Genomic DNA, 55,179 nt, shown 5'->3' with positions numbered 1-55,179 from the left:
TCAGATGCAGGCGGGAGATTTCCCGGTCGATGCAGCCCAGTTCGGCTTCGGCATCGATGCGGGTCATTTTCGAATAGTTTTCGAGTACGGCGAGGGTGATGTTCTGGCCGACACCGAGGTCGGGAATGATGCCCTGGCGCTTGCGATCCTCGGGCACCAGGCACAGGCCGGCGCGGATCGCTTTCAGCGGCGTGCGCGTGTCGATCGGTTGGCCGTGCAGCCAGACTTCGCCTTCATGGCGGCCGGGATAGGCACCGAACAGTGCGGTGACCAGTTCGGTCCGGCCGGCACCGACCAGCCCGGCAATGCCGAGAATCTCGCCGCGTTTGAGGCTGAAGGAAATGTCGTCGACCCGTTTGCGCCTGGGGTTGTCGACGTCATAGCAGGTAATGTGGCGCGCCTCGAAAATCACCTCGCCGATCTCGTGCGGCTCGCTGGGGTAGAGATTGCTCATCTCGCGACCGACCATCTGCGTGATGATCTGCGGGATGTCCATGTCGGCCATGGCGGTGGTGGCGATGTGTTTGCCGTCGCGGATCACCGAAATGGTGTCGCACACGGCGGCAACTTCATCGAGCTTGTGCGAGATGTAGACGCAAGCGACGCCCTTGGCCTTAAGGTCGCGGATGATGTCCAGCAGCACCTCGATTTCCGAACGGCTCAAGGCGGAGGAGGGCTCATCGAGGATCAGCAGACGCGCCTGTTTGTTCAGGGCCTTGGCGATTTCCACCAGTTGCTGATAACCGCCGCCGTATTGCGAAACCGGTAGCGAGACATTCATGTCCGGCACTTTCAGCTCACGCATCAAGGCTTCGGCACGGTGGATCATCGCCGGGTAGTTCATGCGCCCGCCGGGCAGCGTCAGCTCATGGCCCATGAAGATGTTCTCGGCCACCGACAGGTCGGGAACCAGGGTCAGTTCCTGATGAATGATGACGATGCCGGCGGCTTCGGTTTCGCTGATCGATTGCGCCCTGAGCGGTTGCCCGTCCCAGAGGATTTCACCGTCCCAGGTGCCATGGGGATAGACCGCCGAGAGGATCTTCATCAGCGTCGACTTGCCAGCGCCATTTTCGCCACACAGGCCCACGCATTCACCGGGCCTGACCTTGATGTCGATGCCGTTGAGCGCTTTGACACCGCCGAAGGTTTTGACGATGCCGTTCATTTGCAGCAGATAGTCGGACATGGAAAAGGCTCGTATACCAAGGACTCACACACCAGACCTGTAGGAGTGAGCCTGCTCGCGATAGCGTCAGTTCAGATACTGCTCGGCTGGCTGACCCGCCGCCATCGCGAGCAGGCTCACTCCTACAAGGGTTTCGGACAAACCGTCCTGATCACTGCCCGGCGATCTGCGCCTTGGTGTAGAAACCGTCCTGTTCGAGCAAGTCGATGTTGTCCTTGGTCAGCGGGGTTGGCGTGAGCAGGATGGTGTCGACTTTTTTGCTGCCGTTGTCGTACTGCGAGGTGTAGGCCGGTTTCTCGTTGCGCGCCAGTTGCACGGAGAGCTTGGCTGCCTCGGAAGCGATGAGTTTCAGCGGCTTGTACACGGTCATGGTTTGTGTGCCGGCGATCACCCGTTTGACGGCTGCGAGGTCGGCGTCCTGACCGGAAATCGGCACTTTGCCGGCCAGTTGCTGCGCCGCCAATGCCTGAATCGCGCCGCCGGCGGTGGCGTCGTTGGAGGCGACGATGCCGTCGATTTTGTTGTTGTTCCGGGTCAGGGCGTTTTCAACGATGCTCAGCGCTTCGGTCGGGTTCCACTCCTTGACCCACTGTTGGCCGACGATCTTGATATCGCCCTTGTCGATGGCCGGTTGCAGCACTTTCATCTGGCCTTCACGGAGGATCTTGGCGTTGTTGTCGGTGGGCGCACCACCTAACAGAAAGTAATTGCCCTTGGGCGCGGCCTTCAGCACGCCACCGGCCTGCATCTCACCGACCTTTTCGTTATCGAAGGAAATGTAGGCGTCGACGTCGGCGTTGAGGATCAGCCGGTCATAAGACACCACTTTGATCCCGGCCTTCTTCGCCTCGGCCACGGCGTTGGTCAACACGGTGGCGTTGAACGGCACGATGACGATCACGTCGACGCCGCGAGAGATGAGGTTTTCGATCTGCGAAATCTGCTTCTGCTCGTTGGCATCGGCTGATTGTACAAAGACCTTGGCGTCCATTTTTTCCGCCGCCGCGACGAAGTAATCGCGATCGCGCGACCAGCGTTCCAGACGCAGGTCATCAATGGAGAAACCGATTTTCGGATGGGTTGCGTCAGCCATTACCGGCAGGGCAAACAACGCCAGGGCACTGGCCAACAGCGTACGTTTCAAGTTCTTCATGGTGGTGCGTCCTTTTATTTTTGTTGGAAAGACACGGCCTGACGATGAATCGGGCTGGTAGAACTGTAGAGAATCTGCCGACGCCGCAGGCACAGAATTGTCGTGCAATTGTCACAGCGTCGTGGCGTCGGCAGCGCTCCTTGGCGATCAGCGATAGAGGTAGCGATTGACGATGTTTTCGAGCATTTCCTGACGTCCACTGACGGCTTGCGGGTTCAACTCGTTGGTGAACGCGTGCTCGGCCAGCGACTCGAGATTGAAGTCGCCCGCCATGACCGCTTGCCCGAACGGCTGACGCCAACCGGCGTAGCGTTGATCCTTGAGGGTTTGCAGTTGATCGTTCTCAATCATCGCAGCGGCGCGTTCCAGCGACAGGGCGAGGATGTCCATGGCGCCAACGTGGCCGTGGAACAGGTCGATCTCGTCGAGACTCTGACGGCGCACCTTGGAGTCGAAATTGAAGCCGCCATTCTTGAACCCGCCGGCCTTGAGGATTTCATAGGTGGCCAGGGTCATTTCCTCGACGCTGTTGGGGAACTGGTCGGTGTCCCAGCCGTTCTGCGGATCGCCCCGGTTGGCGTCGATGCTGCCGAAGATCCCCAGGGAGGCGGCGGTGGCGATTTCGTGATGAAAGCTGTGACCGGCCAGGGTCGCGTGGTTGGCTTCGATGTTGACCTTGATTTCCTTTTCCAGACCGTACTGCTGGAGAAAGCCGAATACCGTGGCGCTGTCGTAATCGTACTGGTGCTTGGTCGGCTCCTGCGGCTTGGGCTCGATCAACAGGTCACCGGTGAAACCGATCTTGTGCTTGTGCTCGACCACCATGCGCATGAAGCGCCCGAGTTGTTCGCGCTCGCGTTTCAGGTCGGTGTTGAGCAGGGTTTCGTAACCTTCGCGGCCACCCCACAGAACGTAGTTGGAACCCTTGAGGCGATGGGTCGCGTTCATCGCGCTGAACACTTGCGCGGCGGCGCAGGCGAACACTTCCGGGTCGGGATTGCTCGCGGCACCGGCAGCAAAGCGTGGGTTGCTGAAGCAGTTGGCGGTGCCCCAGAGCAGCTTGATGCCACTCTGTTCCTGATGCTGCTCGAGGCGATCGACCATTTGCGCGAAGTGTTCGCGGTACTCCTTCAGCGAGTTGCCCTCGGGGGCGACGTCCGTGTCATGAAAGCAGTAGTAATCGATGCCCAGTTTGCTGAAAAACTCGAACGCCGCCTCAGCCTTGCCGATGGCCAGCTGCATCGGCTCGCCGCTGCCATGCCATGGGCGTTTGAAGGTGCCGGCGCCGAACACATCGGAGCCCGGCCAGACGAAGGTGTGCCAGTAGCAGGCGGCCATGCGCAGGTGTTCGCGCATCGGCTTGCCGAGGATCAGTTTATTGGCGTCGTAGTGACGGAAAGCGAGGGGCGAATCACTGTTCGGGCCTTCGTAGCGAACCGGCTCGATATTGGGGAAATACTGCATGGACCTTGTCCTTGTTGTTCTTGGCGGTGTCTCGATACTAGCAACGGCCCCTTGCCTGCTTATTATGAAAAGCCTCAACAGCGAGTGCGATTTTGCGTATTGAGCTTCAGCGGCTTCGCGCCTAGTCTGTGTCCATCGTCGCCGCGACAAGGCGGCCCGGAACAGTACAAAAAAATTTGAGACCGCTTTCGCGAGCAGGCTCGCTCCCACACTGAATGTGTGTCGTTCATAAAACCGTGGGAGCGAGCCTGCTCGCGAATGGCCTGACGCAAACTCCGGATCCTGAATGAAAAGCCTACCGCCCGTGCACCGCATCGCCCTGTTGTTCAACGGCAGCAAGATCTATGACCGTGGGATCATCAGCGGCATCGGCAACTACCTGAGCAGCACTCGCGCTTCCTGGGACTTGTTTCTGGAAGAGGATTTTCTCTGCCGCTTGAAGGGCATCGACCGCTGGCAGGGTGACGGCATCATTGCCGACTTTGACGATCCGCTGATCGGCGAGGCGCTGGCCGACATTCACTTGCCGGTGGTGGCGGTGGGCGGCTCCTACGAGGATGCGCGCGCCTATCCGAAAGCGATTCCCTACGTCGCCACTGACAACAACGCTTTGATCACTCTGGCTTACTCGCATCTGGTCGAGGCGGGGTTGCAGCGCTTTGCCTGTTTCAGTCTGCCGCAGGCGCAGGCCAATCGCTGGGCGCAGGAGCGGGAAAAAGCCTTCCGCAAACTGATGCAGCGCGACGGCCTGCACGCCGAGATCTATCGCGGCATGGGCACCAGCGCACCGCTGTGGGACAGCGCCGTCGAACAACTGATCGCCTGGCTGCACAGCCTGCCCAAACCGATCGGCATCATCGCCGTCAGCGACGCCCGCGCCCGGCAATTGCTGCAAGCCTGCCTGACCGCCGGCATTGCCGTGCCCGAGCAGGTCGCGCTGATCGGCATCGACAACGACCCGCTGACCCGCAGCCTGACTCGCGTGCCGCTGAGTTCGGTGATTCAGGGCACCGAAACCATGGGCCGCACCGCCGCGCAGTTGCTGCACCAGATGCTCCACGGCATGCCGTCCACCGGCACGCAAATCCTGATTCCGCCGGACGCGGTCAACGTACAGGTATCGAGTCTGCACCAACCGCTGGGCAATCCCTACGTCATGCAAGCGCTGCTGTTCATCCGCCAATATGCCTGTCAGGGCATCAAGACCGCGCAAGTGGCGGCGTATGTCGGCGTGTCGCGCTCGTCGCTGGAAGCGCATTTCCGCGCCGAGCGCGGTTGCAGCGTGCATGACGAGATTCTGCGTTTCAAACTCGCAGCGGCCACCAGCGGCTTGAAGAATACCGATGCGGCGATTGCCGACATTGCCCAGGCCTGCGGCTTCAAATCGGCGCAGTACCTGCACACGGTGTTCCGTCGCGAGTTCGGCTGCACGCCCCGCGAGTATCAGCAGGGCGGGGCGTAGCGCTGCAAATGGCTCACGCCAGCGCAGCGGCACTGGCTCTGGAGCGCCAGGCAAACGCCAGCACCATCAGCAGGCCCAGACCGGCCATCGCCGCGCCGGCCAGGGAAATCGCCGGGTAACCCAGGCCTGCGTTGATCACCGCGCCGCCCAGTGCTGCGCCGATGGCGTTGCCGAAGTTGAACGCACCGATGTTTACCGCCGAAGCCAGATTGGGCGCGTCCTTGGCCGCGTCCATCACGCGCATTTGCAGCGGTGGCACCAGGGCGAAGCTGGCGATGCCCCAGATCAGAATGGCCACGGCGGCCGGCAGTGGCCAGCGCATCAGCACAGTGAACGCCAGCAACACCACAATCAATGCGCTCAGCGACACAATCAGGGTGCGATCGATCGAACGGTCGGCAGCCTTGCCGCCCCACATATTGCCCAGCGTCAAGCCGATCCCGAACAGCACCAGCATCGCCGTGATGAACGCGGCGGAGGCGTGGGTCTCGCTGCTGAGGATCGGCGCGATGTAGGTAAATACCGTGAACATCGCACTTGAACCGACCACCGTCAGGGCCAGCGCAGCCAACACCGGACCTCGGCCCAATACACGAATTTCCGCCAGCGCACCCGCGCCTGGCTCTGCTTTCAGATTGGGCAGGGCGAACCACAAGGCGATCATGGTCAGCACGCCGAGACCGGTAATGCCCCAGAACGCTGTGCGCCAGCCAAGCAGCTCACCAAACCAGGCCGCCAGCGGCACACCGCCGATAGTCGCCAACGTCAGGCCCATGAACATTGCCGCCACGGCGCCGGCACGTTTCTCTGGCGCGACCACGCTGGCGGCAACCACCGAGCCAACCCCGAAGAACGCACCGTGATTGAGCGAGGTGATCACCCGGGCGACCATCAGGCTGGAGTAATCGGTGGCCAGCGCCGACATCAGATTGCCCAGGGTGAAAATCGCCATCAGCCCGATCAGCAGATAGCGCCGAGGGATTTTGCCGGTGGTCAGGGTCATCAGCGGTGCGCCGAGCAGCACGCCCAAAGCGTAGGCACTGACCAACAACCCCGCAGCGGGAATGGAAACGCCGAGATCGGCAGCGATGCCGGGCAACATGCCCATCGGCGCGAACTCGGTGACGCCGATGCCAAAGGCGCCGACAGCGAGTGCAACAAGTGGTGGATTGATACGCATGGAAAGTCTCCTCATCTATGCCGCCAATGCTACGATCCATCGTTTTCAGGCGGTAGATGGCGATTTTGGCAATCACCTTTGCGTAAGAGGCACGAATGGACTTCAACGGCAGATCAGGGGAAATGAGCGTGTTCGTCACCGTGGCGCAGGAGGGCAGCCTCTCAGCAGCGGCGCGTGCATTGGGGCTGACGCCTTCGGCGGTCAGTCGAATCATCGCCCGCGCCGAACAGCGACTCGGCACTCGTCTGTTGCTGCGCACCACCCGCGCGCTGACGTTTACCGCCGAAGGCGAGGCCTTCCTGCGCGGTGCCCGGCGGATTCTCGCCGACATGGACGAAGTGGAAGGGGCCATCACCGATCAAGGCGTACCCAAGGGCCGCTTGCGCGTCAGTGCCGCCCTTGGCCATGGACGGCTGGCCATTGTGCCGCTGGTCGCAGCCTTCACCACCCGTTACCCGAACATCGTCGTCGACCTCAGCCTCGGCGACGAAGTAGTCGACATCCTCGCTGGCCAGGCGGATGTCGCCATACGCTTCGGCCATCTGCCCGACAGCCCGTTGACCGCACGCCGGCTCGGCCACACCGGCCAGGTCGTGGTCGCATCGTCCGACTACCTGAAACGCCACGGCACACCTCTCGAACCGGAAGACCTGCTCAAGCACAACTGCCTGCGCTTCAACTTCCGCCGCGCCGAAGCCAACTGGCCGTTTATCCGCGACGGCAAGGAGTTCTCGCTGAAAGTCAGCGGCAACATCGAATGCAGCAGCGGCGAAGCACTGGCCCAGTTCGCCAGACTCGGTGCAGGCATTGCGCGGATTGGCGAGTTCACCGTCAGGGAAGACTTGCAGCGCGGGGATTTGATTGCGCTGCTGCAAACCTGGAACCCCGGTGATGAGGAACCGATTCATGCGGTGTTCGTCGGCGGCGCGGCGATGCCGGTGCGGGTGCGGTTGTTTGTGGATTTTTTGCTGGAGCAGCATCGGATGTAAGAGGTGGCATCTTTTCATCGGATCTGATTCTGTGCACGCAAATGCAATCATATTGCTATCATTTGCAGCTCTTCATTTTTCAGTCTGAATACAGTGAGTACCGATGTTTGTGAAAACGCTGAATGGATTGCTTGTCTTAGTGGTTTGCGGCGTGCTGGGCGCTTGCGGAAAAACAGACCGTTTTGCCGACGGCTGGGATCAAGGCGGCAACCTGCATGACGTGAGTCTGCGCGAGTGGGCCTTTGCAACCGATGCCAACCGGCTTGCCAGTGCTGCCGATTTTGTCCGGGAATTTATTCCGTCGTTGCCAGCAGTGTCTTTGCCGCTCGCGAGCGCCCTGGTTGAAAAGTGCCTGACCGAGAGCGCGCAAATCGCCGCTATCGAGGAAATTCGAGTGCGAAGCAGAATTGAACCCTGTATTGAATATGCTCAACAAACCGCCCAGAGCCTCTCGCAGGAATATGCCAAGCGCCAAGGTGTTTCCAGCCAGTAAACGGTCGCCAGCGAAGTATTGTCGAGTGTCGGCTCCCAGCTACAAAGGGCCACCGCAGAATGATGGACCACGATGTTCTTTACTGGGCGCCGAGCGAGGCAGGTTGTTGTTTTCACTCGACGAATCTGAGGCATGCAAAAGCGGTTTTGATACGCAGTTGCTTGATGGGTTCGATGCTTTCCTGAGATCCGATTTTTTTGACTACGCCCAGGCCGCAGTATTGTTGATTGAAGGTGAAGATCGGGAGAAGGCCAGCCTTGGGTTCAGTCCAGTAGCCCGACTTCAACGTATAGCTGGCCCCAGCCTGAGGGGTGAAAGAGAAGGGTATCTGGCAAAACTTTCCACCAACTGTTTGCCGGTAAGTCAAAACCAGCTCTTTGTCGACAGCTACCGGCGATTGGATAAAACCCTCGGTATAGGGCAAAGGCGTGAAGCCCGCGTAACATCCCGATTCGTTGAAGGTCATCGCATCGAGGTTAGTGCCGCTTTCATATTTAAGCCTGACCGTCGCCGAGGGTTCATCCGGCCGGGGAAATTGATACTGTTTACCCTGAAACAGTGAAGTACAACCGCTCAGTGCCAATGCTCCAGCCAAAAGCGTCAAGCCAAATCTGCCATTCCCGTACATGTACTGCTCCTGGATACCATCGGACTTTTCAAAAGCAGATGATACCGAAAAGTGGCCACATGCTACTAAGCTTTACGAGGTTTCAGACAGCCCAAGATTTTCCCTCGCCCACTGCTCAGCCGTCGTGGCCTGAATCGCCCGCTGCTCATTGAACGTGCCCGCTTTCGGCCACGCCACACCTCGACCTTGGGCAAACACCGCGCGGTATTTTTTGATGTGGTGAGTGGGGTCTTTTTCCAGTTCCTGCATCAGGTGTGGCACTGTCCAGACGTTACGCTTGAAGGGCCGTCCGAGCACGCGTTCGAGAAGGCCCGCGACCTGTTCATAGGTCAGCGTGTCGCCCGACAGATACACGATCTCGTTGCGAAAACGCGGTTCGAAGAAAACGATTTTTGCGGTCAGCTTGCCGATGTCGTCCGGGGTCGTCAGCGTCACGCCGGTGTCCAGGCTGCCCAGGGCGTTAACGGTGTCGTTGTCGAAATCAACGACTTCAAATACTGGCTCAAACAGGAAGCTGGTAAACATGCCGGTCGAGATGATCACCCATTCGGTTTTGTCCTGCGCGCGCAGCAGTTCGCGCACGTCGAGCTGAGCATCGAACAGATCCTGCGGACTGCCCCGGCCGATCACTTCGAAGTCCACGCCAAACTGCCAGGGAAAGTAGCGTTTGATGCCCGACTTGAGCGCAGCAGTCGCCAGCTTCATCGGCGTCTCGCGACCAGCGACCATGCCGGCGCAGCCAATGACGGTATCGAACGGTGCGAAGACTTCGGCCAGTTCGTCGATTGAATCGTTGACCAGATCTGCCGCCACCATCTGCACGCCGAGACTGCGCAGTTCATCGATTTCGGCTTTCTTTTCCGGCACCTGACTGTTGATCGTCGAGGCCCTGAGCAGGACGCTGATCGTGCTGCCGGGCAAGCGCTTTGCTGCTCGCGCAAGGTTGCGCAAAACCGGCAGGCCGAGCTCGCCTGCGCCCAGGACGAGAATGGATTGCGCGGAAGGGTGGTTCGATTCGGTCATGATGTCTCCTGAGATCTGCATGTAAGATCGGCAAATGCTGGCACGATCGGGCAGCACTCAGAAGAAGGCACACGCGTGATACCAAGTGAAGAAATGACTGATCAGCAAGCGCTCAGTGAGGCAGAAGCGATCTGCCAGACGCTCAGACGAGACGATGATGGCGTGCGCCGCGAAGTGCTTGCACACGCCGGTAGTCGCTGGTCTTTGGGCATCCTGCATGCCTTGGGTGTCTACGGCACCATGCGTCACGCCGAGATCAAACGGCAGATGACCGGCGTGACTCAGCGCATGTTGACCAAAACCCTGCGTGCGCTTGAACGCGACGGCCTGCTGACCCGGCGCGAGCTCGACCAGGTGCCGCCGCACGTCGAGTACGAACTGACGCCATTGGGCATGGGATTGCTGGTGCGGATGTCGCCGATCTGGACTTGGGTGGTGGAAAACGTCGAGGGTTTCCGCGAAGCGCGACGCACCTTCGATAGCCAGATCGGCAAGAAACCCTCGTGGCAAATCCCTGTGCCGGCGCGGGACGATCCTGAAGCCTCAGACTGAGGTTTCGCGCTTCAGCTCAGCGGCACCGCGAATACGGCACTGGCGCGCGCGACCGTTCGCTCTCCGACGTGCAGACTGACGCCAGCAAACGCCAGTTGACGTCCCTTTTTGGAGTGTTCAAGACGCACTTCGAGCCATTCGTTGATTTGCACCGCACCGAGATAATCCAGGGTCATGCTCGCCGTGATCAACGGCTGCGGCGGATCGCTGGCAAAGGCCATGGCGTAACCCATCCCCACATCGGCCAAAGTCGCCAATACACCACCATGCAAAGTACCGCGTCCATTGGCGTGGCGGGAGTCGGTCAGTAAACCCAGTTCCAATTGCAGCCCCTGACCCCTGGCGTAGATCGGGCCGAGCAGATCCAGCAACGGACTGCTGCGGGTGAATGGAGTGAAGCCTTCGGGAATGGCCGTGGTGTTCATGATCCCATCCTGATGCAGGTGGCTGACCTGTGTGATTGGGCGAGGAAACACAGAAGGGGGCAAGCACTATGCGGATGGGGAATTTGCTGCGATAAGTGCTGTACACGGAACTGACAAGCAAGGAGCTACTGGGTGGATATTCAAATTCACATCGCGAGCGATGCGGATGCATCGGCTATCAGTGAAACGATCATCAAGACGCTCCGTGAGAGCAATGCCCGCGACTATCCTCCCGAAATCATTGATCGAGTGATTGAAAGTTTTTCGCCCTCGAAGATCCTTCGTTTTTTGACTGAGCGTCAGGTGCTGGTCGCTACGCTCGACAGTCAAATCGTCGCAACGGCAAGTCTCGATCGAGACGTTGTTCGAAGCGTTTTTGTCGACCCGGGCTTTCAAGGAATGGGTGTCGGAAGACAGCTGATGAAGAGCATACAATCACTCGCCATGGACGCAGGTTTCCACCTACTGCGCGTTCCTTCCTCAGTCACCGCAGAAGGCTTCTATGCTTCGCTCGGCTTCAAGAAAGTCAGAGATGAATTTCATCAAGAAGAGCGCACGATCATCATGGCGAAAACGTTGGAGCGGTAGCGTTCACCTAACGGTTGTGCGTGCCGAATGAGGCTTCCATCGCTGCGCGGTCATGGTCGAGCAGCCAGGCATGGTGTCGTTGATAGAGCTGCGAAAGTAGCTCGGTGTTGGTCCCAACCACGTCCATGCCTCTGTCGTCATAGGGAAAGACCATGACTCGCTTGTGCAGATTGAACAGGTAGACAGCACAGTTCGCACGCGGTTGGATGTCGGCGAAATCCTTGGCCAATGCGCACCAGAGTAATGCTTGAATGCGGGCGGCAGACGCTTCGAAGGCGACGTTGACCCAGTATTCCGGCTCTTCCTCACTGAACCATTCCTCGTTATCTATTTCTTCGCTCCAGATGCACAGCGCTGATGGAGTGTCGATGCCAGCAGATTTAAGGGCGCGAAGAGTGCTGCGATGGGCGAATCGATTGCGACCGGAATGAATGCGCAGGCATGCGACAAACGATGCGTCCCCCTGGAAAATGTCGCCGCAGATGGTTATGGATTTGCGCATAGCGGTCAAAAATTGCTCGATCATTCCGCCCGTTTCGGAGAGTTCGAAACGCAATCCTCCGGGCCAGGAATAGAAAAGCGGACGGGCGAATGCCTGGGGGCCAAATGCGTTTTCAATCTCAGCTCTCAGATTCACTTTCTTCCCTTCAATGTGGATTTCTGTGTGTTCAAGACGCGGGTGAAGTCAATGCGAAGACACAAACGGCGACGCAGTCGCCGGTGCCGGCAGCGCATAGGCCTGTTTCATCCACGCCACTTCGGCTAGCGGTGTGCGGCCGAAGAGGCGTTTGAAGTCACGGCTGAATTGCGAGGCACTTTCGTAACCGACCAGAAATGCCGATTTTGCCGCGGTCAGGTCATTGCGCAGCATCAGCAATCGCGCCTGGTGCAATCGCGTCGACTTCAGGTACTGCATCGGCGAGGAGTCGGTGACCTTGCGAAAGTGCAGATGAAAATTCGGCACGCTCATCTGCGCTTCATCGGCCAGGGTTTCTACGTCGAGATGCTGGTGATAGCAACTGTGGATCTTGTGGATGGCGCGGGTCACTTTGCCGAACTGGCCCTGTTGGGCGATGGCGGCGCGCAGGGTGCCGCCTTGTTCGCCGGTGAGGATACGGTAGTAGAGCTCGCGCAGCATAGCCGGGCCGAGGATTTGCGCGTCGGCATCGTCGCTCATCACTTCAAGAAAACGCAGGGTCGATTGGCGTAGCGGTTCGTCGAGCGGCGAGGCGTACATGCCCATCGGTTGGGATCTGGGGAAATCCCACAGTTCATCGACCTGCTGAATCAGCTCGCCGGCCAAGGCGAAATCCAGACGCACGTACACCGCGAGCATTGGCTCGGCTTCGCTGGCGTCGGTTTCCATGGTGAAGGGTACCGGCACCGACACCACCAGATAGTGCTGAGCGTCGTAGACGTAGACTTCATCGCCGAGATAACCGCGTTTACGCCCCTGACAAAGGATCACGATGCCCGGTTCGTACAGCACCGGCGTGCGTGTCAGCGGGCGGTTGGAGCGCAGGAAACGCACATCGTCCAGCGGGCTGAGGTTGTAGCCTTCCAGTGGTGCGAGCTGGCTCATCAACTCGACCATGCGCGTTGTGGGCGGGTCTTTCGGTTTCGGCATGGGTTGTGGGTCTCCTCTTGTGAAAAGGCGAGTTTGAACCTGTCTGGCTAATTGGCGGGGTGTCAGACAGAGCCCTCACCCTAGCCCTCTCCCAGAGGGAGAGGGGACTGACCGTGGTGTTTGGTCGGGATATGGCGACCTGAAAAATCGCGCCGAATGCTGACCGCGCTGATCTGGCGCAATAAGCCCTGCGGAAATCGTCCAGGCAGGCTCAGGATTTGAATCCACCCGAGATCGGCTCCCTCTCCCTCCGGGAGAGGGCTGGGGTGAGGGGCTCTTGATCTTCGTGCCTTCAGCCATCCGTCGAGCGGCTAAGGTCTTCCCATTGCTCAATACTCTCCGCCGTCTGCTGCAACTTGTCACGCACCAAGGCCAGAGCGTCACTGCCAAGTAGTAGGTGAGCCGGCGGGTTTGGACTGTCGATTACCGTCAGCATGGCGCGTGCAGCTTTCTGCGGATCGCCCAGTTGGCGGCCGTTTTTCTCCTCGCGGGCCTTGCGCACCGGATCGAAGCTTGCGTCGTAATCACTGATACTGCGCGGCGTGCGCTGCATCGAGCGGCCTGCCCAGTCGGTGCGAAACGATCCCGGCGCCACAGCGGTGACAAAAATATTGAAGGGCGCAAGCTCCTTGCTCAAGGTGTCGGAGATCCCCTCAAGCGCAAATTTGCTGCCGCAGTAATACGCGATCCCGGGCATGGTGATATGGCCGCCCATGGAGGTGATATTGAGGATATGTCCCGCACGGCGCTGGCGAAAATACGGGACGAATGCCTTGGTCACCGCCACTGCGCCAAACACGTTGACGTCGAACTGCCGGCGCATTTCCTCCAGTGAGGACTCTTCGAAAATCCCCTCATGACCGTAACCTGCGTTATTGACCAGCACATCCACCGGGCCGTGACGATCCTCCACCGCCGCAACCACCGCATCGATGGCAGCGAAATCGGTGACGTCCAGCAGCACGCCATGTGCGCGCTCGGGCGACAGCGCCTCGAAGTCTGCCAGCGCGGATTCACTGCGTACTGTGCCGATCACGCGATGGCCCTGGGCGAGTGCTTCCGCGGCCAGCGCTTGGCCGAAGCCGCTGCTGACACCAGTGATGAAAAGGGTCTTCATGGATCTTTACTCCTGCAGGCGATGAGAGAGGCCATGCTAGGGCGGATATCGCTGGCGGACGATGCCGAATCGGATCTGAGTATTGCCTGTTCCTATCAGTTTGGTTGTGATCAAGTGGTTCAGCGCTGGTCCCAAAAAGCGGAAAAGTCCTGCAGGTTTCAAACCCGCAGGACTTTTCTGTTCTGGGCATCACGCGCTTAGGCTGCGCGACGACCCGGGGTGCGGTCCGATCCGTCAGCGGCGAGTGCCTCACCCAGTGGGGTGCGGTCTGAACCGTCGGCGGCAACAGTCTGCTGTGGCTCGCTGACCTGGGTAAAGAAACGATCTTCCTGATTGCTCGGTACGGCGAATGCGCTGGCGCTGAGGGCGAAAGTGGCGACGGCGATCAGTTGGCTTACAGTTTTCATGGCGGTGACTCCGGTCAAATCGAGATTGAGGTCCGGGTCGTTCAGATCAGTATCTGGTTAACCCGTTGCAGAGGTGTGTTCTGCATGGGTTCAGATTAGGGGGCAGGGTGGTGTTGGCGTTAGGCAGATCCTGTTGGCGATTTGCCTGATTCTGTTGCGCTGAAGGGGGGCTCGTCAGCGTTCACTGAACGAGCCCAGCGCGCTTTCTATCGACGCAACAGGTCATCGACCGCCCGTATCGCCAGCGCATAACCGTCGGCGCCCATGCCGCAGATCACGGCATTGACCACCCCGGACATGATCGAGTGGCGATGCAATTCATCCCGTGCGTGGATGTTCGACAGGTGTAGTTCGATCAGCGGTGTGCTGAGCAACTTCAGCGCGTCGAGTACCGGGATGGAATGAAACGACAGACCGGCCGGGTTGATGATCACTGCTGCGCCTTGTTCGAAAGCTTCCTGAATCCAGTCGACCATCACGCCTTCATGGTTGGTCTGGCGAAATACGCAGAGCAGATCAAGTTCCTCGGCCAGTCGCTCACTGCCCAGACGAATCTGCTCGAGGGTGGTGTGCCCGTAAATATGCGGCTCACGGCGGCCCAATAGATTCAGATTCGGGCCGTTGAGGATAAAGACTGTGCGGTTCATGATCGTCCTGCAGCGTTATTTGGAGAGAGGGCGGGTGTGGCCGTGGTGTCGGCGTTGTCTGGCGTCACGGCGTTCAGGTCGATGCCGCGGGTTTCCGGGCCGATCAGGATCATCGCCAGCGAAATCAGATTGATCACCGCGCACAGCGTCACCAGGGGCCATGGCGAATTGTCGGACTGGCTCATCAGCCACACGGCAATCATCGGCATCGGGCCGCCGATCACCAGGTTGGCGCCGGTATAGGCGAGGGCCGAGCCGGAATAGCGCACCTGGGTGGGAAAGGCTTCGGCAAACGCCACTGGCTGGATGCCGCTTTGAAACTGGGTGAAGCCGAGGAACAGGCCCATGATTGCCATGATGGCGGCAACGTTCAGCGTGTTGAGAATCGGGAAGTAGACGAACAGGATCAGCAGGGTCATGCACGAGCCGAACGCCAGCGCTTTCTTGCGCCCCCAGCGATCAGACAGATAGCCGCCGGCCAACGCCCCGACAATCGCGAACACGTTGGCGACCATCAGCGACATGAAGCCTGTCGACTGGCTGAAGTCCAGATGCTTGGTCAGGTAGCTGAGGGAAAAAATCACGATCAGGTAGAACAGCGCCGCGGGCGAGCAGAAAAACAGCATCAGACGCAGGATGGTCTTGTAGTGGCTGCCCATGGCCGATTTGAGCGGGCTTCTTTCCTGTTTGACCGGGTTCTTCTTCAACGCGACGAAGGCCGGGGTTTCATCGACCTTCAGGCGGATATAGATCGCGACGATCACCAGCACGAAGCTCAGCAGGAAAGGAATCCTCCAGCCGAAACTTTCAAACTGTTCGCTTGAGAGGGTGGCAGCCAGCCCCATCAGCACGCCGTTGGCCAATATCTGACTCAGCGGTGAACACAGACCGAGCAACCCGGAATAGCGCCCGCGACGATCTGGAGTGGCATGTTCCAGCGCCATCAGTTGCGCCCCGGTGGATTCACCGCCCAGCGCGAAGCCCTGGATGATGCGCAACAGCACCAACAGAATCGGCGCGAGAATCCCCACTTGCGCATAGGTGGGCAACAGCCCCATCAGCACCGACGCCAGGCCCATCAGAGTGACCGTGGCGAGCATCAGATTGCGCCGGCCCAGTTTGTCGCCGAGGTAGCCACAGGTAATCGCGCCCAGCGGTCGGGCGGCGAGTCCGACCCCGAATGTGGCAAGCGATGCCAGCAGCCCGGCGGTCGGCTCCATGGCCGGGAAAAACAGCTTGGGCAGGATGGTTGCCGACACCGCGCCGTACAGGGTGAAGTCAAACCATTCCAGCGCAGTGCCGATGGTCGCAGCGGTCACCGCTTTGCGAGGCATGCGCAAATCGTGTTCGTGACTGATTGTGCTCATTGAGGGGCTCGTCATTATTTTTATGGTTACGGGGTCCCCGTACGATTGCGCTCAGCGCTGGCCTGGGCAGATCGTCGAAGTCAGTAGACAGTAGCCCATCCGGTCTAGAGAATAATTATCGAAATCACGATAAATAGATAAGCCAGCCTTATGGATCATTGAAATGGAATTGCGTCATCTGAAGGCCTTCGTGGTCGCCGCCGAGCTTCAGCATTTCAGCCGGGCAGCCGAACAACTGGACATCGCGCAACCGGCGCTGAGCCAATTGATGCGTACGCTGGAAGCTGAATTGGGGCTGGCATTGTTCCGCCGGGAAAACCGTAGCGTGGTGTTGACGGCCGCCGGCGAGGCATTCCTGCCCCACGCGCGGCAGTCCATAGAGGCCAGTGAGCGGGCGACGGCGGCCGCACGACGTGCACGGCGCGGTGAGGTCGGCGAAATCAACATCGGTTATCACTCGGCGTTGTTCGAGGCCAACCTGCCGCAATTGCTGCGGCATTACTTCAGCACATTCCCTGAAGTCAAAGTGTCGCTGGTGGATGCCGGGATCCGAGCGCAGTTCGACATGTTGCTTGATCACAAGCTCGATCTGGCATTTGCCCGCGTGTTCAAGGATCACTTGCCGGATCGTCTGCGCACCCATCATTTCAGCCTGTCACGGCTGGTCTTGCTGATCCCGGACAACCATGAACTGGCGGACAGCTTCAGCGGTGAGCTGGCGACACTGCGCCACGAGAAATTCGTGCTGTTGCAGGACAGCGCCGGCATCGGCCTGACCTCGCATACACTGCAGGCGTGCCGACAGAACCAGCTGCATCCCGAGAACATCATGTACGTACCGTCGCTGATGAGCATCCCGGGCCTGGTGGCGGCGGGCATCGGCTTGAGTATCGTGCCTGAGGCCGTCACTCGTTTGAGCATGCCGGGCATTCGGATCATCCCGCTGAATCAGGCGGAAATGGTCAGTGAGCTGTCGCTGATTTCGCGCATCGACGAGCGCTCCAGTGCAGTGCTGCACTTTATCGAAGAGGCGCAAGGCTGGGAGTGAGGGGGCAGGTCTTCAGTCCTGCACCCACGCAGCATGTAACTGCACAAACCGCACCTGCAGCCATTCGATGAACACTTGCACCTGCGCCGGCAGATGCGTGGGGCTCGGATACAGCAGCGACACCGGTCGAGGCAGCGGACGCAGCGGTTGCAGAATTTCCACCAGCGCACCACTGGCCAAATGCTCGGCCACCGCAATACCCGGCGCCTGAATAATCCCGAAGCCTGACACGCCACACTGCACATAAGCGTTCGATTCAGTCACGGTAATACCCTTGCGGCTGACGTAGGTTTTCTGTTTGCCCTCAACTGTAAACTGCCAGGGCAAGGTGCGGTTGTTCTGGCCCGAGAGAAAGTTCACGCCTTGATGGTTCGCCAGATCTGCAAGCGTTTCCGGTGTGCCGTGCTCGCGCAAATACTCGGGCGCGGCGCAGGTGACCATGGTCGCCAAGGCGATGGGGCGGGCGATCAGGGTTGAGTCGGGCAGCTCGCCGATGCGCAGCGCGCAGTCGATGCCTTCGCCGACCAGATCAACCGCGCGATCGGTGACGCCCAGCACCATGTCGATGCCGGGGTAGGTGTCGGTGAATTCGCGCAGGCTTTTGATGAATTCCAGCTGCGCGAACGCGGTGGGAATGTCGATGCGCAGGCGGCCGGACAGCGTGGCTCCGGTGCGATCGAACATGGTGGTGGCGGCGGTGATCTCGGCCAGAATTTCCTGGACCCGCTGATAGAAAAGCTCACCCTCGGCAGTGAGTGCCACTTTCCTTGTCGTGCGCTGGAACAGGCGCACGCCCAGCGACGTTTCCAGTTCCTGAATATAGCGAGTGACCTGCGGCCGGCCGATGTCCAGCGACTCGGCGGCTTTGGTGAAACTGCCCAGCTCCGCGAGTCGGGCGAACAGGCGCATCGATTGCAGTAATTCCATGACTTTCCCGGTGAGCTTCAGTGTCGGGTTTTGTTGCCTGAGAATAGAACAATCATGTCTGTTTCCAAGCATTTATTGCGCTGCTGTTAAAGCCAATCATGGGCTCAAGGCAAACCTGCTGAGGGTTTGCGGCCAATAACGTGTATTTGGAGGCTCACCATGAAAGCGTGGTTACTGAAAGATTTCGGGCTCTACAATCTGCAACTGGGCGAGACGCAAACGCCGCAACCCAAGGCTGGCGAGCTGCTGGTCAAGGTCGGCGCGGTCTCGCTGAATTTTCGCGACAAGGCCATCGTTGACGGTATCTATGAGCCGCACCTGGTGCCGAAACCGCTGATTCCGGTCAGCGATGCCGCCGGTACCGTGGTCGCCATCGGTGACGGTGTGACTCGTTTCAAGGTCGGCGACCGGGTCAATTCGCATCTGTACTCGCGCTGGCTGGACGGCGAGCCGGGGCCGAACGAACCGGATTATTGCTTCGGTTCGCCGTTGCCGGGCGGCTTGGCCGAGTACATGATCATCCACCAGGACAGCGCCGTCGGCGCGCCGGCCAATATGAGCGATGAAGAGGCGGCGACCCTGCCAATCGCTGCGCTCACCGCGTGGTACTCGCTGGTGGATTTCGGCGCGATTCAACCGGGCCAGACCGTGTTGGTGCAGGGCACCGGCGGCGTATCGATCTTCGCCGTGCAGATCGCCACCGCGCTGGGCGCCAAAGTCATCGCAACCTCAAGCAGCGATGACAATCTGCACGCGGTAAAACGGCTGGGCGCGGTCGCCGGCATCAACTACCGCAGCACGCCGAACTGGGCGGAAGAGGTGCTCAAACTCACCGAAGGCAAGGGTGTGGATCTGCTGCTCGATGTGGCGGGAGGCAACGGCATTAATCAATCAGTCGCGGCGACCAAGGCCTCGGGGCGGATTGCGCAGATTGGCTTTCTGACAGGGCAGACCGTCGAGTTGAACCTGATGCCGCTGATCTTTCGCCAGACCACTATTCGCGGCATTGCGGTGGCACCGCGCTCATCGTTCGACCGGATGAACGTGTTCCTCGCCGAGCACGACATTCGCCCGGTGATCGACCATGTGTATCCGTTCGAACAGGCGCGCGAGGCCTATGAGCATCTGGCGAAAGGGGCGTTTGGCAAGGTTGTGATCAAGGTGAGCTGATCAGCGCAAACGTCAGACAAACCAAGGCCAGTCAGCTCAACTGACTGGCCTTTTCTTACGTCTGTCTTAGCGCAAATCCTCCGGCTGCATCGTCAGAATAATCTTCCCGACATTCTGCGAAGATTCCATCCGCCTATGGGCATCGGCTGCGCGGGATAGCGGGAAGGTGCTGTCCACCACCGGTTCCAGGCCCGCCGCGCCGGCGAAGCGCTCCAGCCAATGTTCGCGAAAGCGCTGGATCATCGCGTGCTTCTCCGGCTGGGTGCGCGACTTCATCACCGTGCCGATGATTTGCAGGTGCCGGTAGAGGATGTGCTCCAGCTCCATGTCGACCCTGCCGCCGCCGCCAAGAATGCCTACCTGCACCAGGCGACCGCCGTGGGCCAGCGAGGCGATATTGCGCGCGAAGTAGGGGGCGCCGATGAAGTCGATGATCACGTCGACGCCGCGTCCGTTGGTTTTGTCGGCGATGACTGCGGCGAAATCCTCGGTCTTGTAGTCGATGGCCACGTCGGCGCCCAGATGTTCGACACGCGCCAGCTTGCTGCCTTCGGTGGTCGCGTACACCGTGGCGCCTGTAGCGTAGGCCAGTTGCACGGCAGCGGAACCGACGCCACCGGCGGCGGCATGGATCAGCACCGAGTCACCTGACTTGAGTCGGGCCAGGTGCAGCATCGCTTCGTGGGCAGTGACGAACACTTCGGGAATCGCCGCTGCGTGCACATAGTCGAGCTGCGCTGGAATCGGCATGGCCATGCGGTAGTCGATGCGCGCCAGTTCGGCGTAGGCGCCGCCGCCGACCACGCCCATCACCCTGTCGCCGACGGCGAATCCGCTGACCTCGCTGCCGGTCTCCAGCACTTCCCCGGCAATCTCCAGGCCGATGATCAACGAGTCGCCGAAGTTCGCATGGCCGTAGCCGCCGGTTCGGTGGGTCAGGTCGGCACGGTTCACGCCGGCCGCGTAGACGCGCACCAGCAGATCGGTCGGGCGCACTTCAGGGTTGGGAGCTTCGCCAAGTTGCAGCACTTCTGCCGGGCCGAACTCTTTCAGGTTGATGCCTTTCATCTCAGCGTTGCTCCGTGTCGGCAAGGGTGGCATTGGCGATCGCCGAGGCAGTGATGGCGCCCGGGAATCCGACGTAAAAGGCCAGGTGAGTGATCGCCGCCGACAACTCTTCATGGCTCACGCCATTGCTGACAGCGCGGCGCAGGTGCGCGGGCAATTCTTCACAGTGGCCGCCGGCAATCAGCGCGGCGACAGTGATCAGGCTGCGCTCGCGGGGTGCCAATGCGGGGTCACTCCAGATCTGCGGGTACAGCGTTGAGTCAACGAATTGCGCCAGTTTCGGGGTGAAGGCGCGGGCGGCTTCGCGAGGGCTGCTGAAATCGATAGTCGACATGGAAATCCCCTTAAACCTGGCTGATGAATTTGTTGGTGAGGTAGTGCTCGATGCCTTCGATGCCGCCTTCGGAACCGTGGCCGCTTTCCTTCATGCCGCCGAACGGCAGCTCGGTGGCGACGATGCGGTACTGGTTGATGCCGATCATTCCGGCTTCCAGGCCATCGGCCACGTCGATCGCGGTGCGCGCATTGGAGGTGAACGCGTAGGCCGAGAGGCCATAGGGCAGGCGGTTGGCTTCTTGCAGCCCGTCGCTCAGTTCATCGAAAGGCATCAGTATCGCGATGGGGCCAAAGGGTTCTTCGTGCATGATTCGCGCACTCATCGGCACATCGGCCAGAACAGTGGGCTGGAAGAAGAAGCCTGCGCCCGGCAACGCTTCGCCACCGGCGAGCACCCGCGCGCCTTTCTCGACGGCGTCGGCGATCAGTTGCTCCATCTTCGCCAGTTGCCGTGGGTTGGCCAGCGGCCCGACCTGGGTTTGCGGATCCATGCCATCGCCGATTTTCAACGCCTGGGTGGCCGCAACGAAGTGCTCGACAAACTCGGCATAGGCCTCGCGCTGGATCAGGAAGCGAGTCGAGGAAATACACACCTGACCGGTGCCGCGAAAGCGATTGGCGACCCCTTCCACAGCAGCCTTTTCGATGTCGGCGTCAGCAAACACCAGCACCGGGCCGTGGCCGCCCAGTTCCAGTGTGATCGGCTTGACGCCTTCGGCGGCACGGGCCGAGAGCAGGCGACCGATTGGCACCGAACCGGTGAAGGTCACTTTGCGAATGATCGGTGAGGCAATCAAATGGCTGGACACTTGATCCGGCACGCCGAACACCACTTGCAGCACGCCTTTGGGCAGGCCGGCATCGTCCAGAGCCCGGGCCAGGGCCAGCGCGGTGGAAGGGCTTTCCTCGCCGGGCTTGAGCACCACACTGCAACCGGCGGCTAGCGCTGCCGAGAGCTTGCGCGCCGGGGTGATGGCCGGGAAGTTCCACGGTGTGAATGCCGCGACCGGGCCAATCGCCTGGCGTTTGACCAGTTGCAGTACCCCCGGTCGATTGGCCGGCACGACACGGCCGTCGATGCGTCGTGCGCTTTCGGCGAACCACTCGAAATACTCCGCCGCACGGGTCACTTCATCGAGGCTTTCGCGCAGTGGCTTGCCTTCTTCCAGCGTCATTTGCGCAGCGATTTGCGGGGCGCGTTCGAGGATCAGGTCGGCGGCGCGCTTGAGGATTTTTGCGCGCTGGTCCGGCACGGTCTGGCGCCATTGGTCGAAGCTCAGTCGGGCCACTTCGAGGGCGTGATCCAGGTCTTCGGCGGTGGCCAGTGGCACCTGGCCGATTTCCTCGCCGGTCGCCGGGTTGACCACCGCAGCGGTCGCGCGGTCTTGGGCGGTGAGCCATTGACCATCGATGAAGAGATAGAGCGGATCGTAAGGAGTGTTCATGGATGTCGCCTTCATGGTTGAGGATTCATTCGGCGCCTTGTACGCAGTGGTTCAGGCGTCCCGTGGAATCCAGTCTATGGAAGGCGCGCCGTTTGATTTAGCCGGCCGCGAGGGAATCACTGTTGTCCCAGAGGGTAATATCGAGCGCAGCAGCGAGCGTGTAGCATCCGACGTATCCGCAGTGAGTGGCAGGTCTACAGGACGATCAGGATGGACAAACTTTCAAACATGTCGGTGTACATCAAGGTAGTCGAGATGGGTAGTTTCACTGCCGTGGCCAACCATCTCGACTCCACCGTCGGTAACGTATCGCGTGCGGTCTCGGCGTTGGAAAACGTGCTCGACACCCGCCTGTTGCAGCGCTCCACACGGCGTCTCTCGGTGACCGACGCGGGCCGGCGGTTTTATGAGCGCTGCGTGAAGATTCTCGCTGACCTGGAAAGCGCAGAAGCCGAGGCGAGCAATGCCGCCTTGCAGCCACGAGGGACGTTACGCGTGCACTGTGTGCCCGGACTGGCGCGGCAATTGGTGACCGGCGCGGTGTTGGAATATCGCCAAGCGTTTCCCGAAGTGACCGTCGATTTGATGCTCTCCCAACGCATGCCCAATCTGCTTGAGGATCAGTTGGACGTGTCCATTCTGATCGCGCGCACGCTACCGGATTCGGCGTATGTCAGCCAAAAGATCGGCGTCAGTCACTGCGTACTGGTGGCCTCCCCGGAATACCTGGCGCGGCACGGCGCACCCGAGACGCCGGAACAGCTTTGCGATCATCAATGCCTGCTGCTCGGTACCGTGGATTACGTACGCGATGAATGGCAGCTCAAAAGCAAGGCAGGCGACGCGACGTTCATCCCGACCGGGCCGAGTTTCAGCGTGAATGATATGGATGCAATGGCCGTGGCCATTCGCGAAGGGGCGGGGATTGGTCTGTTGGCAGGCTTCACGGCGATCGACGATTTGCGTGCCGGCAGGCTGGTGCGGGTACTGCCTGATTACCACACCTATGAGCGCAATGTTTATGCCGTCTACACGTCTCGCCAGTTTGTCGATGCGAAGATCACGCGATTCATCGATACGTTGAAAACCCGGGTTGGCGCGCAGCTGGCGAGCACTGCTGAGGAACTTGTCGATTGAAGCGGTAAAAGCATTTGCGTCTCAGCGAAGCCACTCTGAGACGCAATGGGGTGCGAGGTATTGGCTTGATCAGCCGTTGCTGCAGCCGCTGCCCATGACCTCGTATTGCAGGATGTGCTGCTTGCCTTGGGAATCCTGATAGGTCATGTGCACCGGCACTACGGCGCAGACATCCGGCACGGGATCTTCCGAGATGATTTTGGCGACGTCGAGGTGAGTGGCGTAGGTGTATTGCTCGACGGGAGGCGTGGTAGTCGAGTCCTGGGCCATGACCACCGAGCTGAAGCCGAAGAGTGCGAGGACGAGCATTGAGACTTTCATGGGTGTTTTCCTTTGCCGAAGTTGAGTGTGCTGCTGGAACGAACTCTATGCGGCGGCTGGCGGGGGAAACAGGCGCGGATCGGGTAAAGACTGTTTACGGTTTGAGCCACAATCGGCATGGGGTGAACGATCGCGCAGGGTTCAGCGCAAACAAAAAAAGGCGCCGGTGAGGGCGCCTTTTGCTTGTCTCGGTTTTTTACGGCTCGCCATGCAATCGGCAGCTACGAAAGCGCCGGGCTCATTTCGGCGGATTTCGCTGAGTAACTTGCCACTCGCGCCGAAATCCACTCCCGACTGTAAGCCAGCACATTCTCAGCAGTGGCCGTGGGAAAGTGAATAAACCCATGCGGACACTCCGGCAGCACATGCATTTCCACCGGTGCGGCGTGTCGCCAGCGCTCGGCGATGAGCCGCGTGTCATCCAGCAGCGGATCGAGCTCACCGGCAAACAGCAGCGCTGGCGGCAGTCCGCTGAAATCGCCATACAGCGGCGACAGCGGTGGCTGGCGTCGTTGTTCGTCGCTGATATCCGGCGTAAGCAGGCGTAACGCTTCGACCATCCCGGGGCCGTCGAGCACCAGAGTATCGGCGGGTGCGGTGCGCACGCTGGGCGTGCCGGTCAGGTCGTAGACGCCGTAATACAGCAGCGCGCCGCAGATCCGTTGCAGCAGTTGCGGCGAAGATTCAAGGGCGAGCAGGGTGGCCGCCGCCAGATGCCCACCGGCCGATTCGCCGACGACTACTACGGGCAATCCGGCAAATTCAGCATTGTTCAAGATGCCGCGCGTGGCGCGCAGACAGTCTTCCAGCAAGCCCTCGATTGGCGTCGACACCGCCAGCCGATAATCCACTGACACCACCGCCACGTCACAGGTGTTGACGATGGCGATGTTGAAGTGGTCGTTCATCTGCGCATTGCCGATCACCCAGCCGCCGCCGTGGAAATCCACGACAACACCTTTGGCTTTGCCCTTGGGGCGGATGATGCGTACCGGCACCGTGTCGATGATCATCCGGTCGGCGGTCAGCCCATGCTGGCGCAGCTTGCCAGCGCCGCCGATCTGACCCGCCCGCAACAACGCCTGAATCAGCCGTGGGGTGACTCGATTGCGCACCTTGAAGCGCGGCAGCCAGGCGAGCTTTTTGTTGAACGCGCGCACCTGCGTCAGCTCGCACTCGCCTTGCGGCCAGGGAAAATCGCTCACAGGCGATTTTTCATCAGGATCGAGCAGTTCAGCGCCAGTGCAACGCACAGCCACGCCAGGTACGGGAACAGAATCAGCCCGGTGACCACGTCCAGTTGCAGCGCGAGCACGACCATCACCGCGACGACCACCCACAGCACCGCCAGAATCACCAGCGCCGCCAGCACCTGATGCGCGCCGAAGAACACCGGCGTCCACAGCGTATTCAGAGCGATTTGCGCGGCCCACAAGGCCAGCACTGTTTGGCTGCCGGGGATCAGGCTCAGGCGATAACCGGCCCAGGCCAGCAGCAGGTAAATGATTGTCCAGGCCACAGGAAACGCCCAGTTGGGCGGGGTGAAAGAGGGTTTGGTCAGCGATTCATACCACGGGCCGGGTTTGAACATCACGCCAGTGGTTGCCGCCGCCGCGCAGGCCAAGAGGAAGATGAAAAAGGTCATTGCCAGTCCTTAGCTGTGATCAGCTGTTATGGAGAGTTAAGAAGAGGACGCTCCGCTGCGCAAAAAGTTTGTTTGCAAACACAAAATGGCAGGCAAGTTGAACTAAAAACTGACCGTCGCGTCAGGATAAACAGTGCCTTTTCCCACCGACGCGGACGACGACATGTACACCTATCACATCGAATACCGTTTCAACGGCGAGCCTCGTACTTATCTGCTCGAACTCAAGGACGCGCAACTGGCCGAGCACGACGCGGCGATGCATCTGCTGCAACTACATCTGGGCGATGCCGAAAACAGCCTGGTCATGCCCACGGCGGATTCGACGCCAGAGCAGATTCTCGAGCAGGCCGAGCGGGTAGGGATTACGGATATTCGGGTGGTCAGCCGGGCTAATTGACCTTCAACTGCGGCGCAGGCGGCGGCAGGACCTGACCCGGATTCACGCCATGCGCCGCAGTGCAAGCGCCATCCCCGCGCCCACGAGACCCATGCAAGCGATCAGCACCGGGAAAGACATCCACCATGGAACGCCGGACGTCATCATGCTGAACTCCGACATGCCGCCGATGCCGGCAATCAGGTTCAACGGAAGGAACACGACGTTGATCAGCGTCAGCTTGCGCAGCGCCCGGTTCATGCTGTTGTTGGCGAGATTGCCATGGGACTCGATCAGGTTGGCGAACACCTTGGCGTGAATTCTGGCCTGCTGGAAGCTTTGTTCGTTTTCCACGATCAGGTCGTTCAGCGATTCCAGTTGACCGTCACTGAAGCCTTGGCGTTGGCCGTGGTTGCGCAGCAGCGTCAGCACTGCGCCGTTACTTTGAATCGCATTCACGTAGTACACGAGGCTTTCGCTCAGGTTGTACATCTGCGCCAGTTGCTGATTGTCCATCGCACGGGTGAATTGATGCTGAATCTCCCGGGCGATCTGTTTGACCACGCGCAGATGCCCGAGGTAGTGATGAACGCTTTCAGCGAGCAACGCCATCAGCACATCCAGTGGCCCGGTCATTTGCGCATCTTGCTCAAGGCTGGAGAGCAGCGAGTTGCTCGCACAAATAACCACCAGGCGCTTTTCGCTCAGCACCACTCCGAATGACGAGACGTTGAATGCTCGCCCGTCGAAGCTTTCCGGGCGCTTCCAGATCAGGAACAGGTGATCCGGTTTGATTTCGATCCGGGCCACCTCGTCCGGATCCAGCGATGACTCCAGCACTTGAGCGCCAATGCCCAGACTTGTTTGCAGCGTCGATTGCTCGACGGCGTTCGGGGCGACGGCCAGCCAGACAGTCGCCTCGTCTTCGGTGCCCTGGCGCAGTGCGCCGCAATCAATGCAATAGCGTTCAATCATCGCTCACCACGCCTGGCCACGGTGTTTGAGCTCGAGCCTTTGCGTGAACGCTTGCAGCACGCGCCGATACAGCTCGTCGCCCAGCACCGCGTCTTCGATGCCGGCGTCGAGGTTGGGGTTGTCGTTCACCTCGATGACCAGAACCCGATCGCCCGCCTGCTTGAGGTCGACGCCGTAGAGGCCATCGCCGATCAGCCCTGCCGTCTGTACCGCGAGTTGCACGACGTCGGGCGGTGCTTGCTCGACGGGCACCGCCTCGCACATGCCGTTGATCTCGCCGGGCAGGGCCTTGTGGTTGTAAATCTGCCAATGCCCCTTGGACATGAAGTACCTGCAGGCATACAGCGCCTCGCCATTGAGCACCCCGACGCGCCAATCGTATTCGGTGTAGCAGTACTCCTGCGCCAGCAGCAGAACCGAGTGCTCGAATAATTCCTGCGCAGCCGTGGCCAGCGCTTGCGCATCGGTGACCTTGATAACCCCCCGTGAAAAACAGCCATCGGGGATTTTCAGTACCAAGGGAAAACCCAAGCGACGCCCGACATTTTCAAGTTCCTGCGGACGATCCTTGTAGAGGATTTCCGTTACGGGCATGCCCAGACCTCGGCGCTTCAACAGGTCGGCCAGATAAACCTTGTTGGTGCAGCGCAGGATGGACGACGGATCGTCAATCACCACAAGGCCTTCGCTTTCCGCCTTCTTGGCAAACCGATAGGTGTGATCATCCACTCGCGTGGTTTCGCGGATGAACAGCGCATCGAATTCGGCGAGCCGCGCATAGTCCTTTTTCTCGATCAGCTCGACATCGATGCCCAGCTGTTCGCCCGCTGCGATGAAACGCTGCAATGCCTCGGGGTTCGAGGGCGGTAGGGCTTCGTCAGGATCATGCAGGATGGCCAGGTCGTATCGGGCCACACGTTTGGAGGCTGGCTGACGCCACGTCCTGCGATTGAAAGCATCCAGTGCATCAGCGAAAACGTGCTGCTGTTCGTCGCGAAGCCTGTGCAGCGCCCCGGCTTTGATGCCCGCAATCTGCCAGGTTTCACCACGGCGAAACTCCACCAGCAGGATAGGGCAGGGGAACGCCTCGAACAGCTGACGGCCGATCTCTTGCAGCGGCTCGATCGAGGCCTTGCCGAAGTACAGCGACAGCGTGAAAGCCTCGGTTTCGCCGTATGGATGGTTGGCCAGCGCCCGCTCCAGGGTGCGTTCCAGATCGTTCAGCCCGACCCCGTAAAGCGCTTTGCGCGCCAGCTCGCTGACGGTGCGAACCGAGGGGAACACCTTGTGCCCGCGCGCCTCGGCCAGCAGTGAGCAGTAATAGCCCTGGCCGAGGTATTTGTAGTTGCGGCAGAGGTTGATGACTTGGGTGCGATGAGGAAAATCGTCGCTGTGTTCAAGGTAATCCTGAGCGAGCATCAGGCTCTCGCTGGGCAAGTAATCAGCCCAGTCATCCTTGCGTTCGACCAGTATGAGCAATCGACTCCCCGAGGGCTTGATACTGGGAGGTTCCTCGCTGAGGGAGATTGTCGAATGCTCGGTTTTGTCTAATACTTCGTTCACGTTGGCTTGCACCGCTGACATGAGTAATGAATCCCTGTTGAAGAAGACGCCGCTTCAATAAATCACGGGCCACTGGGCCTGTCCCGGTTCGTTACTCAAACTTTACGGTGCGGTCATGTCTTTTGATTTTCGCTTTGCGTCGATGGACGATATCGACGATCTGCTCGAACTGGAGCGGGCGTGTTTTGCCCTCGACAGATTGAATCAGCGCAACTTCAGCTGGATGCTCAGTCGAGCCAATGCGGCGCTGATTGTCGCTACATCGGACGCAAGACTTGCCGGTTATGCCTTGGTGCTTTTTCACCGCGGCACTTCGCTGGGGCGCTTGTATTCCATTGCCGTCAGCCCTGTGTGGCGCGGACATGCGCTTGGCCAGCGTTTGCTGGAGGAAGCCCAGGCCTGCGCATTGGCGCGCAATTGCGCATGGCTGCGCCTGGAGGTGCGCGCGGACAACAGCGCTGCCATCCGCCTCTACGAAGCCAACGGCTATCAGCGCTTTGCCAGCGTCGAGGACTATTACGAAGACCACTGCGAGGCGTTGCGCTACGAGAAGCGCATCCTGTGCGAAGCGCCCGCACCCGCCCGCCAAGTGCCGTACTACCAGCAGACCACCGAATTCACCTGCGGCGCGGCGTGCCTGCTGATGGCGATGTCCGCCATCGATCCGACCCGTGCCATGACCCGAGCGGAGGAAATCCAGCTATGGCGCGAGGCAACCACCATTTTCATGACCGCCGGCCACGGTGGCTGCAGCCCTCAGGGCCTCGCATTGGCCGCCTGGCGGCGCGGTTTCGATGTGCGCCTGGAGGTCAGCCACCAGGGCTCGCTTTTTCTTCACGGCGTACGCAGCACAGAGAAAAAGTCGATCATGCAGCTGGTCGAGGATGGTTTTGCCCAAGACCTGGCGACCACGCAAGTGCAGCAGGTGCTGGCGTCAAGTCTGGATGTCGGTGCGGCGTTGGCGGCCGGCTACAAACCGGTGGTGCTGATCAGCAGCTACCGATTCACCCGCTTGAAAGCGCCGCATTGGGTGATCATCACCGCGTGTGACCAGGACTTCGTCTATTTGCATGATCCGGATGTCGATCACAGCAAGTTGAAACGCGGCCTGGACTGCCAGCACTTGCCGGTCAGTCACCAGGAATTTCTGCGCATGACGGTATTTGGCGTACAGCGGGTTCGCGCAGCGGTGATGCTGCGCTCCCGTTGAGGCGTGGGTGGCTAGGCGCCGAGCCCTTCATCGCCGATACAGTAGCGATCCCTGCCTTTTTGCTTCGCTGCATAAAGCAGCTTGTCAGCCGACTCGATAAGAGTGGCGGGGGTCACTTCATGTTCGGCCGGTTTGCCAACCGCAATACCTGCACTGGCAGTGACGTGACCCTGCGGATGGGCTCTGTGCTCCAGCCGCAAGGAGCGAATAGCCTCAAGTATTTCCTGGGCCACAAGCGCCGCCCCGCGAATATCCGTGTTGGGCAGCAACACGGAGAATTCCTCGCCGCCATAACGCACGGCCAGATCACCGGGCCGTTTTACCGCTTGCGCAATCGCTTGGCCGACAGCGCTGAGGCAATCGTCACCCGCCGCATGGCCGTAGGTGTCGTTGTAGAGTTTGAAGTGATCAACGTCGAGCATGATCAATGAAATCGACGACCCCTGACGTCTGGCCAGGCGAATCTCGTCGGCCAGCGCGGTGTCCAGGCGGCGGCGGTTGGCCAGGCCGGTCAGGCTGTCGGTCAACGCCATGTCCTTCATGGCCTGGTGTGCCTTGCGCAGATCCTTTTCCATCACCATGCGTTGGCGCAATTGCCTCAAGACAATCAGCCCGAAGACCGTGAACGCCGTGATTACCGACATCAACACGAATCCGGTTTTGATCAGGTCCCAGCGCCACGGCGCAATGATCGATTCGCGGGAAAGTCCGGTTTCAACCACCAGCGGGTACGTGGTCAAGGCTCGGTAACCGTACAAACGCTGGGTGCCGTCGACGATGGCTCGGACCTCGGCGATACCTTGGTTGGAATAGGGCAGGTAGTTCTTGAAAACCTCACTGTCGGCCAGGCTCTGACCGATCACCGAGGCGATAAAGGGGCGGCGTACGAGGATCGTGCCGTTGCGTAGCGCCAGGACCAGCGCACCTTTGTCGTCGATCTTGAAATCTCCGTAATAGTCGACGAAGTAGCTGACCTTGATCGTCCCCAGCAGCACGCCGGCAAAGGAGCCGTCCGGGTTATTCAAGCGACGCGAAATCGGGATGATCAGGTCATCGGTGGATTTGCTTTTGACGACATCGCCGATGCGCACGTTTCGATCGGTGTGGGTGCGGTGATACTGGAAGTAATCGCGGTCGGCGTTGTTCGCCGGGTCCGGGATGATTTCCTTGTCGGTGACGATCCAGTGCCCGTCCGGCCCGTAAATGAACAGGCCGTGCAGCTGCGGCATCAGCTTGGCCTGCTGGACCAGCAACTTGTGGATGCGTGGCACGTCAATGTTCTGCAAACCATCGCCTTCGACGCGCTCGCCCAGCGCGGCGGTCAATACGTCGACCTGGCGAATGGCGTCCTCGGCATGCTGTGCTGTCGCCCGCGCGAGGTTGGTGACCGAATCCCGGGCTGACGAAAACGCGGAGTGGTAGTCACGCCACGTCCGCCATCCTTCCACTCCCAGAAACGCCAGAATTACCGTCAGCATGAAGATCACGGTCAGGCGGAAAGCGGCTATCTCGCTGGCAGCTTTGATGGGAGCGGTTTCTGCGGCGTCATGCCCTTTGCTGTCGGGCAGTTTACGACCGAGCATGTGAAGGTCCTTATGCTTGTCATCTCTCATCTCCTGAAAGATGACCATCCGTTTCCACTGGGGATTCAATTTATTGCCTTGGGCAAGCGGCGGCCATTGGATCGTTCAAAGCGGTGCCGGGTCAACATCTGTAATTGAAACGCGCTTTAGGGTGAGACTTGTGAGTGAAATCATCACGGCCGGTGACTTGAACATCGATCTGCACACCGCCAGCGAAACCGGGCTGTTCAAATGGCTGCTTGCCAGTTTTCTGATGGGCAAAAGGATTCAGGGCGCCATCGCCGCCAAGGCGTACCAAGTCATAGTAGAGCAGCATCAGAAAGACACGCCGCAAAAACTCGCGCAGTGTACGCATCGGCAACTGGTGTCGATGCTGGGGCAGGCGCGTTACGTGCGCTACGACGAGAGCACGGCAGCGCGCTTACTCGCGTTGGCCAACAAGCTCAACAGCGAGTATGCCGGCAAGGTCAGTAACATCGTGGCAGCGAGTGCGGATCGTAAGGCGCTGGAGAAGCGCCTGTCCGAGTTCGAGGGGATAGGGCCGAAGACTGTCGAGATCTTCATGAGGGAAGCGGCTGCGGTGCTGTATTGAGCTTACGGCTTGCCGATGCACAAGGCCGCTACACACCGCTCACATCGCAACAAACCTTCCCGCCAGTTCGCTCACTATGATCAGCGTTCCGCCGGCAAATATTGCACAACCCAGCAGAAACTGGACTCCAGGAGCGACGGTCAGGCCTGAGGTGACGCTCGGATTTTTATGCGTTCTCATGTCGCGCTCCTGTCACCGATGAAAACGTTCGGCCATGTCCACTGAGCGGCTTCGCTGTGCGGATGCGCGTTTGGCAACCATGGGCATCATGGCTGGGGTGTCATCGAGTGGTGGCTGCTCGTCCGATGGCTGGACGGTAGTCTCGTCGGCGAAATTATTCGGGAGCAGGGTGCCCAGACCGAATACATTCACCGCCATGCTGACTTTCAGCCCGCGACAGGCCTGTCGGCAGTCCAGTTCGAAACCAGCGGAGGCCTGCTCCATCAAGCGTTGAAAATGTTCAGAGGTCAGTGCCAGGACTTTGCTGCTTTTCATGTTGTTCTCCTTGAGCAAGTGGCGACCCCGGGACGGGGCCGCCGGGACTGGGTTCAGACATCTCTGCCTTGCACATAACCGGAACCCAGATCAGCACCGGTCACCGGTTCGCTGAGTGGGTCAGAGGCTGTGCGGGTCTTCATCGCTTCCAGCACTTGTTCGTCTTCAGCAGGAAGGTTGACGGTCGCCAGACCATCGCCGCCGTCGACCGCCGGCTCTGGGTTTTCCACGTACTCCCACGCACCGCCCTCGTTCCACGGGCCACGAACGTTGGGTTCGCCAGACATGTTGAAGTACTTGTTGGTGAACTCCGGCATGCCCGGCAGTTTGCCCTGGGGGAAGTTTGGCTGGATCGAATGCAGGGCTTTTTCGAACGACTGTTGATGGGCAATTTCCCGCGTCATCAAAAAGCCAAGCGCCTCTTTCACGCCAGGGTCATCGGTGATGTTGATCAAGCGTTCGTAGAGAATTTTCGCCCGCGCTTCAGCTGCGATATTGGAACGGAAATCGGCGGTCGGCTCGGTGATCGAATCCACATACGCCGCTGTCCACGGCACACCGGCCGAATTGACCAGAGGCGCGCCTGCGCCATAGAGCAGGCTGGTGATGTGCGAGTCATTGCCGGCGCCATTCAGCGCGCGATACAGCTCGCCTTCTTCCTGAACGCCCTCGGCGAGTTGCCCCTTCGCACCTTTGTTGAGCATCACGATGATCGAACCGACCACCTCCAGATGACTCAATTCCTCGGTGGCAATGTCCAGCAGGAGATCTTTGCGCCCCGGATCTTCCTCGGCCAGGGCTTGAGTGAAGTAGCGCGCTGCCGCGGCCAATTCGCCATTGGCGCCCCCGAATTGTTCCAACAGCAGATTGGCCAGACCGGGATTGGGCTCGGCCACTCGAACGGTGTACTGAAGTCGCTTGTTATGTATGAACATTCAAATTTTCCTCAGACCAGGCTATCGCGCAGTCACCCTTGTGGGTGTGAGCGCATGCATAGTTGTGAGGAGCGGGTGGGGCGGAAATTTCGTTTATTGCGAGGCGGCAGGACGGACGGCAGAGGGCGGAAAGTTCCGGAAACAGGACGGTTGGCTCAGGGTCAGGGTTCACCCGTGACATCTAGAATCAAAAGCCCCTCACCCCAGCCCTCTCCCGGAGGGAGAGGGAGCAGACCGGGTCGTTCTGTGGAGATAAGCAGACCCGATTTAAGCGTCAGGCGATCTTCAACGCTCTCAGCACCACCAGCGTTTGCTCGGCAAACACCTGGGCCTGTGCGGTCAGTGCGGCGATATTGGCTTCGGGCGTGAGCAGCGGCTGGCCGTTGTCGACCAGCACTTCACCTTGTTCGCTGATCACGCCCCATGCCAGTTGTGCCCACTCGGCTGGTTGCTGTTTGCCTTGTTTGATCGAAATCAGGAACAACTGCTGGAAGCGGCTGACCGTGACGCCACCACCCGTGACCGGGCTGGCCAGGGTCTGGATGTTGGCGCCGTACAGCGAGCGTTTGCACAGTTGCAGATTGAGTGCAGCGCAGCGCCCGCTGACCTGCGATTCGGCGGCCTCGCTCTGGCACGGTGCGACGGCGCCCATGCCGATCAGCACGGCGAGGGCTTGTTCGATGTCGTCGTACGCCAGCGCAGCCTCGGACAGCAGCTGACGCATCGATTTGGCGGCATAGTCCTGCGCCGCCAGCGCATCGAGTACCGGGCCGTAAATCTCCGGTTGCAGGGTCGCTTCGCCGGCAGGACCGGTGACCGAGCCTGCCACGGTGTCCCAGGGTTGCAGCAGCACAAAACGCGTGTGGAGCATTCGCGCGCGGCGTTCGGCAGCGGACAGGCGGGTCGCGCCACGCACGTACAGATCGCGGCGGAAGTGCTGGTTGACGAAGTAGTCACGCGCTTGCTCGCGCATGACCGGGTGTTCGATGGTTTCCAGAAAATCCATGCCTTCAGCGCTCAGGTTGAGCGGGTCGACCGAATCCAGCGGCACGGCGGTGGTGGCGTAGTCGAGTTTGGCCGGGGCCAGCGCATCGACCATGTCGGCAAAATACATGCAGTTCCAGTCGCGGTTGAAATATTCATGGGCGACGTAGTGACGATCCTGGCCTTTGATGCTCTGCAACCGCGCCCCGAGACTCGGTGCCGCAGCGGCGTATTTCGGGTTGGCAGCGAGCAGTGCTTCGGAAAATTGCAGCGCGGCGTCGATGCGCTGATCGGAGCGCGATGAGGCATTGGCAAAGCGGTCGTGCAGGCTGAACAGGTTGCGCAGGGGCGCCGACGGCGACCAGCCCGGAAAGCAGTTGTAGCTGACGTAGAGCATGCCGCCGGGTTTCAGGTGGCGGCGGGCGAATTCGACGATGAGTTTCTGGTTGTCGCGGCTGACCCAGGTCCAGATGCCGTGCAGGCTGATGCTGTCGAACTGTGGCAGGTCATTGCGCGCCAGCAGCTGTTCGAAACTGTCGTCATACAGACGGGCGCCGTTGTTGGCGGCAGTCGCGAGGTCGATGGCATGGGCCGCCATGCCCGGGTGAAAATCCGTGCCGACAAACGAGCCCGGGTTGGCCGTGGCGTGGATGTTGATCGATACGCCCTGACCAAAGCCCAGTTCGCAGTGCACGCCGTCGTTGCTGTCCAGCGTGGCGAAACCGCGCAACAACAGGCAGTAACGCAGGAATACCGGATTGATCTCCCGGCTATAGCTGTAGGTGTAGCCTTCGTCGGTGAAATAACCTTCGTTCCAGGCGTTGCTCATGGGGGCGGTCTCTTGTTCTCGGAAGTGATGGCAGTCTTATAAGGGGTTGTCGCTGCGCGCGACAAGTAGAAAAACCGGATACTTTCCTGACACACCAGATCCCCTGTAGGAGTGAGCCTGCTCGCGATAGCGGTGTTTCAATCACCATCAATTAACCTGAACCACCGCTTTCGCGAGCAGGCTCACTCCTACAGGGGATTTGTGCCGGATTCGAGATTTTTGGACAGATCACGCACCCCACGGCCCATTCGCGCAGGCATTTCGTGGCCGCCCGAAACTGTCATATTGCCTCTCACTCGCCTGCCCATAGTGACCAGCCCAACCCTGATTTCATGAGGCTGCACTGTGTTCCAACGTCTTCTGTGTTCGTTGTCCGTTCTGAGCCTGTCCATCGCCGCTGCCAATGCGGCCACGCCTGTCGCACTCGACACGCCGCACTTGTCCGGCATCGACAACTTTCGCGACATTGCCGGCATCACTTCCGCCTATTCCACGACCCACGACGGGACCATGCGCAGCGGTGTGTTCTATCGCTCCAACGCATTGACGCCGTCGGCGGCGGATCTGGCGACGCTCAATGGTCTGGGCATCAAAGCCATCTACGACTTGCGCACGCCCAGCGAAATTGCCGCTACGCCGGACACGATGATCACGGGGGCGGCCTATCGCAATATCGACATCATTGGCAGCACTACCTCGGGTGCGGACATCACCAGCATCTCGTTTCGCAGCGCCGCTGAAGCCGTGGCGATGATGGAACAGACCAACCGTGCGTTCGTCAGCGATGCCGGCATGCGCGGGCAGTTTGGCCAGTTGTTCAATGAGCTGGCGAGCGTCGACGCCGCGCAGTTGTTTCACTGCACCGCCGGCAAGGATCGCACCGGCTGGACCGCCGCTGTGCTGCAGAGCATCGCTGGTGTCGATGAGGCGACCATCATGGCCAACTATCTGGCGACCAACGACTACACCGCCGCCCGTGTCGCTGCGACTCTGAAAGCCTTGCCGCCGAGCATGGCCGCCGTCTACGAGCCGCTGCTCGGCGTGCAGGCCAGTTACTTGCAGGCCGGGCTCGACCAGGTCGCCGCCGAGTACGGCAGCATGGACAACTACCTCAAGCAGGGCCTCGGTCTGTCCCAGGAAACCATCTATGTGCTGCGCGGCAAACTGGTCGAGTACAACAGCTTGCCGGGGCAGGCCGGGATGATCGGCAATGCCGCCGCTGGCGCTGAGTTGCTGCGGCAGTTGCAGAACTCTGAGCTGTCCGGCACCTACAGCGCCTACAACTATTACCTGCAATCGGCGATCGACGCCGGCACCTTGGGCGGTGTCGAAACGCAAGTCGGTGGTCAGGTGCATGCGGATGCGGCCAGCTATCTCTTGCGGCAGAACGCGATGATCGAACAAGCCGCCGCAGCTTTTGCCAGCGGCAGCGATCTGAAGGTCGGCCAGTACCGCCTCTGGAGCAGCGCACTCGCGAGTTACCTCGGCACCGACGGCTCGGCGCACGCCGACAGCAGTAACGAACACAGCCAGGGTCTGATGCTTGGCATTACCCAGCGCTTCAGCGAACAACTCAGCGCGCGGGCCGGTTTCGGCTACAGCAAGGGCAGCGTCGGCGGGGCGGGTGGCGAGGCCGACACTGATTTCACCTTCCTCAACCTCGGGGCGCGTTACGGCCTCATCAGCCTCGAACGCGGCGTGTTTGTCGACGCCAGCGCCAGCGCCGGTTACGTCGACTACGACAGCAAACGCGAGCTTGGCGGTGGCCTCGGCACAGCCAAGGGCGACAGCCACGGCAATCTCACCGGCGCGACCTTGGCGTTGGGTTACCGCGCACCGCTCAGCGGGGTGATTGTCGAACCGAGCCTGGGCTTTCGCGTCAGTCATCTCGACTTGCAAGGTTTCAAAGAGAAGGGCAGTGAGCTGGCGCTCGACGTCGATGGCATCGAGCAGAGCCGCCGTAGCGCGGTGGCCAATCTCGACGTTTCATTTGCCCCGGTAGCGATGGGTGCGTGGCAGTTGGTTCCGGGCGTTCGCGTGGGTTATGAACGTGCGCTCGGCGATCAGCAAGTCGACAGCGAAGGTCATCTGCTGGGGCTGGATATCGAGCAGCGCGCGGCGTTCGATAACCGCGATCAATTCAGCGGCGGCGTTAATCTGATGGCCAACCTCGGCGCCCTGAGTGTGGGCGCTGAAGTCGGCGCCAACGGTGGCGGTGACAGCCACGGATTTAATGGCGGGCTCAAGGCCAGTTACGCGTTCTAACCCCGGCGAACATATCACTGTGGCGAGGGAGCTTGCTCCCGTTGGGTCGCGAAGCGGCCCTGTAAAAGACGGGGCTGCTGCGCAGTCCAGCGGGAGCAAGCTCCCTCGCCACAGGTTACTTTCCGCCTCAGGCATGCTGCGCACGCGACGATTGCTGGGTGCGTGCCGGCTGCGCGGCGGGCTCGGGCAGCGAGGCGACATGCACCGTGCGCGCCGGGAAGGCGAACGTCGCGTCCAGCTCGGCGACCGCTTCCATGATTGCCAGGTTGATCCGTTGCTGCACGTCCATGTAGACGTTGTAGCTGGCGTCCAGGACGATGTACACCGTCTCGAATTCCAGCGCGCTCTCACCAAAACTGCGGAAATGGCAGCGGTCGAAGCGCGCCTGTTTTTCGTTCTTGATGATGCTTTCAACGCGCTGGGTGATCTGGCGAATCTGTTCGGTGGTGCACTCGTAAGTCAAACGAAACTCGAACACCACCCGACGTTCCTGCAAGCGTTTGTAGTTCTGAATGGTGCTGCCGATCATGTCGGCGTTGGCCATGACAATCTGCTCACCGCCGAGACTGCGGATGCGTGTGGTCTTCAGGCCGACGTGCTCGACCGTACCGGCCAGCGTGCCGACGACGATGAAATCGCCCACCTCAAACGGCTTGTCCACGGCAATCGACAGCGAGGCAAAAACGTCGCCAAGAATGTTCTGCACCGCCAGCGCCACGGCGATACCGCCGACACCAAGGCTGGCGACAAACGCAGTGATGTTGACGCCCAGGTTCGACAGCATCGCCAGCAGAATCACCGCCCACAGCAACACCTTGACGCCCCAAAGACTCAGGGTCGCCAGCGCGCTCGCCTGAAAGGTGCCGGTCGCGTTGTGCCGCGAGAAATAGCGATGCAGCCCCAGCGCCAGCGCGCGGTTGGTCCACAGGCCGACCTGCAACGCCGCGACCACGAACCACAAACTGCTCACGCGCCCGAGCCAGCGCTCCGGCAAATCCAGCAACCCGATGCCGACCAGGATCGACGCCAACAGCAGCAACGTGGTGCTGGTCGCCGCCAACACTTCACTGGCCATGTACGTCAGATGCCCATTGCCGGCGCTGGCCCGCGCCTGCACCTTGCGGAAAACGAAACGGATCGCGGTGGTGGTCAGCAGATAACTGAGTGTCGCGGCGAGAAACGCCAAGACCCAGTTCGCCAATGAAATGCCTAAAATGGTGTGCGTCGTGAAAAAGCCGATGAAATCCTCGGTCATTGAAACCCCCTTGCGAAGCCTGCGACGACGCGGCACCGAAGCCCACCGCCGGCCGCAGCCAGGTAAACGCCGCTTGAATGGCTGTGCCGCCAAGCGACCTGTCTGGGGTTAGTCGCCCTGAGATGCCTGCTGTTCAATCAAATGCAGTTTTCACCGGAGCGAATGGTCAACGCCTGGCCTTCAACTCCGCCGGGCTTACGCCGTAAGCACTCTGAAAATACTGACAAAAGCGCCCGACATTGCTGAAGCCAAAGCGCAATGCCACCTCCGTCACGGAGCCCGCATGCCCGCGCGCTAACGCTTCATAAGCGCGCTGCAAACGCACTTGACGCTGATACGCCACGATCGACATCCCGACAAAACGCCGAAAGCCTTCCTGCAACGCGCGCTGGCTGACATGGCTCAACCGCGCCAGGTCCACACCACTGACCAGCTGCTGCGGATGCGCCTGGATAAACTCCATCGCCACCTTCACATGCCGCGGCGCCACACACGGCGCCGGCCCCCGTAATGCCTCGGTGAAATTGTGCGGCCACGCCTCCAGCACCGCATCGATCAACATCTCGCGCAAACGTGACGGCATCAGCGTGCCGCTGTTGATCAGCGCATCGAACTCAGTGCCCGTAGCCAGATCGATCAACGCCTTGAGGCCCTGGAATGCCGGCGTATTCAGATCCACGCTCGGCTCAAACATGATCTTCTGCACGATCGGTTTCTCCAGCAACGCAGACAAACGCTCGGTGAGCTGCTGACGATTGACCGAAATGCCGTGATGCGCGTGATCATCGACAAAGCGCATCGAACGGATATCCGCCTTGTCGATCGCCAGGCCGACGTGCGCCATACCGATGGACTCGGTGGCGTGGTTGAAAACGATCTTGCCGGCGGTGGGGATGACGAAAGTGATTTCGTTGTGCGGATCGGGGAGGGTGACGCTGAAGTCGCCGTGGTAATGCATACGTCGAAAACTCACGCCGTCGTGCCGCCCGTAGACCCCGCCGATGATGATGTTGGAGGGCGGTGGTGGAGTGTCGGCGTAACGATTGCCGAAAAGCCTGGAGAAGAGCGCGCCGAAGTCGGAGGAGGTGAGATTGTCGGAGCGCAGGATGATGTTTTGCCGGGTTGGGGATGCGATGGCGATTGGCGGCATGTTGGAGTGCGGGCTCGTGGGTCAACGGTAGAGATCGGTAGAGCCTAGGGGGCAGGCGTGACGGTTGAGTGACAAGGCCGGGAGCATGGTGGGCTTTCGACGAAGCCACGTATTTACCTGAGACCTGTCGCATGAGTAGAATGCGATTCATTATCAATCATGTATGTCCCGGGATGCCGATGCGTAGCGACGAAACACTAGGTACTGCAGATCTAGGGCTGCTCTATCGCACCCACCATTCCTGGTTACAGGGCTGGCTGATGCGACGCACTGGATGTCGCGATAATGCAGCAGATCTGGCCCAGGACACCTTCGTACGGGTGCTCAAGGCGCGTCAATCCAGCCCCTTGCGCGAACCACGCGCCTATTTGAGCAGCATCGCCCGTGGACTGATGATTGATCAGTATCGGCGTCGCGAACTCGAACGTGCCTACCTGGAAAGCGTCATGTCGCTCCCTCAACATGAGGTTCCCTCGGAAGAAAGCCGGCTGATGATTCTGGATGCGCTCGAGCGCATAGACCGCATGCTCGGTATGCTCAAACCGAGAGTTCGCCAAGCGTTTTTATTTGCCCGCCTCGACGGTCTGACGTGCGCGCAAATCGCCGAAAAGCTGAGTGTTTCCCGCGCGACCGTGGAACGCGACCTGGCCACTGCCCTGCAACATTGCTATCGCTTGCGTTATGTCGAGTCGTGAGCCGCAGGCGCTGGATCCGGCCATTGTCGACCAAGCGATCCAATGGCAAGTGCGCCTTCGCTTCAATGAAGCCGATGAGCAGACGCAGCGCGCTTTTGAGCAATGGCTCCAGCAGCGCCCAGAGCATGTGTTGGCGTGGCAGCGTGTGGAATCGCTTGGGGATGAGTTCGCAGGCGTACCCACTCAACTGGCCCGACAAACCCTCGAAGGCAGCAACCATGGAATGCGTCGGCGGGAAAGCCTGAAACTCCTGGGCGTATTGGCGACGGTCGGCGCGGCCGCCTGGCTTGGTCGGGACTACACGCCCGTACCGGCCATGCTTGCCCAGCAACGCAGCAGCACCGGCGAGCTACGACGCTTCCAGCTCGATGATGGCAGCCTTGTCCAGCTCAATAGCGATAGCGCCGTCGACAGCGAATTCGACGCTCAGCGACGCCTGATCATCCTGCGCCGTGGGGAAATCATCGTGAATGTCGGGGCGGATCAACACTCGCCTCAAGCGCGACCGCTGTGGGTGCAATCCCGTGACGGGCTCATGCGCGCCCATGGTTCGCGCTTTCTGGTACGCGAGCGTGACGATGGCACGCTGGTCGCGGCTCAGCAGGGATCAGTCACGGTTTTCCCCGGCTCCAGTCAAAACCCTGCGAGCGCCAGCGCCCAGGCGGGCAATCCTCTGCTGTTCACCTCAAGTGGCGCCCGAACGTACAGGGACAACGGTCTTGATCTTTGGAGCTGGGGGGACGGGGTGATCAGTGCGCGCAACATGCGCCTCGATGATTTCATCGTGGAGTTGTCGCGTTATCGCCCCGGGGTATTGCGCTGCGCCGAAGAGGTCGCTGATCGCCGCGTTTCCGGCACCTTCCAGCTGGCTGACAACGATCAGGTCCTCGCATTGATCGCGCAATCACTGCGCTTGCACGTTGATTACCGAACCCGTTATTGGGTGACCGTGTCCGCTGCGACCTGAGGCCATCAGGATTTTTGCATGACGTGAAAAATAATGAGGTGGTTTCTCATTCTCGTTCGACCTTTAAGGAAGGCCGGAATACAGGCCAGTCTGCCGATGTCCTTTCTTGGAGCGAGAAAATGAGTTCGTCCCCGGTTTCACAGCGCCATCCATTGAATCGTGCCATGCACGCTGCGATTTTCGGTTTGATCGTGAGCAGCTACGCATTGCCATCGCTGGCGCAAACCTCGAGCGCTGACCACAGCAATGAGGTCAAGCAGTGGAACATTGCTGCCGGCCCATTGGCGCCGGCGCTCGACCGCTTTGCGCGCGAGGCCGGGATCAGTCTTTCCTTCGACGCGGCGAGTGTTGCGAACCGCACCACTGCTGGCGTGAATGGCACGCTCGAGACTTCGACAGCGCTGTCATCGTTGCTGCAGGGGAGCGAATTGCAGATCGAACAGCAAGGCCCGAATGCTTATCTGCTGGTCCCCCAAGCGAAGACCGCCGGCCCGCTGGAACTCGATGCAACAGATGTCGAGGATTACCGCCTCGCACCCCTCATCATCAATGCCAAGGTCAGGGTCAGTGCCGACGACGACACCAACTCGGTGGTCGCCAAGGAACTTTGGGTCGGCGGCAAAGTGGCGACCAGCATTCTCAATACACCGGCATCGGTATCAGTCGTTACCAACAAGGAAATGCAACAGCGCAGCGTCAGCACCACGGAAGAGGCGCTGCAATACACGCCCGGCGTGGTCAGTGATTTCTACGGGACGGATGACCGCAACGACTATTTCCAGATCCGCGGCTTCCAGGCCACCACCTACCGTGACGGCTTGACCCTGAGTTCGATGCGTGGCGTACGCGAAGATCCATTCGCCTATGAGCGCATCGAGATTCTGCGTGGCGCCAACTCCACGCTGTTTGGCCCAGCGGACCCGGGCGGTTCGGTGAACTTCGTGACCAAACAGCCGCGCTTCGAAAAATTTGGCCAGGGCTATGTGACCTACGGTTCGTTTGACCATGTCGAGACAGGCATCGATGTGGGGGATGCGCTGAACGACGAGAAAACCCTGGCTGGCCGCTTTACGGCCAAAGGCCAGAACAGCGACCGCGAGTACGATCACTCACAGGACGACAACCAGTTGTTTATGGGGGGTCTCACCTGGGCACCGACCGATTACACGTCGGCCACGGTGATCCTCGACTACCTGAAAACCGAAAGCTCGCCCAACAGTGGCGGCTATCCGCTGGACAAGGAATACGACCGCAGCAAGTTTTACGGTGAGCCCAGCTACAATTTCCACGATGTCGAGCGCACCAGCCTCAGCGGTAACGTCACCCATGACTTCGACAACGGCTTCGTATTGCGCAGCAATCTGCGTTACAGCAAGCTGACCGATGATTTTGGCTACGTGTACCTCAGCGACAGCGCCGCCCGTGTCGGTACTACTGTCGATCGATACCTGTTTGGCACGGACACTGATGCCGACCAGTTCAACGGCAATCTGATGCTGCAATACGATGCCCGTTTCGAGAACATCGACAGCAGCAGCCTGGTGGGCGTGGAGTATCTCGATTCGACCACCAAGGAGAGCTCGGTCTACGCCCTGACGACCCCGATCGACATCGCCAATCCCGTGTTTACCGGCGTTTCACGCTCGATCACGCCGTACGCCGTGAACAAGCGAGACGCGACCACCAAGGCCGTATTCCTGCAGCAGAACCTGTCGTTCTACGAGCGGTTCATCGTCACCGGTGGTGTGCGCAACGACTCGATGGACCTGACCAGCAAAGGCTTGCAATCCACCGAGAAAGACACCTTCTCAGAAACTTCTTACCGAGGTGCGTTGACCTATATCGTCAACGATGAAGTGTCCACCTACGTGAGCATGGTGGAATCGGTATCGCCGCCGCAGGTTGGCGTAACACCGCAGACGGGCAGGCAGTACGAAGTGGGCGTGAAGTATGCGCCGATGGGGATGGACGCACTGTTCTCCGCAGCCGTGTATGACCTGACCCAGGAAAACGTCACCATCGCCGTGGTGCTGCCGAGCGGCATCATTGAGCAGCAGACAGTGGGCGAGTCGCGTGCGCGTGGCCTCGACCTGGAGGCCAAGGCGCAGGTGACGCAAAACCTCAGCCTGATCGGTGGCTATTCCTATATGGAGTCCGAGGTACTGCGCGGTTCGTTGTACGACGGCAGTTCTCTCAAGGGGAACGAGTTCTCCACCGCGCCCAAGCATTCCGCTTCGCTCTGGAGTTACTACGATGTGCCCGCCACTGATGTCAGCGTGGGCTTGGGTGCACGCTACGTCGGCTCGTATTACTTCGATGCAGCCAACTCCGGCAAAAGCGACGGCACCACGCTGTTCGACGCCGCTTTCAACTACAAGATCGCCAAGGGCACCGACCTCGCAGTGAACGTCAGCAACCTGCTGGATGAGCAGCATGTGGTCGGTTCCGGCACAGCGAACTTCTACAACCCGGGTCGCGAGATTACCGCCAAAGTGAGTTACAACTGGTAAGCAGGTACAGGATGCGGTGCCCGCTTTGTTGCGGGCACCTGGCATCTGCTTTCGGCCCGAAGCGCACTTCCTGCCAGCGTCATGGGTGAGTCGCTGAGCGTCGCCACTGACCGGGTGAAACATTTTCTCGCTGCCGGAAGGCCCGATAGTACGAGTTGACGTCTTCATAACCGAGAAGATAGGCCACCTCTTTAAGCTCCAGGCTTGTATCAGCCAGTAGCTGAAATCCCACTTGACGCCTCGCCTCGTTGAGCAGTGCATTGAAGGTCGTACCCTCGGATGCCAAGCGGCGTTGCAGTGTGCGCTCGCTCTGCAGCAGTTCTCGGGCGAGATGTTGCAGACTGGGCCGTCCGTTCGCCAGTGCGCGTTTCAGTATTTCGATGACCTGCTCACAGAAGCCTGGCGGCGTTTCGATCGCGCGTAGTGCGGCATCGAGGCCGGGGCTCATCATGTGCAGCACCTGCGGATTGTGTTGCAGAAACGGCCGATCAAGATCAGAGGCGCTTACGATCATCTCGTCATGGCTGGCGCCGTAGCGGATGGGACATGCGAAATAATCCGAGTGAGTTTCCAGCGGTGGCTTTGGCCGTCTCAAGCGTAATGACAGAGGCGCAATGTGTTCACCGCTGCCTCGACGACCGAGCTCCAGTACCAAGGCAAAACACGCTTCCACAGAAAGACAGGGCGCCGGCCCCGTGCCGGAAGGCCACTGAATCGTGAATGACACACTCCCCTGGCGCTCGACCATGGATAACTTGTCGGGACTGCACAGACGCTGCAAGCGCGCCAACCGCGCAAGTCCGTCGCGAAAATCAGCCGCATATAACGCCGTGATGAACGCCATTTTGTGCTTCGCACTGGGCGTGTCGCGAACCATTTTAATCGCAAAAGCGGGGTCTGCCGAAAGCACCTCAATGGCGTTCCAGACAGCGAATAACTGCTGTGTGCTGACAAAGGTCGATTCGTTCAGGTGCAGGTCGCGGGGCAATTGAGCGTGTTGCTCAATCGACGAGGGATTCAGGCCCAGCTGCGCTATCGATTCCCAGAAGACCCTGGGCAATTTACACCGCTCGGTGCTGGTGTGATGGTGCGGCATTTCCAGGCTCCGAACCGCAGGATAGCGGTGATGCGTGATGCAACGCGCCGCCAATGGCGCGTTCTGCAAGTATTCTGGCGCAAGGCGCCCACAGGCTGATACCGCTTCGCTCTTACCATTGTCGTCAACACACCGAGCCAAAAGGAGCTCACGATGACAATGACGTTCTATACCAACCCCAATTCTCGCGGGCGTATGGTGCGCTGGATGCTCGAAGAAATCGGCTGCGCGTATGAGACGGTGGTCATGGATTACCAGTCGACCAGTCAGGCTGACCGTTGGGGTGGTGCCGCGCTGGCAGTGCCAACGATGGCCGACGCTGATGATCGGCGCGTCAGTTTTTTTCGCGACGTGAACCCGATGGGAAAGATCCCGGCCCTGGTGCATAACGGGCAAACCATAACAGAAACTGCCGCCATCTGTGCGTACCTCGCGGAGGCATTTCCCGAAGCCGGGCTGGCCCCGGTGGCAGCGGAGCGCGCCGCTTATTTCCGGTGGATGTTTTTCGCTGCCGGGCCGCTGGAGCAGGCGGTCACCGACCACCGCGCCGGTTTCAACCCGACGCCGGATCAGGAGTTCTTCTTTGGCTACGGCAGCTATGAGCGCACGGTCGATCAGCTCGAACGCGCGGTATCGGCGCATCCGTTTATTGCCGGCGAACGCTTCACCGCTGCAGACGTTTATGTTGGCTCGCACATTGGCTGGGGGTTAGGCTTGCAAACCTTGCCGCCCAGAGCTGCGTTTCTCGCCTATGCCGAGAGGTTGATCAGCCGCGACGCCTATCAACGTGCGGTGGCGAAGGATGAAGCGCTGCTGGGTGCCAGATGACTGACGTGCCTGCCATGATTTTTCGCAAAACTCAGGGAATTTGATAATGCCGCTCAACCGACTCGACTTCACCACACGCTTGCTGATCGACGCGGGCATCGGCAAAGAAATGCGGATCCTCGACGTAGGCTGCGGTTCGGGTGATGTTTCTTTGCTGCTGTGTGATCTAGTGGAAAACGGGGAAGTCATCGGAGTCGATCACGACGCCGCTGCGATTGCCATTGCACGCCAGCGCAGCGCAGGACATGCGCTGACTTTTCTCGAGGCAGACCTCCAGGAATTGCCAGACTCTGTCGGCACTTTCGACGCCATCGTCGGCAGGCGCGTCCTGATGTATCAACAGGACGCGGTGGCGACGATCCGAGCACTGTCGAAGTGTCTGCGCCCCGGCGGAATCATGGTCTTCCAGGAACACGATACGACGCTGGCGCCTGCCAGTGTCGAGCCGTTCCCTTTGCATGAAAGAGCGCAACGCTGGTTACAGCAAATGCTTGCTCGCGAAGGAGCGGATTTGCACATCGGGTTTAACCTGCACGGCATTTTCAGCCAGGCAGGCTTGACCGTGGAAAGCGTACGCGCCGAGTGCCTGGTACAAACGCCTGATGCGCCCTACAGCCTTGGCGCCATCGTTCGAGCGTGCTTGCCGCGAATCATTGCGTTAGGGGTGGCCAGTGCAGAAGAGGTCGAAATTGAAACGTTGCAGGCGCGTCTGGATCAGGAGCGTTCAGGCTCTTCAGGCGTCTATGTTGGGGATGTGATGTTTGGGAGTTGGGCTCGGAAAAATTGACTTCGGTCTTTTTTTATCTGATACGAAGAGCGGCAGTCGGCGAGAGTAATTGGCACTTTGTAAAGGCGATGTCATAAAGCTAATCATGAAACTGGCGATAACCTGTCGGGCGACTCGGCCCCGAGCGTTGTCCTCCCATTCATGAACGGATTCAAAATTGCGCAAGCTCTCGATTGCTCTATGCCTCAGCCTCTTGGCCTTTCTTCTTGTTACCTTCGTGATCGCACTATGGCGAAGCCCTTATAGCCTTACTGCCTTGATCGCCTCAGCCTATGAGGAGGGGCTGATAGTCAGCCGCAACCCTGGCAAAGCCGCAGACTGGTACTTGAGCGCTGCAGAAAAAGGCGACCCCGTTGCGCAATACAAGATTGGCATCATTGAATATTACGGTCGAGGCGTCGAAGTTGATCGACCAAAAGGTCTGCAATGGATAACTGAGTCGGCCGATCAGGGATACGCCGACGCACAATATTACATGGGGGTCGCAAGCATCGCGGGTGGAGAGGTGGCCAGTGATTTTGTCAAAGGTGCGCAATGGTTCAGCAAGGCAGCAGAACAAGGTCATACCAAGGCTCAACGACAACTCGCTATCTTTTATGACAAAGGTTACGGCGTTGAGGCAAACGACCAACAGGCGTTCAAATGGGCTAGCAAGGCAGCCGATCATGGAGATGCCGAGGCTCTGACGCTATTAGGCACACTCTATTTTTCCGGTAAAGGAATTCCAGCCGACCCTCAACACGCCGTCAAATTGCTCACCCAAGCGGCCAATGCTGGCGATAGCTTTGCATTTGAATTATTGGGGGCGGTCACTTTACAAGGCACTGGTACTCCTAAAGACGTACCCACCGCATTGCGTTGGTATACCCGTGCCGCCGATCAGGGTCGGGTCAACGCCCAGTACGTCCTCGGCTATCTCTATAGCAGTGGCGGGGATGTACCGGTGAACTATCCACTTGCCAATCACTGGCTGTTGCAGGCGGCGGTTCAAGGTCACGCTGTGGCGCAGATTACTCTCGCCGTTCATTTCGATAATGGGCAGGGCGTCAGCCGTAACAAGCTCAAGGCTTGCGGATTGTTGCGTGTGGCGCTTAAACAGACGCTGCCGAGCGATATTGCAGACCCCATGCGCGAGCAGCTTGAGAAAGAAGAGAAAACACTTTCGCCGCAGCAACTGGCTGAGATATCGGCTCTGGAGACCCTCTATTCAAGCCCGTCGGGTCTCAGGGGACTCAAAGGTGATCTGACAAGCGAACAGTAAGCTGCAGGGGTGGCCAGCCTGGTATCGCGTTTTTCATTTATCATGCACGCCGCCTGTTCCGGCGGTTTCAGCCAGACGGCTGCATTGCGAATTTCAAATGGAAGGATTCCCGCGTCATGTCCAATACGTTGTTCCGCACACTGGCTTTGTCCAGCCTGTTCGTGCTCGCCAGCTGCACCACTGCAACGCCAACCGCACCGACACCTGTCACCTCCAAAGCGATTGAAGCTTTTATCGACATTTGTCTGAAAACCGCCCCGTCGTTCGCCGGCTCGGCTGAAGCGGCCAAGAGGAACGGCATCACCGAGCTTGTGGACATGGGCTTCACGCGCATCGGCTTCACCGCAGACAAAAATCTTTCCGTGCAACTCTCCGAAAAGGAATGCGTCGTCGCCACTGCCAGTCAGTCGGATGACAGCCTGACCCGACAATTGCTGAGTGCCGCGCAGATTTACTCGCAAACGCCGGTTGCTGATCGTGTGCCGTCAAAGGTGCGTATCCAGGACAACAACTTCATTCTTCAGCATGACCGCAAGGGCGGTGAGACTTATGTGTTGTTGAGGAACAAGTAAGCGGCATGCTTGGTCGATGCCTGAAGAAGCCCGCTTTGCGGGCTTTTTCGTATGGGAGATTGGCTGAGTTGGGCAGCCCCGCGCGACGGCGATTCAGTTCCTGAGTACACATTTCGTTTTAATCGTAAGCAAACTGATCAATCAATCCCAGACGAGGCACACGTGTGTGGGGCCGCAACAAAGCTCCAGGAGCGATCACGGCATTTGCGCCAACCTTGCAGCCGTCACCCACCAGCGCTCCGAACTTGCTGACGCCTGTTTCGATCACCTGATCTTCGTGACGGATCTTGATATCAGCCCCATCCAGTTCGTTCCGGTAGTTGGCAATGATCGCGCCGGCTTCAATATTCACCGCTTCGCCAATCACTGAGTCGCCGACGAAGTTGAAGTGGGCAAGTTTGCTGCCATCGAGCACGAAAGTACTTTTCAGCTCGCAGCTGGGGCCAACGATGCAGTTTCTGCCGAGATACACACCACCACGAAGATAAGCGCCCGCGGCTACAAAACAGCCTTCGCCGATGATGATTGCGCCTTTGAGAACGGCGCCTTGCTCAACGATGGCGGTTTCATGAACGGCACAATTGCCTTGACGCCGGTAGCCGGCGCCGAGCGTTTCAAGCAATGCGAGGATTCGGCTCTCGCAGTCCTGAGTCACCGCCCAAGGGGCAGTCGAGCCGACGCCCAGTAAAGGCCAACTGGCGATGTAGTCGTCGATTTTTGCTGATTTCATAAGCATCTTCCGAACAAGTGAGATTGGTATGCGATCTGCTGCAACATCATCGGCGCGCTCAAACTGTCGACTGTTGGAACGACACGCTGTGCCTGCCAGTCGTACCTGTTTACGAGCATTCTTCAGGTACGACGCAATGGATAAGACAATTACCGTGGATCAACTGGCTACCACTGATCTGGGATCAATCAACGAGATATGGCTCGGCGGAACTCATACCCAGTTATGCCTATGGCGTGCTGAACAGGTCTTCACCCACGAAATGCTCAGCGAGGGTACTCATGATCAGAATGTCCAACGCCTGTGTTTGCAACTGGTGGATCCTGACGATCAGGCCGCAGTGGCTCGCGTTGAAGTGATCGCGCGCGAACGACTGGAAGAACTGGGCAAGCAGGGTGAGTTTTACCCCGCCGAGGAGGCGGACACTTATCAATAATCGCTCTGCATCCGATGAAAAGCGCTGCGGCTAAAGCAGCGCCTCAAGCGGGCTCTTCAAGCCTGCGCACATCACCCAAGGAATCACGCTGCATCGACTGCAAGTTCTTTTCAATGGTTTCGCACAGCGCTTCCATTTGAATCTGGTGTTCGCTGTGGCGGAACGGGCTTTGCAGATCGGTGCCGATGCGTTCGATGGCCAGCAGCATGAACCCGACCACGGTCGACGCCAGGGGCGTGAACCAGCCCAAAGATTCAACCAGTCCCACCGGTACGATCAGGCAGAACAGCGAAATGAACAGCCGTGGAAAATACACGTAAGGGTAGGGCAGCGGCGTGTTGGCGATCCGCTCCATGCCGCCCTGGCTGTTGGACAGGTCCACCAGCGTCGACTCAAGTCGCGCCAGGCGAATACTGTCCAGATGCCCGGCCTTGTATTCCTTGGCGAGTAACGTCGCCGAGCCGGTGAGGATATCGTTGGCAAAGTTATTGGTTGTGCCACTGCGGGCAAACTCTTCGGCGGGAATAAACGCCCGCACCTCGTCAGGACAAGGCTGACCTTGCAGATGCGCGGCAAGGCAATTGACGTAAGCGACGTGGCGGCGCAACAGCGTGGATTTGACCGGATTCACCTCGCCACCCGCATCGTCCAGCAGCGTCAGCACCTGCCGGGCGAAGCTGCGGGAATTGTTGATCATCGAGCCCCACAGCGTTCGGGCTTCCCACCAGCGGTTGTAGGCACTGCTGTTGCGAAAACTGATCAACACGATCAACGCTGAACCGAGCAAGGTCAGCGGCATCAGCGGCAGATTCAGCTTGGCGTTGAGAAACAGCATGAAATCCACGGTGACGGCGATGTCCCAGAGCAGCAACCAGAACAAGGACCAGCCCACGTAGCCGAGGGTCTTGATGATCAGACGGTATTTTTTGACGATGGCAGCTTTCAAACGGAAACCTCGTGGCGAGCAGTTTGCTTAAACGCTTAAGCTCGGACGATGCCTGGCACCGGCAGTTCCCTGGTGAAGCGGTCAACCGTCAGTCAATCTGCGGAGCCGGGCTAGCTGAACGGCTAATATTTTCGAGAAAAATCCTTATCTGTCGACTTGACTGCGTTACGCGGGGGTTTGCCGCGCTGCCGACGCACTGGATTGTCGGTCCGCCCGGTCGCCGAGCCGCCAACCCAGCAGACCCCATAGCAGTGCACACAGCGCGCCGACCAGCGCTGCCATGCCTGCACCTTGGCCGAGGGCGTCCAGCGCGCTTTTCGCCCAGGCACTGATGGCGTCGCCGGCGCGGTAGACCACGGTGTCGATGACGTTCTTCGCCTTGTACTTGCTTTCGGCATCGAGCGGGGCAAACAGCATCTCCCGGCCTGGGCGCACGAAGGCGTACTCTCCGATGCGACGCACGATCATCAGCGCGGCGATCAGGCCGAAGCTGGGCGCAAAAATCAGGCCGATGAACCCTGCGCACATGACCAGCGGCACCATGGCCAACAGCACGCCGACGCCGAGCTTTTGGGCGAGGCGTCCAGTGATGAACAGCTGGCAGAGCAGGGCGCCCGCTTGCACGACAAAGTCGATGATGCCGAATACCCGCACCTGCGCCTCGCGGTCCGGGAAGTGTTCGGCGACGACACGTGCCTGCTCGAAGTAAAGGAAGGTGGAGACTGTCGCCAACAGCACCACAAAGCCGCAAATACCGATCAGATAGGGTGATTTCAAAACGGCCGTCGTACCGCTGAACGGATTACCCGGCAACGGCCTGCGGGGGCTTTCGCTCGGCGCGGCATCGGGGCGTCCTGCGCCACCCCGTTCACGCCAGTGCATCAGCCTGCGCTTGAACAACATCGCAGCGCCGAGCAAAACAGCGGCCAGCAGCATCAGGCCGGACTCACCCAGCGGCCCGATCAGCAACGCGCTCAGCGCAGGACCACTCAGACCGCCGACGCTGGCGCCCGCTGCGATGAAAGCGAACAGGCGTTTGGCCTGGGCACTGTCGAACACGTCGGCCATCAGGCTCCAGGCGACCGATACGACAAACAGGTTGTAGACCGATATCCAGACGTAAAACACGCGCGCCAGCCACGGGCTGTCCTCACCCAGGAACAAGACGGCGAACAACAACAGGTTGGCGCAGAAAAATCCGTACACCCAGTCCACGAAATGCAGGCGCGGCACGCGTGCGCTGAGCCAGGCGAACAGCGGAACGGCCGCCAGCATGACCAGGAAGGTCGCGGTGAACAGCCACTGCAAGTTCTCGACGCCGGCAGTGATGCCCATCGATTCGCGGATCGGGCGGAGCATGAAATAGCCGGCGAACAGGCAAACGAACAGCAGAAAGCCATGGAGCGCAGGGCGCAGCTCGTGCGCCTCGGCATTGATGATGGCGCCGGCGCGGTGGGCGAGAAGAGACGTATCCATGTTGCGCTCCTGTAGGAGTGGCGGGGCAATGGCACGGGGCTTGGCCGTGCCGGCGCAGTCAGCGGTAAGTGACGCCGGTCAGTCGCTCGGAGAGTTGCCACAGTGTGTCCGAATTCGAGCGATCGGCAGCGGCCGGTGGCATCCTGGCAAAGCCCAGCGGCCCGCGCTTCTCGTTGTCTCCGGTGGGCCCATAGTAGGCGCCGCCGACGGCCTCCAGCGCCGTCGCCGCATACAACGTCGGCAGCGCGCCCTGCGCTGCGGAATGATACCTGTCCCGCTCTAAAGCCCATTGTTTGCCGAATTCGCTGTCCAGGCCAGGCCCGCGAGCGATCAGCTCGGTCACGGCAACACCGGGGTGCGCGGCGATGCTGCGTATTCCCCAACCGGCGGCGTCGCTGCGTTGCTGCAGCTCGATACTCCACTTGAGTATCGCCAGTTTCGATTGGCTGTAGCTGGCGAAAGGGTCGTAAGCGCGCTCAGCCTGCAGGTCATCGAAGTTCAGGACTGCGCGCCCTGCGGCGATGCTCGACAGGCTGACCACCCGAGCATCGTCGCTTTTGCGTAGCAGGGGCATCAGCAGGCCGGTCAGGGCGAAATGCCCCAGGTAATTGGTCGCCAGCTGCATCTCGTAGCCGTCGGCCGAAACGCCTCGAACCGGCGGCGACATGATCGCGGCGTTGTTGATCAGCACGTCGAGCCTTGGCAGGCGCCCTTGCAAACGGTTGGCGAGATCGCGCACCGATTGCAGATTGGCAAGATCCAGGGTTTCGAATTGCACTCGCGCCTCGGGCACGGCTTGCTTGATGTTTGCGATCGCTTCGCGGCCGCGCTCGGCGTTGCGTGCGGCGATGATCACCTCGGCACCGGCTCCCACCAAGGCCAGCGCGTCCTCATAGCCCATGCCGCTGGTCCCCCCGGTGACCAGTACGATGCGGCCTTTCTGGCTGGGCATGTCCTGGGTGGACCAGTCCGGCTTCGGCTCCGTTCGGGGAGTGGCCTCCGCAGCCAGTGTGCCGGTCAGCGCGGAAATGGCGAACAGCGTTCGGGCGGCCTTGAGGATGCGTTGGGTCGCGGTATTGCTCGGCGTAGCGGGTGAATGAATCATCGGGGAGTTCTCATTCGCGTCATAGGTTCCCGGTTGGCGGGGCGAGTGAGCAGTATCGGTGTACGAATGCGCGAGGATAAGCCGGGCATTGGTGGATGGCCCGTACGGTATGGCGTACAGTCAGGCGCCTGCGGAGGGAGCATCCATGCGTAAACCAAACCTTACCGATGTGTCGATATTTGCTGCGGTGGTCGAGGCGGGGGGATTTCGTGCTGCGGCGCAGAAGCGCGGTTTGTCCGCCTCGTCGCTGAGCGACTGCATGCGTCGGCTGGAAGGAGACTTGGGCGTGCGCCTGCTCAATCGAACCACCCGCAGCGTCACGCCGACGGCGGCCGGCGAGCGATTGCTCGAGCGCCTGCGCCCGGCCTTGCAAGAAATCGACGCCGCTTTCAACGATCTGGACGACGACGCTCAGCGCCCGGTCGGCACGCTAAAGCTCAATGTGCCAGTGCCGGTGGCACGCTTTCTGTTGCCCGACCTGCTGGCGCGTTTTCTGCGCCTTTATCCAGGGGTCAGTGTCGAAGTCGTCATGGACAACACCTTCGTCGACGTCAACGCTGGCGGGTATGACGCCGGCGTGCGCTATGAAGAGAGCCTGGCCAAGGACATGATCGCCGTGCCCATCGGCCCGCGTCGCCAACGCTTCGTTGCAGCCGCCGCCCCGGGCTATCTGGCTGAACGCGGTACGCCCACTCACCCCGAAGAACTGCCGGGCCATGACCTGCTTGGCCATCGGTTCGAGAGTGGCAAAGTCGGCGTATTCGAGTTTCATCGAGACGGCCGTATCGTGCGTATCCCGCCTCAAGGGCCACTGCTGACGTCGTCCCACGATTTGACAGTTCGCTCGGCCATCAACGGGCTGGGCATCATCTATACCTTCGAGGATTTTCTGCGCGAGCCGCTCTCCGATGGTCGACTGGTGCGGATCCTCGAGGACTGGTGGCAGGCCTTCGACGGTCCGTTTCTTTACTACCACGGACGCCGTCACATGCCTTCGCCGCTGAGGGCGTTTGTGGATTTTTTGCGGGGCGAACGGCAGTCGGCAAAGAACTCAGGCGTTGTCAGCGCCGTGTCGTAAGGCCTGCATCAATCGTTGGACGACGTGGGCTTCAACGGCACCTTCATTGGCTCCCATCTCGAAACCCGCGCAACAGGCTGATGCGTTGCCATCGCAGACTCGGTAAACGGCAATGACACTGCCGGGTCCGCAACCCGTGTGTCCGCTCAGCATCAATCCGCCCTCAATCGAACCCTGCATCAAACCAAGGCCGTACCCCGGAGCGATCCATGGACGTCCTGGAATCGGCCCGCCCAAGGGTTGTGCTGTCTGCATTGCCTGGAGCAACGTCGAGGGAAGGAGTTGGCCGGCGAGGAGCCGATCCAGTAATAACGCCGCTTGCGAGAGGGGGCCAATCAGCAAGCCGTGATAGACCCAGGCGGGGTCGTAGTTCAACGTATTCCCACCTTGGCATTCCTTCAAATCGGCCCGCGTTTTAGCGAAGCGAACGCTCGAAAGGCCTAATGGGGTCAAGACGCGTCGGCGGATGGCCTCTTCAAGCGTCAGCTCAGTGAGCTGTTCAATAAGTCTCACGACGAAAAGGTAACCAACATTCGAGTAACGCCATCCGGTGCCAGGGCTGTATCGAAGTCGCGCACCCTCAAGACGTTGCATCATTTCAATCACCGGCCATGCATCCTCATTGCCAGCGACGGCGGCGTGATATTCAGCCAGCTCGCCATAATCGGCGAGACCTGCCTCATGCCGCAGCAACTGACGCAGCGTAAAAGGCTGGTTGAGAACTGGCTCGTCCAGTTCGATCAGACCGTCACGTACCAATGAAAGCGCGGTCGCTGCCAACACTGTTTTGGTAAAGCTCCACCATGGGGTTATGGGGTCTGAATGGTCGAGGTGGTGAGCCTGGCCGTTCAATACAAGTGAGCTGGGCATTGGCTTTCCTGGGGGTTTGACGAAGCGAGAGTTCGATACGATAGCTTGTCTGGCCGAGGTCGGAAACGGCGATTGACCGCTTCGGTCGCAGCCTTCGTCAGCCTCACGTCGTTGGTCGGGTACGGCAATTCCACCAAGGCGCCGTTCACACGCGCCGCCTCCTAGGTTCAAACCTGAAGGCACGACTTGGCCCCGTTAT

56 protein-coding genes and 1 pseudogene (1 of these 57 only partly in view) are annotated in these 55,179 nt (G+C 59.8%); 21 read left to right on the top strand and 36 right to left on the bottom strand.

Annotated features, from left to right (window positions below):
* The 3 genes from xylG to xylA form a co-directional block, all read right to left on the bottom strand.
* A protein-coding gene (gene xylG, locus BLU71_RS10480) for a D-xylose ABC transporter ATP-binding protein (RefSeq protein ID WP_083353019.1) crosses the window boundary here: on the bottom strand, positions 1–1,189 show its 5' portion. 368 nt of this gene lie to the left of the window's left edge; only the first 1,189 of its 1,557 coding nucleotides appear in the window; the start codon lies at positions 1,187–1,189; the stop codon falls past the left edge of the window.
* Positions 1,190–1,340: 151 nt separating this feature from the next.
* Positions 1,341–2,342: a D-xylose ABC transporter substrate-binding protein gene (xylF, locus tag BLU71_RS10475; protein ID WP_083353018.1), complete on the bottom strand. Its 1,002-nt coding sequence runs from the start codon at positions 2,340–2,342 to the stop codon at positions 1,341–1,343.
* Between the two features lie 147 nt (positions 2,343–2,489).
* Positions 2,490–3,806 (bottom strand): xylose isomerase, encoded by a 1,317-nt coding sequence (gene xylA / locus BLU71_RS10470; protein WP_083353017.1) that lies wholly within the window; start codon positions 3,804–3,806, stop codon positions 2,490–2,492.
* Between the two features lie 286 nt (positions 3,807–4,092).
* Between xylA and BLU71_RS10465 the strand changes: the two genes are divergently transcribed.
* Positions 4,093–5,268 (top strand): XylR family transcriptional regulator, encoded by a 1,176-nt coding sequence (locus tag BLU71_RS10465; protein ID WP_083353016.1) that lies wholly within the window; start codon positions 4,093–4,095, stop codon positions 5,266–5,268.
* Positions 5,269–5,281: 13 nt separating this feature from the next.
* On the opposite strand, the gene BLU71_RS10460 is transcribed toward BLU71_RS10465, so the two are convergent.
* A complete protein-coding gene (locus tag BLU71_RS10460) occupies positions 5,282–6,448 on the bottom strand; it encodes an MFS transporter (protein WP_083353015.1) in 1,167 nt (388 codons plus the stop codon).
* 95 nt (positions 6,449–6,543) lie between these two features.
* Here BLU71_RS10460 and BLU71_RS10455 point away from each other — a divergent pair, with 95 nt between their 5' ends.
* Both BLU71_RS10455 and BLU71_RS10450 read left to right on the top strand, forming a co-directional pair.
* Positions 6,544–7,437, top strand: a complete 894-nt coding sequence (locus tag BLU71_RS10455) for a LysR family transcriptional regulator (RefSeq protein WP_064361894.1) — start codon at positions 6,544–6,546, stop codon at positions 7,435–7,437.
* A gap of 103 nt (positions 7,438–7,540) precedes the next feature.
* The gene (locus BLU71_RS10450; RefSeq protein WP_042610206.1) at positions 7,541–7,930 is read left to right on the top strand and encodes a DUF2694 domain-containing protein; all 390 of its coding nucleotides are present in this window, start codon (positions 7,541–7,543) and stop codon (positions 7,928–7,930) included.
* A 112-nt stretch (positions 7,931–8,042) separates the two neighbouring features.
* Here the strand turns inward: BLU71_RS10450 and BLU71_RS10445 are convergent, their stop codons facing one another.
* Both BLU71_RS10445 and BLU71_RS10440 read right to left on the bottom strand, forming a co-directional pair.
* On the bottom strand, positions 8,043–8,558 hold the full coding sequence (locus BLU71_RS10445) for a hypothetical protein (RefSeq protein WP_042610207.1): 516 nt from the start codon (positions 8,556–8,558) through the stop codon (positions 8,043–8,045).
* Positions 8,559–8,630: 72 nt separating this feature from the next.
* Positions 8,631–9,581, bottom strand: coding sequence for an aromatic alcohol reductase (locus tag BLU71_RS10440; protein WP_042610208.1), 951 nt, complete (start codon positions 9,579–9,581; stop codon positions 8,631–8,633).
* Positions 9,582–9,674: 93 nt separating this feature from the next.
* On the opposite strand from BLU71_RS10440, the gene BLU71_RS10435 reads away from it, so the two are divergent.
* Entirely contained in the window at positions 9,675–10,133 is a 459-nt protein-coding gene (locus tag BLU71_RS10435) for a winged helix-turn-helix transcriptional regulator (RefSeq protein WP_042610209.1), read from the top strand.
* Positions 10,134–10,144: 11 nt separating this feature from the next.
* On the opposite strand, the gene BLU71_RS10430 is transcribed toward BLU71_RS10435, so the two are convergent.
* The gene (locus BLU71_RS10430) at positions 10,145–10,558 is read right to left on the bottom strand and encodes a PaaI family thioesterase (RefSeq protein ID WP_042610210.1); all 414 of its coding nucleotides are present in this window, start codon (positions 10,556–10,558) and stop codon (positions 10,145–10,147) included.
* 132 nt (positions 10,559–10,690) lie between these two features.
* Here BLU71_RS10430 and BLU71_RS10425 point away from each other — a divergent pair, with 132 nt between their 5' ends.
* Complete coding sequence (locus BLU71_RS10425) at positions 10,691–11,146, top strand: GNAT family N-acetyltransferase (protein ID WP_065617104.1); 456 nt, start codon at positions 10,691–10,693, stop codon at positions 11,144–11,146.
* A gap of 7 nt (positions 11,147–11,153) precedes the next feature.
* On the opposite strand, the gene BLU71_RS10420 is transcribed toward BLU71_RS10425, so the two are convergent.
* The 6 genes from BLU71_RS10420 to BLU71_RS10395 form a co-directional block, all read right to left on the bottom strand.
* Complete coding sequence (locus tag BLU71_RS10420; RefSeq protein ID WP_083353014.1) at positions 11,154–11,783, bottom strand: DUF3885 domain-containing protein; 630 nt, start codon at positions 11,781–11,783, stop codon at positions 11,154–11,156.
* A gap of 48 nt (positions 11,784–11,831) precedes the next feature.
* Positions 11,832–12,773, bottom strand: coding sequence for an AraC family transcriptional regulator (locus tag BLU71_RS10415; RefSeq protein ID WP_083353013.1), 942 nt, complete (start codon positions 12,771–12,773; stop codon positions 11,832–11,834).
* 292 nt (positions 12,774–13,065) lie between these two features.
* Positions 13,066–13,890, bottom strand: coding sequence for an oxidoreductase (locus tag BLU71_RS10410; protein WP_083353012.1), 825 nt, complete (start codon positions 13,888–13,890; stop codon positions 13,066–13,068).
* Between the two features lie 197 nt (positions 13,891–14,087).
* Positions 14,088–14,297 (bottom strand): hypothetical protein, encoded by a 210-nt coding sequence (locus BLU71_RS10405; protein WP_042610215.1) that lies wholly within the window; start codon positions 14,295–14,297, stop codon positions 14,088–14,090.
* Between the two features lie 206 nt (positions 14,298–14,503).
* On the bottom strand, positions 14,504–14,944 hold the full coding sequence (locus tag BLU71_RS10400; protein ID WP_064361889.1) for a type II 3-dehydroquinate dehydratase: 441 nt from the start codon (positions 14,942–14,944) through the stop codon (positions 14,504–14,506).
* Positions 14,941–16,311 carry an MFS transporter gene (locus BLU71_RS10395; protein ID WP_083353011.1) on the bottom strand — a complete coding sequence of 457 codons (1,371 nt, stop codon included), beginning with the start codon at positions 16,309–16,311 and terminating at the stop codon, positions 14,941–14,943. The genes BLU71_RS10400 and BLU71_RS10395 overlap by 4 nt, the downstream gene beginning before the upstream one ends.
* 163 nt (positions 16,312–16,474) lie before the next feature.
* Here BLU71_RS10395 and BLU71_RS10390 point away from each other — a divergent pair, with 163 nt between their 5' ends.
* Positions 16,475–17,359, top strand: a complete 885-nt coding sequence (locus BLU71_RS10390) for a LysR family transcriptional regulator (protein WP_042610218.1) — start codon at positions 16,475–16,477, stop codon at positions 17,357–17,359.
* 12 nt (positions 17,360–17,371) lie between these two features.
* Here BLU71_RS10390 and BLU71_RS10385 read toward each other — a convergent pair whose 3' ends face one another.
* A complete protein-coding gene (locus BLU71_RS10385; protein ID WP_083353010.1) occupies positions 17,372–18,286 on the bottom strand; it encodes a LysR family transcriptional regulator in 915 nt (304 codons plus the stop codon).
* 159 nt (positions 18,287–18,445) lie between these two features.
* Here BLU71_RS10385 and BLU71_RS10380 point away from each other — a divergent pair, with 159 nt between their 5' ends.
* Entirely contained in the window at positions 18,446–19,456 is a 1,011-nt protein-coding gene (locus BLU71_RS10380) for a zinc-dependent alcohol dehydrogenase family protein (RefSeq protein ID WP_083353009.1), read from the top strand.
* A 66-nt stretch (positions 19,457–19,522) separates the two neighbouring features.
* Here the strand turns inward: BLU71_RS10380 and BLU71_RS10375 are convergent, their stop codons facing one another.
* From BLU71_RS10375 to BLU71_RS10365, 3 genes are read right to left on the bottom strand one after another with little or no spacing between them, the layout of a single operon-like run.
* Positions 19,523–20,524: an NAD(P)H-quinone oxidoreductase gene (locus tag BLU71_RS10375; RefSeq protein WP_083353008.1), complete on the bottom strand. Its 1,002-nt coding sequence runs from the start codon at positions 20,522–20,524 to the stop codon at positions 19,523–19,525.
* Position 20,525: 1 nt separating this feature from the next.
* Positions 20,526–20,858, bottom strand: coding sequence for a carboxymuconolactone decarboxylase family protein (locus tag BLU71_RS10370; protein ID WP_064361883.1), 333 nt, complete (start codon positions 20,856–20,858; stop codon positions 20,526–20,528).
* A gap of 10 nt (positions 20,859–20,868) precedes the next feature.
* Positions 20,869–22,305 (bottom strand): NAD-dependent succinate-semialdehyde dehydrogenase, encoded by a 1,437-nt coding sequence (locus BLU71_RS10365; protein WP_083353007.1) that lies wholly within the window; start codon positions 22,303–22,305, stop codon positions 20,869–20,871.
* Positions 22,306–22,515: 210 nt separating this feature from the next.
* On the opposite strand from BLU71_RS10365, the gene BLU71_RS10360 reads away from it, so the two are divergent.
* Entirely contained in the window at positions 22,516–23,442 is a 927-nt protein-coding gene (locus BLU71_RS10360) for a LysR family transcriptional regulator (protein ID WP_064361881.1), read from the top strand.
* 69 nt (positions 23,443–23,511) lie between these two features.
* Here BLU71_RS10360 and BLU71_RS10355 read toward each other — a convergent pair whose 3' ends face one another.
* From BLU71_RS10355 to tspO, 3 genes are all read right to left on the bottom strand, one after another.
* Positions 23,512–23,763 (bottom strand): DUF2790 domain-containing protein, encoded by a 252-nt coding sequence (locus BLU71_RS10355; protein WP_083353006.1) that lies wholly within the window; start codon positions 23,761–23,763, stop codon positions 23,512–23,514.
* Between the two features lie 221 nt (positions 23,764–23,984).
* Complete coding sequence (locus BLU71_RS10350; RefSeq protein WP_083353005.1) at positions 23,985–24,968, bottom strand: alpha/beta hydrolase; 984 nt, start codon at positions 24,966–24,968, stop codon at positions 23,985–23,987.
* A complete protein-coding gene (gene tspO, locus BLU71_RS10345; protein WP_039758892.1) occupies positions 24,965–25,408 on the bottom strand; it encodes a tryptophan-rich sensory protein TspO in 444 nt (147 codons plus the stop codon). Before tspO ends, BLU71_RS10350 begins: the two co-directional genes overlap by 4 nt.
* A 133-nt stretch (positions 25,409–25,541) precedes the next feature.
* Between tspO and BLU71_RS10340 the strand changes: the two genes are divergently transcribed.
* Positions 25,542–25,808, top strand: a complete 267-nt coding sequence (locus BLU71_RS10340) for a hypothetical protein (RefSeq protein WP_083353004.1) — start codon at positions 25,542–25,544, stop codon at positions 25,806–25,808.
* Positions 25,809–25,850: 42 nt separating this feature from the next.
* Here BLU71_RS10340 and BLU71_RS10335 read toward each other — a convergent pair whose 3' ends face one another.
* Both BLU71_RS10335 and BLU71_RS10330 read right to left on the bottom strand, forming a co-directional pair.
* Complete coding sequence (locus BLU71_RS10335) at positions 25,851–26,762, bottom strand: magnesium transporter CorA family protein (RefSeq protein WP_042610228.1); 912 nt, start codon at positions 26,760–26,762, stop codon at positions 25,851–25,853.
* 3 nt (positions 26,763–26,765) lie between these two features.
* The gene (locus tag BLU71_RS10330; RefSeq protein WP_042610229.1) at positions 26,766–28,346 is read right to left on the bottom strand and encodes a RimK family protein; all 1,581 of its coding nucleotides are present in this window, start codon (positions 28,344–28,346) and stop codon (positions 26,766–26,768) included.
* 94 nt (positions 28,347–28,440) lie between these two features.
* Here BLU71_RS10330 and BLU71_RS10325 point away from each other — a divergent pair, with 94 nt between their 5' ends.
* Positions 28,441–29,535 carry a GNAT family N-acetyltransferase/peptidase C39 family protein gene (locus tag BLU71_RS10325; RefSeq protein ID WP_083353003.1) on the top strand — a complete coding sequence of 365 codons (1,095 nt, stop codon included), beginning with the start codon at positions 28,441–28,443 and terminating at the stop codon, positions 29,533–29,535.
* Between the two features lie 11 nt (positions 29,536–29,546).
* On the opposite strand, the gene BLU71_RS10320 is transcribed toward BLU71_RS10325, so the two are convergent.
* Complete coding sequence (locus BLU71_RS10320; protein WP_083353002.1) at positions 29,547–31,118, bottom strand: sensor domain-containing diguanylate cyclase; 1,572 nt, start codon at positions 31,116–31,118, stop codon at positions 29,547–29,549.
* A gap of 160 nt (positions 31,119–31,278) precedes the next feature.
* On the opposite strand from BLU71_RS10320, the gene BLU71_RS10315 reads away from it, so the two are divergent.
* Entirely contained in the window at positions 31,279–31,710 is a 432-nt protein-coding gene (locus BLU71_RS10315) for a DNA methylase (protein ID WP_083353001.1), read from the top strand.
* A gap of 39 nt (positions 31,711–31,749) precedes the next feature.
* Here the strand turns inward: BLU71_RS10315 and BLU71_RS27310 are convergent, their stop codons facing one another.
* From BLU71_RS27310 to BLU71_RS10300, 4 genes are all read right to left on the bottom strand, one after another.
* Entirely contained in the window at positions 31,750–31,890 is a 141-nt protein-coding gene (locus BLU71_RS27310) for a hypothetical protein (RefSeq protein ID WP_156889229.1), read from the bottom strand.
* A gap of 12 nt (positions 31,891–31,902) precedes the next feature.
* A complete protein-coding gene (locus BLU71_RS10310; protein WP_064361875.1) occupies positions 31,903–32,205 on the bottom strand; it encodes a hypothetical protein in 303 nt (100 codons plus the stop codon).
* 53 nt (positions 32,206–32,258) lie between these two features.
* Positions 32,259–33,140 (bottom strand): manganese catalase family protein, encoded by an 882-nt coding sequence (locus BLU71_RS10305; protein WP_042610233.1) that lies wholly within the window; start codon positions 33,138–33,140, stop codon positions 32,259–32,261.
* A gap of 274 nt (positions 33,141–33,414) precedes the next feature.
* Positions 33,415–34,953, bottom strand: a complete 1,539-nt coding sequence (locus BLU71_RS10300; protein WP_083353000.1) for a class I SAM-dependent methyltransferase — start codon at positions 34,951–34,953, stop codon at positions 33,415–33,417.
* A gap of 345 nt (positions 34,954–35,298) precedes the next feature.
* Here BLU71_RS10300 and BLU71_RS10295 point away from each other — a divergent pair, with 345 nt between their 5' ends.
* A complete protein-coding gene (locus BLU71_RS10295; protein ID WP_083352999.1) occupies positions 35,299–37,218 on the top strand; it encodes a tyrosine-protein phosphatase in 1,920 nt (639 codons plus the stop codon).
* A 127-nt stretch (positions 37,219–37,345) separates the two neighbouring features.
* On the opposite strand, the gene BLU71_RS10290 is transcribed toward BLU71_RS10295, so the two are convergent.
* Together BLU71_RS10290 and BLU71_RS10285 are read right to left on the bottom strand one after the other, a co-directional pair.
* A complete protein-coding gene (locus BLU71_RS10290; RefSeq protein ID WP_042610236.1) occupies positions 37,346–38,473 on the bottom strand; it encodes a mechanosensitive ion channel family protein in 1,128 nt (375 codons plus the stop codon).
* A 166-nt stretch (positions 38,474–38,639) separates the two neighbouring features.
* Entirely contained in the window at positions 38,640–39,623 is a 984-nt protein-coding gene (locus BLU71_RS10285; RefSeq protein ID WP_083352998.1) for a helix-turn-helix transcriptional regulator, read from the bottom strand.
* 179 nt (positions 39,624–39,802) lie between these two features.
* Between BLU71_RS10285 and BLU71_RS10280 the strand changes: the two genes are divergently transcribed.
* The 3 genes from BLU71_RS10280 to BLU71_RS10270 all read left to right on the top strand — a co-directional run bounded on the left by BLU71_RS10280 (position 39,803) and on the right by BLU71_RS10270 (position 43,795).
* The gene (locus BLU71_RS10280) at positions 39,803–40,318 is read left to right on the top strand and encodes a sigma-70 family RNA polymerase sigma factor (RefSeq protein WP_083354326.1); all 516 of its coding nucleotides are present in this window, start codon (positions 39,803–39,805) and stop codon (positions 40,316–40,318) included.
* Positions 40,305–41,285, top strand: a complete 981-nt coding sequence (locus tag BLU71_RS10275) for a FecR domain-containing protein (RefSeq protein WP_083352997.1) — start codon at positions 40,305–40,307, stop codon at positions 41,283–41,285. The genes BLU71_RS10280 and BLU71_RS10275 overlap by 14 nt, the downstream gene beginning before the upstream one ends.
* A 119-nt stretch (positions 41,286–41,404) precedes the next feature.
* Positions 41,405–43,795 carry a TonB-dependent siderophore receptor gene (locus BLU71_RS10270; RefSeq protein ID WP_064361869.1) on the top strand — a complete coding sequence of 797 codons (2,391 nt, stop codon included), beginning with the start codon at positions 41,405–41,407 and terminating at the stop codon, positions 43,793–43,795.
* 79 nt (positions 43,796–43,874) lie between these two features.
* Here BLU71_RS10270 and BLU71_RS10265 read toward each other — a convergent pair whose 3' ends face one another.
* Positions 43,875–44,891, bottom strand: a complete 1,017-nt coding sequence (locus BLU71_RS10265) for an AraC family transcriptional regulator (RefSeq protein ID WP_083352996.1) — start codon at positions 44,889–44,891, stop codon at positions 43,875–43,877.
* Between the two features lie 153 nt (positions 44,892–45,044).
* Between BLU71_RS10265 and BLU71_RS10260 the strand changes: the two genes are divergently transcribed.
* From BLU71_RS10260 to BLU71_RS10245, 4 genes are all read left to right on the top strand, one after another.
* Positions 45,045–45,719, top strand: coding sequence for a glutathione S-transferase family protein (locus BLU71_RS10260; protein ID WP_197680939.1), 675 nt, complete (start codon positions 45,045–45,047; stop codon positions 45,717–45,719).
* A 46-nt stretch (positions 45,720–45,765) separates the two neighbouring features.
* Positions 45,766–46,506 carry a class I SAM-dependent methyltransferase gene (locus BLU71_RS10255; RefSeq protein WP_083352995.1) on the top strand — a complete coding sequence of 247 codons (741 nt, stop codon included), beginning with the start codon at positions 45,766–45,768 and terminating at the stop codon, positions 46,504–46,506.
* A gap of 157 nt (positions 46,507–46,663) precedes the next feature.
* Positions 46,664–47,767, top strand: a complete 1,104-nt coding sequence (locus BLU71_RS10250; RefSeq protein WP_083352994.1) for a tetratricopeptide repeat protein — start codon at positions 46,664–46,666, stop codon at positions 47,765–47,767.
* Between the two features lie 116 nt (positions 47,768–47,883).
* Positions 47,884–48,339: a hypothetical protein gene (locus BLU71_RS10245; RefSeq protein WP_064361865.1), complete on the top strand. Its 456-nt coding sequence runs from the start codon at positions 47,884–47,886 to the stop codon at positions 48,337–48,339.
* Between the two features lie 118 nt (positions 48,340–48,457).
* On the opposite strand, the gene BLU71_RS10240 is transcribed toward BLU71_RS10245, so the two are convergent.
* The gene (locus tag BLU71_RS10240; RefSeq protein WP_083352993.1) at positions 48,458–49,069 is read right to left on the bottom strand and encodes a transferase; all 612 of its coding nucleotides are present in this window, start codon (positions 49,067–49,069) and stop codon (positions 48,458–48,460) included.
* 136 nt (positions 49,070–49,205) lie between these two features.
* Between BLU71_RS10240 and BLU71_RS10235 the strand changes: the two genes are divergently transcribed.
* Positions 49,206–49,505, top strand: a complete 300-nt coding sequence (locus BLU71_RS10235; protein WP_042610244.1) for a hypothetical protein — start codon at positions 49,206–49,208, stop codon at positions 49,503–49,505.
* A 43-nt stretch (positions 49,506–49,548) separates the two neighbouring features.
* Here the strand turns inward: BLU71_RS10235 and BLU71_RS10230 are convergent, their stop codons facing one another.
* The 3 genes from BLU71_RS10230 to BLU71_RS10220 form a co-directional block, all read right to left on the bottom strand.
* Positions 49,549–50,451: a bestrophin family protein gene (locus tag BLU71_RS10230; protein WP_065617128.1), complete on the bottom strand. Its 903-nt coding sequence runs from the start codon at positions 50,449–50,451 to the stop codon at positions 49,549–49,551.
* Positions 50,452–50,616: 165 nt separating this feature from the next.
* The gene (locus BLU71_RS10225) at positions 50,617–51,927 is read right to left on the bottom strand and encodes an NTP/NDP exchange transporter (RefSeq protein WP_083352992.1); all 1,311 of its coding nucleotides are present in this window, start codon (positions 51,925–51,927) and stop codon (positions 50,617–50,619) included.
* A gap of 58 nt (positions 51,928–51,985) precedes the next feature.
* Positions 51,986–53,032 carry an SDR family oxidoreductase gene (locus BLU71_RS10220; RefSeq protein WP_083352991.1) on the bottom strand — a complete coding sequence of 349 codons (1,047 nt, stop codon included), beginning with the start codon at positions 53,030–53,032 and terminating at the stop codon, positions 51,986–51,988.
* 145 nt (positions 53,033–53,177) lie between these two features.
* On the opposite strand from BLU71_RS10220, the gene BLU71_RS10215 reads away from it, so the two are divergent.
* Entirely contained in the window at positions 53,178–54,110 is a 933-nt protein-coding gene (locus BLU71_RS10215) for a LysR family transcriptional regulator (RefSeq protein WP_083352990.1), read from the top strand.
* Here BLU71_RS10215 and BLU71_RS10210 read toward each other — a convergent pair.
* Both BLU71_RS10210 and BLU71_RS28145 read right to left on the bottom strand, forming a co-directional pair.
* Positions 54,084–54,980 carry a serine hydrolase domain-containing protein gene (locus BLU71_RS10210; RefSeq protein ID WP_083352989.1) on the bottom strand — a complete coding sequence of 299 codons (897 nt, stop codon included), beginning with the start codon at positions 54,978–54,980 and terminating at the stop codon, positions 54,084–54,086. The two genes, BLU71_RS10215 and BLU71_RS10210, sit on opposite strands and share 27 nt — an antisense overlap.
* Before the next feature lie 56 nt (positions 54,981–55,036).
* Positions 55,037–55,141, bottom strand: a pseudogene (locus BLU71_RS28145) (DNA-directed DNA polymerase); the annotation flags it as partial.
* Positions 55,142–55,179 lie beyond the last annotated feature (38 nt).

This window comes from Pseudomonas moraviensis, from assembly GCF_900105805.1.
GTDB lineage: Bacteria > Pseudomonadota > Gammaproteobacteria > Pseudomonadales > Pseudomonadaceae > Aquipseudomonas > Aquipseudomonas moraviensis_A.
Note: the sequence above shows the minus strand (reverse complement) of the source record. Positions and strands in the feature narration are given on the sequence as shown.

Excerpts from the sequence above, each read along its gene's own strand:
- BLU71_RS10290 (WP_042610236.1), bottom strand. The coding sequence starts at position 38,473 with ATGACCGAGGATTTCATCGGCTTTTTCACGACGCACACCATTTTAGGC.
- BLU71_RS10320 (WP_083353002.1), bottom strand. The coding sequence starts at position 31,118 with ATGCTCGGTCGTAAACTGCCCGACAGCAAAGGGCATGACGCCGCAGAA.
- BLU71_RS10360 (WP_064361881.1), top strand. The coding sequence starts at position 22,516 with ATGGACAAACTTTCAAACATGTCGGTGTACATCAAGGTAGTCGAGATG.
- BLU71_RS10310 (WP_064361875.1), bottom strand. The coding sequence starts at position 32,205 with ATGAAAAGCAGCAAAGTCCTGGCACTGACCTCTGAACATTTTCAACGC.
- BLU71_RS10210 (WP_083352989.1), bottom strand. The coding sequence starts at position 54,980 with ATGCCCAGCTCACTTGTATTGAACGGCCAGGCTCACCACCTCGACCAT.
- BLU71_RS10220 (WP_083352991.1), bottom strand. The coding sequence starts at position 53,032 with ATGATTCATTCACCCGCTACGCCGAGCAATACCGCGACCCAACGCATC.
- BLU71_RS10405 (WP_042610215.1), bottom strand. The coding sequence starts at position 14,297 with ATGAAAACTGTAAGCCAACTGATCGCCGTCGCCACTTTCGCCCTCAGC.
- BLU71_RS10285 (WP_083352998.1), bottom strand. The coding sequence starts at position 39,623 with ATGCCGCCAATCGCCATCGCATCCCCAACCCGGCAAAACATCATCCTG.
- BLU71_RS10355 (WP_083353006.1), bottom strand. The coding sequence starts at position 23,763 with ATGAAAGTCTCAATGCTCGTCCTCGCACTCTTCGGCTTCAGCTCGGTG.
- BLU71_RS10410 (WP_083353012.1), bottom strand. The coding sequence starts at position 13,890 with ATGAAGACCCTTTTCATCACTGGTGTCAGCAGCGGCTTCGGCCAAGCG.
- BLU71_RS27310 (WP_156889229.1), bottom strand. The coding sequence starts at position 31,890 with ATGAGAACGCATAAAAATCCGAGCGTCACCTCAGGCCTGACCGTCGCT.
- BLU71_RS10455 (WP_064361894.1), top strand. The coding sequence starts at position 6,544 with ATGGACTTCAACGGCAGATCAGGGGAAATGAGCGTGTTCGTCACCGTG.
- xylA (WP_083353017.1), bottom strand. The coding sequence starts at position 3,806 with ATGCAGTATTTCCCCAATATCGAGCCGGTTCGCTACGAAGGCCCGAAC.
- BLU71_RS10255 (WP_083352995.1), top strand. The coding sequence starts at position 45,766 with ATGCCGCTCAACCGACTCGACTTCACCACACGCTTGCTGATCGACGCG.
- BLU71_RS10265 (WP_083352996.1), bottom strand. The coding sequence starts at position 44,891 with ATGCCGCACCATCACACCAGCACCGAGCGGTGTAAATTGCCCAGGGTC.
- BLU71_RS10415 (WP_083353013.1), bottom strand. The coding sequence starts at position 12,773 with ATGCCGAAACCGAAAGACCCGCCCACAACGCGCATGGTCGAGTTGATG.
- BLU71_RS10215 (WP_083352990.1), top strand. The coding sequence starts at position 53,178 with ATGCGTAAACCAAACCTTACCGATGTGTCGATATTTGCTGCGGTGGTC.
- BLU71_RS10385 (WP_083353010.1), bottom strand. The coding sequence starts at position 18,286 with ATGGAATTACTGCAATCGATGCGCCTGTTCGCCCGACTCGCGGAGCTG.
- tspO (WP_039758892.1), bottom strand. The coding sequence starts at position 25,408 with ATGACCTTTTTCATCTTCCTCTTGGCCTGCGCGGCGGCGGCAACCACT.
- BLU71_RS10225 (WP_083352992.1), bottom strand. The coding sequence starts at position 51,927 with ATGGATACGTCTCTTCTCGCCCACCGCGCCGGCGCCATCATCAATGCC.
- BLU71_RS10445 (WP_042610207.1), bottom strand. The coding sequence starts at position 8,558 with ATGTACGGGAATGGCAGATTTGGCTTGACGCTTTTGGCTGGAGCATTG.
- BLU71_RS10365 (WP_083353007.1), bottom strand. The coding sequence starts at position 22,305 with ATGAACACTCCTTACGATCCGCTCTATCTCTTCATCGATGGTCAATGG.
- BLU71_RS10440 (WP_042610208.1), bottom strand. The coding sequence starts at position 9,581 with ATGACCGAATCGAACCACCCTTCCGCGCAATCCATTCTCGTCCTGGGC.
- BLU71_RS10395 (WP_083353011.1), bottom strand. The coding sequence starts at position 16,311 with ATGAGCACAATCAGTCACGAACACGATTTGCGCATGCCTCGCAAAGCG.
- BLU71_RS10325 (WP_083353003.1), top strand. The coding sequence starts at position 28,441 with ATGTCTTTTGATTTTCGCTTTGCGTCGATGGACGATATCGACGATCTG.
- BLU71_RS10240 (WP_083352993.1), bottom strand. The coding sequence starts at position 49,069 with ATGAAATCAGCAAAAATCGACGACTACATCGCCAGTTGGCCTTTACTG.
- BLU71_RS10330 (WP_042610229.1), bottom strand. The coding sequence starts at position 28,346 with ATGTCAGCGGTGCAAGCCAACGTGAACGAAGTATTAGACAAAACCGAG.
- BLU71_RS10300 (WP_083353000.1), bottom strand. The coding sequence starts at position 34,953 with ATGAGCAACGCCTGGAACGAAGGTTATTTCACCGACGAAGGCTACACC.
- BLU71_RS10275 (WP_083352997.1), top strand. The coding sequence starts at position 40,305 with ATGTCGAGTCGTGAGCCGCAGGCGCTGGATCCGGCCATTGTCGACCAA.
- BLU71_RS10450 (WP_042610206.1), top strand. The coding sequence starts at position 7,541 with ATGTTTGTGAAAACGCTGAATGGATTGCTTGTCTTAGTGGTTTGCGGC.
- BLU71_RS10260 (WP_197680939.1), top strand. The coding sequence starts at position 45,045 with ATGACAATGACGTTCTATACCAACCCCAATTCTCGCGGGCGTATGGTG.
- BLU71_RS10375 (WP_083353008.1), bottom strand. The coding sequence starts at position 20,524 with ATGAAAGGCATCAACCTGAAAGAGTTCGGCCCGGCAGAAGTGCTGCAA.
- BLU71_RS10465 (WP_083353016.1), top strand. The coding sequence starts at position 4,093 with ATGAAAAGCCTACCGCCCGTGCACCGCATCGCCCTGTTGTTCAACGGC.
- BLU71_RS10235 (WP_042610244.1), top strand. The coding sequence starts at position 49,206 with ATGGATAAGACAATTACCGTGGATCAACTGGCTACCACTGATCTGGGA.
- BLU71_RS10380 (WP_083353009.1), top strand. The coding sequence starts at position 18,446 with ATGAAAGCGTGGTTACTGAAAGATTTCGGGCTCTACAATCTGCAACTG.
- BLU71_RS10335 (WP_042610228.1), bottom strand. The coding sequence starts at position 26,762 with ATGATTGAACGCTATTGCATTGATTGCGGCGCACTGCGCCAGGGCACC.
- BLU71_RS10460 (WP_083353015.1), bottom strand. The coding sequence starts at position 6,448 with ATGCGTATCAATCCACCACTTGTTGCACTCGCTGTCGGCGCCTTTGGC.
- BLU71_RS10270 (WP_064361869.1), top strand. The coding sequence starts at position 41,405 with ATGAGTTCGTCCCCGGTTTCACAGCGCCATCCATTGAATCGTGCCATG.
- BLU71_RS10245 (WP_064361865.1), top strand. The coding sequence starts at position 47,884 with ATGTCCAATACGTTGTTCCGCACACTGGCTTTGTCCAGCCTGTTCGTG.
- BLU71_RS10435 (WP_042610209.1), top strand. The coding sequence starts at position 9,675 with ATGACTGATCAGCAAGCGCTCAGTGAGGCAGAAGCGATCTGCCAGACG.
- xylF (WP_083353018.1), bottom strand. The coding sequence starts at position 2,342 with ATGAAGAACTTGAAACGTACGCTGTTGGCCAGTGCCCTGGCGTTGTTT.
- BLU71_RS10305 (WP_042610233.1), bottom strand. The coding sequence starts at position 33,140 with ATGTTCATACATAACAAGCGACTTCAGTACACCGTTCGAGTGGCCGAG.
- BLU71_RS10390 (WP_042610218.1), top strand. The coding sequence starts at position 16,475 with ATGGAATTGCGTCATCTGAAGGCCTTCGTGGTCGCCGCCGAGCTTCAG.
- BLU71_RS10370 (WP_064361883.1), bottom strand. The coding sequence starts at position 20,858 with ATGTCGACTATCGATTTCAGCAGCCCTCGCGAAGCCGCCCGCGCCTTC.
- BLU71_RS10400 (WP_064361889.1), bottom strand. The coding sequence starts at position 14,944 with ATGAACCGCACAGTCTTTATCCTCAACGGCCCGAATCTGAATCTATTG.
- BLU71_RS10430 (WP_042610210.1), bottom strand. The coding sequence starts at position 10,558 with ATGAACACCACGGCCATTCCCGAAGGCTTCACTCCATTCACCCGCAGC.
- BLU71_RS10280 (WP_083354326.1), top strand. The coding sequence starts at position 39,803 with ATGCGTAGCGACGAAACACTAGGTACTGCAGATCTAGGGCTGCTCTAT.